This window comes from Streptomyces sp. NPDC001070, assembly GCF_053598835.1.
The window spans coordinates 1-48,836 of record NZ_JBSFLB010000046.1 but is presented as its reverse complement, the minus strand read 5'-3'; the positions used below and the strand labels follow the sequence as shown (position 1 = coordinate 48,836).

At 67.2% G+C, this 48,836-nt stretch carries 42 protein-coding genes and 12 pseudogenes; 30 read left to right on the top strand and 24 right to left on the bottom strand.

The features are described from left to right. The 3 genes and pseudogenes from ACWDAS_RS37335 to ACWDAS_RS37325 form a co-directional block, all read right to left on the bottom strand. A pseudogene (locus ACWDAS_RS37335) lies at window positions 1-218 on the bottom strand (sensor histidine kinase KdpD); the annotation flags it as partial. Window positions 219-747: 529 nt separating this feature from the next. Then, window positions 748-1,023, bottom strand: a complete 276-nt coding sequence (locus ACWDAS_RS37330) for a hypothetical protein (RefSeq protein WP_450399843.1) — start codon at window positions 1,021-1,023, stop codon at window positions 748-750. Window positions 1,024-1,159: 136 nt separating this feature from the next. Then, a complete protein-coding gene (locus ACWDAS_RS37325) occupies window positions 1,160-1,363 on the bottom strand; it encodes a hypothetical protein (protein WP_450399841.1) in 204 nt (67 codons plus the stop codon). Between the two features lie 92 nt (window positions 1,364-1,455). Here ACWDAS_RS37325 and ACWDAS_RS37320 point away from each other — a divergent pair. Continuing rightward, a pseudogene (locus tag ACWDAS_RS37320) lies at window positions 1,456-1,886 on the top strand (ISL3 family transposase); the annotation flags it as partial. Here the strand turns inward: ACWDAS_RS37320 and ACWDAS_RS37315 are convergent. From ACWDAS_RS37315 to istA, 3 genes and pseudogenes are all read right to left on the bottom strand, one after another. After that, a complete protein-coding gene (locus ACWDAS_RS37315) occupies window positions 1,852-3,396 on the bottom strand; it encodes a dihydrolipoyl dehydrogenase family protein (RefSeq protein ID WP_450399839.1) in 1,545 nt (514 codons plus the stop codon). The pseudogene ACWDAS_RS37320 and the gene ACWDAS_RS37315 sit on opposite strands and share 35 nt — an antisense overlap. 174 nt (window positions 3,397-3,570) lie before the next feature. After that, window positions 3,571-3,852 carry a hypothetical protein gene (locus tag ACWDAS_RS37310; protein ID WP_450399838.1) on the bottom strand — a complete coding sequence of 94 codons (282 nt, stop codon included), beginning with the start codon at window positions 3,850-3,852 and terminating at the stop codon, window positions 3,571-3,573. 62 nt (window positions 3,853-3,914) lie between these two features. Then, a pseudogene (istA, locus tag ACWDAS_RS37305) lies at window positions 3,915-5,208 on the bottom strand (IS21 family transposase). A 788-nt stretch (window positions 5,209-5,996) separates the two neighbouring features. Between istA and msrB the strand changes: the two are divergent. From msrB to ACWDAS_RS37285, 4 genes and pseudogenes are all read left to right on the top strand, one after another. Further along, on the top strand, window positions 5,997-6,467 hold the full coding sequence (gene msrB / locus ACWDAS_RS37300) for a peptide-methionine (R)-S-oxide reductase MsrB (protein WP_450399837.1): 471 nt from the start codon (window positions 5,997-5,999) through the stop codon (window positions 6,465-6,467). 285 nt (window positions 6,468-6,752) lie between these two features. After that, complete coding sequence (locus ACWDAS_RS37295; RefSeq protein WP_450399835.1) at window positions 6,753-7,082, top strand: hypothetical protein; 330 nt, start codon at window positions 6,753-6,755, stop codon at window positions 7,080-7,082. Between the two features lie 215 nt (window positions 7,083-7,297). Further along, window positions 7,298-7,740 (top strand): annotated as a pseudogene (locus tag ACWDAS_RS37290) (IS630 family transposase); the annotation flags it as partial. A 155-nt stretch (window positions 7,741-7,895) separates the two neighbouring features. After that, complete coding sequence (locus ACWDAS_RS37285; RefSeq protein WP_450399832.1) at window positions 7,896-8,384, top strand: carboxymuconolactone decarboxylase family protein; 489 nt, start codon at window positions 7,896-7,898, stop codon at window positions 8,382-8,384. Between the two features lie 143 nt (window positions 8,385-8,527). On the opposite strand, the gene ACWDAS_RS37280 is transcribed toward ACWDAS_RS37285, so the two are convergent. Further along, window positions 8,528-8,878, bottom strand: coding sequence for a GNAT family N-acetyltransferase (locus ACWDAS_RS37280; RefSeq protein ID WP_450399831.1), 351 nt, complete (start codon window positions 8,876-8,878; stop codon window positions 8,528-8,530). Between the two features lie 158 nt (window positions 8,879-9,036). On the opposite strand from ACWDAS_RS37280, the gene ACWDAS_RS37275 reads away from it, so the two are divergent. After that, window positions 9,037-9,432, top strand: coding sequence for a GNAT family N-acetyltransferase (locus ACWDAS_RS37275; RefSeq protein ID WP_450399828.1), 396 nt, complete (start codon window positions 9,037-9,039; stop codon window positions 9,430-9,432). A gap of 641 nt (window positions 9,433-10,073) precedes the next feature. Here ACWDAS_RS37275 and ACWDAS_RS37270 read toward each other — a convergent pair. The 6 genes and pseudogenes from ACWDAS_RS37270 to ACWDAS_RS37245 form a co-directional block, all read right to left on the bottom strand. Beyond that, a complete protein-coding gene (locus ACWDAS_RS37270) occupies window positions 10,074-10,646 on the bottom strand; it encodes a suppressor of fused domain protein (protein WP_450399825.1) in 573 nt (190 codons plus the stop codon). A gap of 264 nt (window positions 10,647-10,910) precedes the next feature. Beyond that, window positions 10,911-11,207 (bottom strand): hypothetical protein, encoded by a 297-nt coding sequence (locus tag ACWDAS_RS37265; protein ID WP_450399822.1) that lies wholly within the window; start codon window positions 11,205-11,207, stop codon window positions 10,911-10,913. Between the two features lie 143 nt (window positions 11,208-11,350). Beyond that, on the bottom strand, window positions 11,351-11,671 hold the full coding sequence (locus ACWDAS_RS37260) for a helix-turn-helix domain-containing protein (protein ID WP_450399820.1): 321 nt from the start codon (window positions 11,669-11,671) through the stop codon (window positions 11,351-11,353). A gap of 80 nt (window positions 11,672-11,751) precedes the next feature. Next, window positions 11,752-11,955 (bottom strand): annotated as a pseudogene (locus ACWDAS_RS37255) (IS5/IS1182 family transposase); the annotation flags it as partial. 25 nt (window positions 11,956-11,980) lie between these two features. After that, window positions 11,981-12,655 carry a hypothetical protein gene (locus tag ACWDAS_RS37250; RefSeq protein WP_450399818.1) on the bottom strand — a complete coding sequence of 225 codons (675 nt, stop codon included), beginning with the start codon at window positions 12,653-12,655 and terminating at the stop codon, window positions 11,981-11,983. A gap of 405 nt (window positions 12,656-13,060) precedes the next feature. Continuing rightward, window positions 13,061-13,288, bottom strand: a complete 228-nt coding sequence (locus tag ACWDAS_RS37245) for a zinc-binding dehydrogenase (protein ID WP_450399815.1) — start codon at window positions 13,286-13,288, stop codon at window positions 13,061-13,063. A gap of 698 nt (window positions 13,289-13,986) precedes the next feature. Here ACWDAS_RS37245 and ACWDAS_RS37240 point away from each other — a divergent pair. The 5 genes and pseudogenes from ACWDAS_RS37240 to ACWDAS_RS37220 form a co-directional block, all read left to right on the top strand. Then, entirely contained in the window at window positions 13,987-14,265 is a 279-nt protein-coding gene (locus ACWDAS_RS37240) for a hypothetical protein (RefSeq protein WP_450399813.1), read from the top strand. A 505-nt stretch (window positions 14,266-14,770) separates the two neighbouring features. Further along, window positions 14,771-15,688 (top strand): NADP-dependent oxidoreductase, encoded by a 918-nt coding sequence (locus tag ACWDAS_RS37235; protein WP_450399810.1) that lies wholly within the window; start codon window positions 14,771-14,773, stop codon window positions 15,686-15,688. Between the two features lie 130 nt (window positions 15,689-15,818). Further along, window positions 15,819-16,202: an MmcQ/YjbR family DNA-binding protein gene (locus ACWDAS_RS37230; protein ID WP_450399808.1), complete on the top strand. Its 384-nt coding sequence runs from the start codon at window positions 15,819-15,821 to the stop codon at window positions 16,200-16,202. Between the two features lie 53 nt (window positions 16,203-16,255). Continuing rightward, window positions 16,256-17,143: an SDR family oxidoreductase gene (locus tag ACWDAS_RS37225; protein WP_450399805.1), complete on the top strand. Its 888-nt coding sequence runs from the start codon at window positions 16,256-16,258 to the stop codon at window positions 17,141-17,143. 568 nt (window positions 17,144-17,711) lie between these two features. Further along, a pseudogene (locus ACWDAS_RS37220) lies at window positions 17,712-17,954 on the top strand (IS110 family transposase); the annotation flags it as partial. A gap of 508 nt (window positions 17,955-18,462) precedes the next feature. On the opposite strand, the gene ACWDAS_RS37215 reads toward ACWDAS_RS37220, so the two are convergent. Together ACWDAS_RS37215 and ACWDAS_RS37210 are read right to left on the bottom strand one after the other, a co-directional pair. After that, entirely contained in the window at window positions 18,463-18,804 is a 342-nt protein-coding gene (locus ACWDAS_RS37215) for a GNAT family N-acetyltransferase (protein WP_450399803.1), read from the bottom strand. A 568-nt stretch (window positions 18,805-19,372) separates the two neighbouring features. Beyond that, entirely contained in the window at window positions 19,373-19,555 is a 183-nt protein-coding gene (locus ACWDAS_RS37210; RefSeq protein WP_450399800.1) for a hypothetical protein, read from the bottom strand. Window positions 19,556-19,624: 69 nt separating this feature from the next. On the opposite strand from ACWDAS_RS37210, the pseudogene ACWDAS_RS37205 reads away from it, so the two are divergent. Together ACWDAS_RS37205 and ACWDAS_RS37200 are read left to right on the top strand one after the other, a co-directional pair. Then, window positions 19,625-19,966 (top strand): annotated as a pseudogene (locus ACWDAS_RS37205) (MmcQ/YjbR family DNA-binding protein); the annotation flags it as partial. 170 nt (window positions 19,967-20,136) lie between these two features. Next, window positions 20,137-20,262, top strand: a pseudogene (locus ACWDAS_RS37200) (IS701 family transposase); the annotation flags it as partial. A gap of 531 nt (window positions 20,263-20,793) precedes the next feature. Here ACWDAS_RS37200 and ACWDAS_RS37195 read toward each other — a convergent pair. After that, entirely contained in the window at window positions 20,794-21,447 is a 654-nt protein-coding gene (locus ACWDAS_RS37195) for a TetR/AcrR family transcriptional regulator (RefSeq protein WP_450399798.1), read from the bottom strand. A gap of 142 nt (window positions 21,448-21,589) precedes the next feature. On the opposite strand from ACWDAS_RS37195, the gene ACWDAS_RS37190 reads away from it, so the two are divergent. The 3 genes from ACWDAS_RS37190 (at window position 21,590) to ACWDAS_RS37180 (ending at window position 24,107) form a co-directional block, all read left to right on the top strand. Continuing rightward, window positions 21,590-22,138, top strand: coding sequence for a carboxymuconolactone decarboxylase family protein (locus ACWDAS_RS37190; RefSeq protein ID WP_450399796.1), 549 nt, complete (start codon window positions 21,590-21,592; stop codon window positions 22,136-22,138). Between the two features lie 192 nt (window positions 22,139-22,330). Further along, a complete protein-coding gene (locus ACWDAS_RS37185; protein ID WP_450399793.1) occupies window positions 22,331-23,272 on the top strand; it encodes an NADP-dependent oxidoreductase in 942 nt (313 codons plus the stop codon). A gap of 370 nt (window positions 23,273-23,642) precedes the next feature. After that, window positions 23,643-24,107 carry a pyridoxamine 5'-phosphate oxidase family protein gene (locus ACWDAS_RS37180; protein ID WP_450399790.1) on the top strand — a complete coding sequence of 155 codons (465 nt, stop codon included), beginning with the start codon at window positions 23,643-23,645 and terminating at the stop codon, window positions 24,105-24,107. A gap of 377 nt (window positions 24,108-24,484) precedes the next feature. Here the strand turns inward: ACWDAS_RS37180 and ACWDAS_RS37175 are convergent, their stop codons facing one another. Next, a complete protein-coding gene (locus ACWDAS_RS37175; RefSeq protein WP_450399787.1) occupies window positions 24,485-26,452 on the bottom strand; it encodes a SpoIIE family protein phosphatase in 1,968 nt (655 codons plus the stop codon). Window positions 26,453-26,898: 446 nt separating this feature from the next. Between ACWDAS_RS37175 and ACWDAS_RS37170 the strand changes: the two genes are divergently transcribed. Then, window positions 26,899-27,843, top strand: coding sequence for an NADP-dependent oxidoreductase (locus ACWDAS_RS37170; protein WP_450399785.1), 945 nt, complete (start codon window positions 26,899-26,901; stop codon window positions 27,841-27,843). A gap of 774 nt (window positions 27,844-28,617) precedes the next feature. On the opposite strand, the pseudogene ACWDAS_RS37165 reads toward ACWDAS_RS37170, so the two are convergent. After that, a pseudogene (locus tag ACWDAS_RS37165) lies at window positions 28,618-28,965 on the bottom strand (NAD(P)/FAD-dependent oxidoreductase); the annotation flags it as partial. A 739-nt stretch (window positions 28,966-29,704) separates the two neighbouring features. On the opposite strand from ACWDAS_RS37165, the gene ACWDAS_RS37160 reads away from it, so the two are divergent. The 11 genes from ACWDAS_RS37160 to ACWDAS_RS37110 all read left to right on the top strand — a co-directional run bounded on the left by ACWDAS_RS37160 (window position 29,705) and on the right by ACWDAS_RS37110 (window position 41,031). Further along, entirely contained in the window at window positions 29,705-31,555 is a 1,851-nt protein-coding gene (locus ACWDAS_RS37160) for a BTAD domain-containing putative transcriptional regulator (protein WP_450399783.1), read from the top strand. A gap of 418 nt (window positions 31,556-31,973) precedes the next feature. Continuing rightward, the gene (locus ACWDAS_RS37155; protein WP_450399780.1) at window positions 31,974-32,747 is read left to right on the top strand and encodes an SDR family NAD(P)-dependent oxidoreductase; all 774 of its coding nucleotides are present in this window, start codon (window positions 31,974-31,976) and stop codon (window positions 32,745-32,747) included. A gap of 123 nt (window positions 32,748-32,870) precedes the next feature. Next, on the top strand, window positions 32,871-33,179 hold the full coding sequence (gene trxA, locus ACWDAS_RS37150) for a thioredoxin (protein ID WP_450399777.1): 309 nt from the start codon (window positions 32,871-32,873) through the stop codon (window positions 33,177-33,179). A gap of 145 nt (window positions 33,180-33,324) precedes the next feature. After that, complete coding sequence (locus ACWDAS_RS37145; RefSeq protein WP_450399775.1) at window positions 33,325-33,789, top strand: DUF5709 domain-containing protein; 465 nt, start codon at window positions 33,325-33,327, stop codon at window positions 33,787-33,789. 420 nt (window positions 33,790-34,209) lie between these two features. Beyond that, window positions 34,210-34,791: a sigma-70 family RNA polymerase sigma factor gene (locus ACWDAS_RS37140; RefSeq protein WP_450399772.1), complete on the top strand. Its 582-nt coding sequence runs from the start codon at window positions 34,210-34,212 to the stop codon at window positions 34,789-34,791. A 235-nt stretch (window positions 34,792-35,026) separates the two neighbouring features. Continuing rightward, window positions 35,027-35,740, top strand: a complete 714-nt coding sequence (locus ACWDAS_RS37135) for a sigma-70 family RNA polymerase sigma factor (protein WP_450399769.1) — start codon at window positions 35,027-35,029, stop codon at window positions 35,738-35,740. 224 nt (window positions 35,741-35,964) lie between these two features. After that, window positions 35,965-36,564 carry a molybdopterin-dependent oxidoreductase gene (locus ACWDAS_RS37130; protein WP_450399768.1) on the top strand — a complete coding sequence of 200 codons (600 nt, stop codon included), beginning with the start codon at window positions 35,965-35,967 and terminating at the stop codon, window positions 36,562-36,564. 287 nt (window positions 36,565-36,851) lie between these two features. Beyond that, window positions 36,852-38,177, top strand: a complete 1,326-nt coding sequence (gene pdxR / locus ACWDAS_RS37125) for a MocR-like pyridoxine biosynthesis transcription factor PdxR (protein ID WP_450399765.1) — start codon at window positions 36,852-36,854, stop codon at window positions 38,175-38,177. Window positions 38,178-38,727: 550 nt separating this feature from the next. Continuing rightward, entirely contained in the window at window positions 38,728-38,856 is a 129-nt protein-coding gene (locus ACWDAS_RS37120) for a hypothetical protein (protein WP_450399763.1), read from the top strand. 35 nt (window positions 38,857-38,891) lie between these two features. Further along, window positions 38,892-39,365: a GNAT family N-acetyltransferase gene (locus tag ACWDAS_RS37115; RefSeq protein ID WP_450399760.1), complete on the top strand. Its 474-nt coding sequence runs from the start codon at window positions 38,892-38,894 to the stop codon at window positions 39,363-39,365. 499 nt (window positions 39,366-39,864) lie between these two features. Beyond that, window positions 39,865-41,031 (top strand): MFS transporter, encoded by a 1,167-nt coding sequence (locus ACWDAS_RS37110; protein WP_450399759.1) that lies wholly within the window; start codon window positions 39,865-39,867, stop codon window positions 41,029-41,031. Between the two features lie 122 nt (window positions 41,032-41,153). Here the strand turns inward: ACWDAS_RS37110 and ACWDAS_RS37105 are convergent. Beyond that, window positions 41,154-42,190 (bottom strand): annotated as a pseudogene (locus tag ACWDAS_RS37105) (IS701 family transposase); the annotation flags it as partial. Window positions 42,191-42,316: 126 nt separating this feature from the next. Here ACWDAS_RS37105 and ACWDAS_RS37100 point away from each other — a divergent pair. Further along, the gene (locus ACWDAS_RS37100) at window positions 42,317-43,066 is read left to right on the top strand and encodes a transposase family protein (RefSeq protein WP_450399757.1); all 750 of its coding nucleotides are present in this window, start codon (window positions 42,317-42,319) and stop codon (window positions 43,064-43,066) included. A 9-nt stretch (window positions 43,067-43,075) separates the two neighbouring features. On the opposite strand, the pseudogene ACWDAS_RS37095 reads toward ACWDAS_RS37100, so the two are convergent. The 5 genes and pseudogenes from ACWDAS_RS37095 to ACWDAS_RS37075 form a co-directional block, all read right to left on the bottom strand. After that, window positions 43,076-43,456 (bottom strand): annotated as a pseudogene (locus tag ACWDAS_RS37095) (transposase); the annotation flags it as partial. Window positions 43,457-43,612: 156 nt separating this feature from the next. Then, a complete protein-coding gene (locus ACWDAS_RS37090) occupies window positions 43,613-44,008 on the bottom strand; it encodes an MmcQ/YjbR family DNA-binding protein (protein WP_450399755.1) in 396 nt (131 codons plus the stop codon). Window positions 44,009-44,131: 123 nt separating this feature from the next. Next, window positions 44,132-44,782, bottom strand: a complete 651-nt coding sequence (locus ACWDAS_RS37085) for a nitroreductase family protein (protein WP_450399753.1) — start codon at window positions 44,780-44,782, stop codon at window positions 44,132-44,134. A 137-nt stretch (window positions 44,783-44,919) separates the two neighbouring features. Further along, on the bottom strand, window positions 44,920-45,453 hold the full coding sequence (locus ACWDAS_RS37080) for a carboxymuconolactone decarboxylase family protein (RefSeq protein WP_450399751.1): 534 nt from the start codon (window positions 45,451-45,453) through the stop codon (window positions 44,920-44,922). Between the two features lie 538 nt (window positions 45,454-45,991). After that, window positions 45,992-46,909, bottom strand: coding sequence for an NADP-dependent oxidoreductase (locus ACWDAS_RS37075; protein ID WP_450399748.1), 918 nt, complete (start codon window positions 46,907-46,909; stop codon window positions 45,992-45,994). 788 nt (window positions 46,910-47,697) lie between these two features. Here ACWDAS_RS37075 and egtD point away from each other — a divergent pair. Next, a pseudogene (egtD, locus tag ACWDAS_RS37070) lies at window positions 47,698-48,659 on the top strand (L-histidine N(alpha)-methyltransferase). The last annotated feature ends 177 nt before the right edge of the window (window positions 48,660-48,836 follow it).

The window sequence follows — 48,836 nt, the reverse complement described above, 5'->3', positions numbered from 1 at the left end:
TCGGTGAAAACGGCGTCCCGGTACTCGATCTCCTTGCGCCGTACGACCTCCAGGCCGTGCAGCATGACCTCGGTCCGGGCCCGGCCGTGGTGCTCCACGAAGCCGACGGCAAGGTCCGCACCACGCTCCATGCGCCGGTGGGCCTCGGAGAGCATGGCGTAGGTCTTGCCCACTCCGGGGGCCGCCCCCAGGTAGATGCGCAGCTTGCCACGAGCTATTGATCCCACGGAACACACTGTAGGACTAGCGAAGCGGACAAACTGGCTGATCAGGGACACCCCTGGCCTGTCTTGACGCCGCCTTAACGCTCGGCGGTTGCCTCTGCGCGTGAATGAGTCGTGCCCCGCGACCAACACTCGTCAACGTCCGAAAAGCCCCGTGGCCCTGAAGTACCGCAAGGTCCGACAAGCGGCGCCCGTTGGCGCCCCGACACATAAGGTGGCCTCGGCCCCGACACTCCGACGACGAGACGCATGAGAACAAACGCCAGGCAGCACGGTCAGGCCAACAGGTAGCGCCAGAGACGTGTCGGGCCGCGGCGGTCAGGGGGATCCGCGATGACAAGCGCTGCGGGAATGTTGGCCGGTGCCGGCCTCCCGTTGGCCGCGTCGACCGTTTGGCTGCCACCGGCAGCCGATGGCGTTCCCGGACAGCGGGACACGGGCTGATGATCGGGCCAGTGCCCCTCCTCGAAGTGGCCCTTACCGACTCCGAACGAACCGCTCAAGGGCATACCAGGGCACTCAGTCACATGAGGGGCGTCGCTTGACGCCGGTTTCGCTGGGCCCGGATCTCCACAAGCGAGATGACGATGACCGCCAGCGTCAGAGGAAAGGCGATCGTGTTGGCCACTTCGGGCCGGTCGACGGCCCGCAGCAGGCTCGCCGCGTTGGAGATCAGGAAAACGGACAGCGGCAGGTACCTCCGCCATGCCGGGATGCCGGACATGCGGGCGACGACCACGGAGCACCACAGGGTGAAGCAGAAGACGGCTATGCCGACGGCGGCGACCACGAACAACATTCCGAATTTCTCCCATCAACCGCCGAAACCAGATACAGGGGCGGTCTTGTTTTCTTGAAGGCTTGATGCGGAGGTGGTGCCCCGCGGCCGTGGACCGCGGGGCACCACCTTATTCATCGCCTGTCAGTGCGGGCTGTCAGCCCTTTGTGTAGACGATGTGGTAACTGGACACGTAATTCCATGAGGTCCTCGCCCAGCTCCAGCCGCCGGTGCGGGTCCACTTGATCCCGGTGAACGCGATCCGGTAGGTGGTGCGGTCGCGGTAGGAGTACTGGTAGCGGGTCTCGAAGGTGGCCAGGATCTTCTGCCGGCCCAGCCGTACCAGGCCACGACCTTGCACTTGAAGACGTACTGCTTGCGGTAGCGGTACTGGCGCTTCCAGGCGGTGATGGGCAGGGGGCCCTTGTCACCGCTGACCACGTCCCAGCTCCAATCAACCAAGGTCGCGCGGACGCCGACCGCAGCCACATTCCCCACGCCGACTCGCCCGGATGCTCCTCACCAGGCCCGACAACCTCAAGACCGAACATCACGACCTCCTGGCACGGCTCACCGCCGCCTACCCCGAGATGACCCAACTGGTCGCCCACACGGCGGACTTCACGCAGCTCCTGACGCCTCGCGAAGTAAACGCCGACGGGCTCTCGCGCTGGATCGTCCAGGTCCGCACAACCGATCTGCCCCATCTGCACTCCTTCGCCCGGCGCCTGGACCGAGACCGGGACGCAGTGATCGCCGCGCTCACGCTTCCCTACGGCAACGGCCCCACCGAGGGCGTCGACACCAAAACCAAGCGGATCGCGCGCCAGATGCACGGACGAGCAGGCTTCACCCTACTTCGCCGCCGCATCCTCCTCGGATAGCACCACCCTCCGTCACCACCGAATGCGAGACAGGGCCGTTAAGTTGACGCACCCTCTCCTGATCGTGCTGGTAGGCGGCGAGGAGAAAGAGCCAGATCTCGCTGACGGTGGGGAAGGGGGCGATCGCGTGCCTGAGTCGTTTGAGCGGGATCTCGCCGGCGACCGCGATGGTTGCCGAGTGCAGGAGCTCGCTGACGCCGGGGCCGACGAAGGTCGCTCCGAGGAGGACTTCCCGGTCGAGGTCGACGACCAGCCTGGCGTGGCCCTGGTAGCCGTCGGCGTAGAGTTTGGCGCCCTGGGCGGCGTTGAAATCGAGGTCGACGGTCTTGATGCGGTACCCGGAGCGCTCCGCCTGCTCGGCGCTCAGGCCCACCGCGGCCGCCTCGGGGTCGCTGAAGAAGACCTGGGGTACGGCGTGCTGGTCGGCGGTGGTGGCGTGGTCGCCCCAGGGCGTGTCGTCCAGCGGGCGACCGGCGGCGCGGGCACCGATGGCGTCGCCGGCGGTCCGGGCTTGGTACTTGCCCTGATGGGTGAGCAGGGCACGATGGTTGACGTCACCAAGGGCGTACAGCCAATCGCCGTCGACCCCCTGCACCAGACAGGTGGTGTCCACATCGAGCCAGGAGCCGGGGGTGAGGCCGACCGTTTCCAGGCCGATATCGTCGGTGGCGGGCGTGCGGCCGGTGGCGCACAAGACCTCGTCGACCTCCAGCTCGCCGCCGTCGTCGAGGGTGAGGGTGACCGGCCCCTCCGGGTCCGGGCGGCGCAGGGCGGTCACCTGGACGCCGATCCGCACATCCGCGCCCGCCTCTCTCAATCCCTGAGCGACCAGTTCGCCGGCGAAGGGTTCCATGCGGGGGATCAGGCGGCGCCGGACGAGCAGCGTGACCTGGGAGCCGAGGCCCTGCCAGAGAGTGGCCATCTCGATGCCGACTCCGCCGCCGCCGATGATGGCGAGGCGAGTGGGCACGCTGCTGGATTCGGTGCCCTGCCGGTTCGTCCAGGGACGGGCCTCGGCGATGCCCAGGATGTCGGGCAACGCCGGCCGGCTGCCGGTGGCGATGGCCACCGCGTGCCGGGCCGTGAGGGTCTGCCGGGCGCCGTCGTCACGGGTGACGCTGACTCGTCGGGGCCCGTCGAGCCGGCCGTGGCCACGGAAGAGGTCGGCTCCGATGGACTTGAGGAACAGAGCCTGTCTGGTGTCGTCCCAGTCGGAGACGGAGCGGTTGCGACGGGCGAAGACGCCATCGGCGTCGACCCGACCGGTGACGGCCTGCCGGGCACCGTCCACGCGCCGGGCGTCGGCCACCGCGATGACCGGCCGCAGCAGCGCCTTACTGGGCACGCACGCCCAGTACGCGCAGTCACCGCCGACCAGTTCCCGTTCCACGACCGCTACCGAGAGACCGGCGGCACGGGCGCGGTCGGCGACGTTCGCACCGGCCGGGCCTGCGCCCAGCACGACCACGTCGTAACGCGCGCCTGCCTGCGTTTCGCGCGATTCGCTCATGTTCTTCCTCGCATTCCTGGGAGTGTCTGACAACGGTCGAGGCTGTGGTGATACTGCCCGTCGGGCCCGGTCGGTCGGGCCCGGTCGGGCCGTCGGTCAGGCGTGGGTGCGGGGTGACGACCGGCCGTTCGGTGCCGGTGTTGGCGAGGACATTGCGGTAGTTCGTGAGGATGTTCAACGCCAGATTGCCCACGAGCTCGGCAATCTCGGCGTCGGTGACGCCCAGGGCCCGGCAGCCTTGAGCTGCGTCTCGCCGATGTGGCCGCGGGCAATGGCGTGGGCCAGGGCCAGCAGTGCGGCGGTGCGGGTCGGCGGACCCCGCGTGGCGGGCAGTTCCCCTGCGCCGACCTTGGCGACGCCCGCCCCTGTGTAGGTATGGGCGGACAGGCAGTAGGTGCAATTGTTGTACTCTGCGGTGGTGATCGCCAGCCGTTCCCGGACCGGGGCCGGGATCATGGTCCTCGGTCCGCCGCGTGGGCAGCACCCTCGTGACGATCAGCACGAGTAGCCGGAAACCATCACCAAGACCGGCGGCCGGCCCGTCCGTAGTCGAGCGGGATGCCCGCCTCGGGGAACCACAGCTCGATGATGTTGAGACCGCCTTTGGCGCGGTCCTTCTCGTCGACGCCTAGCCTCAGCGGCTCCACGCCGAGCTGCTCGACGACCTTGCTCAGCAGGCACCTCGCTGGCGGCCGGGCTTGGTCGCGCAGGTGTCGTGCCGCGACGGCGTGCTCGGGGTCGGTGATGATCTGGTGTCGGGCCCAGAAGCGGCCGTGGTGAGCGACCACGTCATTGCCGCAGGTCACGACGATGCTTTCGGTGTCCGTCCGGACGGTGATCCGGTGCCCGATCGCGCGGGGGTGGACGGAGTAGCCGCAGGTGTCGACGCGGATGTAGTGGTCGCGGCCGAGCCGGATGGTGCGCGGCCACCAGTTCGGCGGGGCGACCGGCGGCAGGGGGAGCATCGCCGACCGGTCCGCCTCTCAGCGGTCGACGGGGTGGGCGTCGATGCCGCGGTGTCGGCGCCGGTTGGCGACCTGCAGCCAGGCGATCAGCTGACCGTTGAAGTCCTCCGGGCCCGTGAAGAAGCGGCCGGGCAGGAAGCTGGTCTCCAGTAGCCGTTCGCCCGCTCGACCAGGCCTTTCGCCTCCGGGTCACGCGGCCGGCAGAAATGGATCCGGATCGCGAGCAGGCCGGCGGGAACCGCGAACTCGGTCGTCGGCCTGCCCCTGCCGACAGCGGGCTCGTTGTCCCAGACCAGCATCCTGGGAACCGCCTGCAAGCCGGACAGCAGCTGCCTGTGTCCGTCGGTCAAATCGGCGATGGTCGGGACGGCAGCATTCTCGCGGTAATCACCCGCGAGTAACCCGACACCATCACCAGCACCGGCGGTCGCCCCGTCTGCCCATAGCCGAGGGGATGTCCACCGCCGGGAACCACAGATCACACTACTGAGTAAGTTCGCCCGGCTGATAGACCGTCCGCGAGACCGGGTCGACCGGCATATAGACCGGCCGCAATTGCCTCACCCGTTCACGCAGGATCGCCAGCCCACGGCCCCAACCGATCCGCTCCGCGATCACCGTGACCGGCATCGTCGGGGTCTGTCTTCGACAACTCCCGGATCGCCGGCTCGACCGCGTCCACCGCCGAGCCCTTGATCGCCCGCCGGTACTGCGGTGGGCGATCCGAAGCCAACGCCCGCAGCACGGTTCCCCGGGAAATCCCCAGCTCACGGGCCACCGCCCGGGCGGACAACCCCTCGCTGCGATGCAACCGACGGATCTCGGCCCAGTCCTCCACGCGGATCACCCTCGCTTCCTCCTGACTCCAGCACCGCTGAAGCCAGAATGATCACGAGACCGCAGACTGGCCCGATTTTGATCGCTACCCGTGGCCCTCATTTCAACCGTCGCCGACACGCACATCCGGCCGCTCTCGTCGCCGGGAAGCGCACAGTGCAGGTGGGGAGACACCCTGCTCCCGTCCGGCACCTCACAGACCAGCGTCTCCTGCCGTATGAGCCTCAGTGTGACGGGCGTCGAGGCGTGGCGGACAGCGTTGGTGACCATCTCCCTGGCGATCAGCACTGTCCCCAGCTGGACGCCCTCTCCTGGACCCACGCGTCCCGTTGGCGCTGCACTAGGTCCCACGCGGTGCCGACGACGGCGATGCCTCGCGAAAGCCCAGACCGCCAGGTAGTCGAGACCCAGCGTCACGGTGCACGCCACGACCAGCCAGGCCGTCGCCGGACGCGACGGCGCCAGGACGACCCCTGCCGCCTGGAAGCATGCGTCCACATCCGTGCCCGGCCTGTCGAGGGCGACTGGCAACGCAGCGTCGCCGCTGCGGCCGGGCACGGGCGATGGGGGCAGTTCGGGCAACCCTTCCTCGTCCTCCCGTCCCCGCTGTGAGGGGAGGCAGCCGGGCTCGCGACCGTCGGCCGATTCTGACCACCACGTCAACGGTCCGCCCGTGCACCGCACCCTGGGCTGGCCCTCACCCGCGGTCCCTGCACCGCTGCGACACGGTAAGAGACCGGGCGATGCATGACGCAAATAGGGCATAAGAGACACTCCAGCACCATCTGGGAGGTAGGCATGCCGGAGTACAGCAAGAGCCCACAGCGCATCTCACAGCTCACCGACCTGCAGTACCGTGTGACCCAGCGAGACGAGACGGAGCCCTCGTTCTCCAACGCCTACTGGGACAACAGGGCACCCGGTATCTATGTGGACATCGTGTCCGGGGAGCCCCTCTTCGCCTCGGTCGACAAGTACGACAGCAGGACCGGCTGGCCCAGCTTCACGAGGCCTCTGGGGTCAGGCCACGTCGTCGAGAGGCTCGACACCAGCCACGGCATGGTCCGTGTCGAAGTACGGTCGGCTCAAGGGGACAGCCACCTCGGGCACCTGTTCCCGGACGGGCCCGGCGACCGCGGAGGACTGCGGTACTGCATCAACTCCGCCTCGCTGCGCTTCATCCCCCTGGAGGATCTGGAGCAGGAGGGCTACGGCCAGTACCTGAGCGTCTTCGAGACGACGGAAGAGGACGCCGCCGAGAGCCGATGACCGGCAACCAGGGCGGGGCCCCGGAGCCCGAACGGCACGGCGGCTCGGCGCCCCGTCTTGCGGCTCGGGGCTCAGTAAGGCCCCACCGATACCGTGTACAGCAGTACGGAAAGCGCTCATGTGCTGCGGCGCCCAAGGGTTCGAGTCACCTCCACGGAGCGGAGCCGGCCCAGACAATAGAGCCGATCCCCTCCAATGGGGTCACCTTCCGCCGCGCTGAGCCAGAAGACGCCCGCCGGACCGCACGAGCAACGGCACCGTCGGGCCCGGGAGAAGGACCGCACAGTGACCAGGAACATCGACAGCCTGCACCCGGAAGACGGCGCGATCGTGCCGCCTGACCAGATCCCCACCGCTGTCACCGCAGGCCGCCTGGCCTACGGCGATGGCACGACCCAGACCTTCCGACCCGACGGAAGCACCTCCTACTTCGAGGCAGGACGCCAGACGGAGGGCACCTGGTCCGTCGACGACAATGGCCGCTTCTGCTCCTTCTGGCCGCCCTCCTACCAAGCGTCCTACGATCTGCGATGGGTGGTGGAAGGGGGAGCAGTCGTCGGCCTTCGGTTCTCCGACCTGAGGAGCGGTACCAGCTTCGACGGCCGTTTCCAGTAGCCCTAGGTTCCGCCTGAGCCGGCAAGCCCGAGAGGTGGCCGACCAGCTTTTAGCGGCCATCCCTTCCGCTCGGTGGTGGGCACCACCGAGCGGAAGGACGGCCGTTCTTGCCGCCCCGACGGCGACGGCGCGCCATCCGCAGGGCCGGCCATGGGCGGCTCAGTCGGCGCCCATGGGGATCGACAGCACTGTGATGCCGCTAAACACGTTTCAACATCGCCGACGGCACCGTCATCGGTGAACTCCACCGCCGGCACCAGGCGGTGGAGTCCAAGAGGTTCCTGGTCACGATAGACAAGGCGGTCCCCGACGGGCTCGACGTGCACCTGGTCTGCGACAACTACGCCACCCACAACACCCCCGAGATCAAGGCGTGGCTGAGCAGACACCCCCGGTTCCACGTCCACTTCACACTTATTGGCTCGTCCTGGATCAACCAGGTGCGGTGGTTCGGCCTGCCGACCGACAAGCTCATCCGCCGCGGTGTCCACACCTCGGTAAAGGCCCTGGAAGACGACATCAGAGCCTGGATCGACGGCTGGAACAACAACCCCAGACCCTTCGTCTTGACCAAGGCCGCCGACGAAATCCCAAGTCCCTCGCCGAATACCTCGGCAAAATCGCGTCTCCGCCTGCCAAACCAGGCGGAGAGAGTTAGCCTCGCCATTTTTGGCCCACGACATTAGAGTGGAACGAGTCGACAAGAAGCCCAGAAACGGTTTGAAGCCACCAGTCGGACCCGATGGGCGACCAGTATCGAGTATTCATGCTGGTCGCCGATGACTTTTCATGCCAACCAGAATCGGACACACGATGAGCGATGTAACATACACCAATCTGCGATTCGACCCCGACCTGACGTCGTTTCACTCCCTCGCCGGGCAGATGGCAAAAGTCTTCGGATACAAGGCCGAGCTCACCATCGACGGTCAACTCGCCCAACTGATCCGGTTGCGTGTCGCACAGCTTACGCCCTGTTCCTACTGCCTGATCCTGCATACGAGAACGGCACTCGAAAAGGGAATCAACCCGGACAAGGTCGCGCACCTCGCGAGCTGGCGTCAGAGCGAGATGTTCCACGCATCCGAACGGGCCGCTCTGGCGTATTGCGAAGGGCTGACGGATTATGACCTGAACGCGTTTCCGGCCCTGCACGAAGAGCTGATCAACCACTTCAACGAGACCGAGGTCGCGGAGCTCGCCGCCGTCATCATCAACATGAATGTCTGGACGCGACTGAAGCTCGCCCAAGGCGCCATACCTCACACCGCAGATGACGACGTGGATCCGATATCCAGCTGAGCGAGAGTGTCAATTCTAGCCTCGATCTCTCGTGACGGTCCGTCGGTTGTTCTGGCGGGCCGTTTCGGCTTCGTGCGCGGTGGTGGGCATACCCGCGGTCCGACTGTCGCGTCGGGTGGGCACCGGGTTGATCGCCCACAGTGTCAGCGCCCGCTGGTGGTGTCGCGCGCGGTGCGAGTGGCGATGAAGGCCGAGCGGTTGATGTCGACGGCGTCGTTCCACTTGGGGTGGTCATGGACGTAGTCGGCGACAAAACCACAGTAGATGCCCACCTTGGACGGACTTTCCGACAGGTCTTCCAGGGCGTAGCGCGCCAGGGCCGACGCGATGCCCCGATGCCGTTGGTCTGGGTCCACGTAAGAGTGGGTGAGCGTGACACGTCCGCCGGCAGTCTCGTAGGCCAGGCTGCCGACGACCTGGCCATCGAGCAGTGCCTCGAAGAGGCGGGTGGTCTCGTCCTTGCGTACCTCGACGGCAGCCGGTGATGGCTCCATGTTCTCTTTCCGCCGTTCGTCTTCGGCCGATGGGTCCCGAGTGGTCCTCACCACGCACGAAGGGACTATATAGTCCAAGTTCTTCAAGATTACCGCAGGATCTACAGACGGCAAAACGTCGACTGGACTATAGGGTCCGAAGGCTGTCGAAGGGCGGCGTGACGAGACGGCAGAGGGGTAAGGCGACGAGCAGCGAAGAGCGGGTGCCGGCAACCGGGCAGCTGATCGACAACGTCGATGAAGGCCGCTTTGAGCTCCGCCGTGACGACGACCTGGACGGCCGGCTCTATTGCACCCACCTGAAGCCCAACCGATACGCCCTTCGGCACACTGAGGTCGAGTCGGGTCATCAGCATCAGGGTGTGGGGGGCGCGCTGGTGCGGCGGGTGTTCGACGAGATGCGCACCCGTGGGGGCACGATCACCGCGCTCTGCTCCTTTGTGGTCGACTACCTCTCGCGCACGGCTGCTTATGCCGATCTGGTCGACGCCCGCCACCCGGGCTACGCCGATCGTGCTGCTGCCGAGTCAGCGCGGGCGGCGGCCGGTGGCTGAGACTACCGGGCCACAGTCAGGAGATCCCTCCGAGGAGTCCCGCAGCGGCCTCACGACGTGCTGCCTCGCGCTCCTGGTGGCGGAATACAACGACCTGGCCGCTGACCAGGGTGATTCGGCACGGCCGGCCAACGCCGATGAGCTCACGTCCTCGATCGCCCGTAGTGTCAAGACACGGGTAAGAAGCCGAGTCCACCCGACGCCAACCTCCGGCCGAATCCGCGAGCCGGCTGTGAGCGCACCAGTTGGACGCCCGACTGAAGCCGGCCGTCCCAACCGGTGATCGCGACGTGGAGAGCCGTCGCGCAAGGGACGGGTTCCTCGGGGGCTCACGCGGGCGGGCACCGGGACGGATGTGGCCTCGGCAAAGGGATCGATGAAGGGAAAGACCGATGAAGGCAGTGGTTGGGGAGACCGTCGTAGCCCAGGCCGCGAGCGATGCGGTAGTAGGCACCGGTCCGGGACCCGCTGGAGCCGACCGCGACACGGAACTGCCCGCACTGCCAGCAGCCGATCACGATCGTCGCGCTGCTGGCCACCCCGGAGGCCGCGAGGCCGCGAGGCCGACCATGCCCCACCACCGCACCGACGTCGTCCCACTGAGGCGGACGCCCTGAGCAGGCCCTCCATCCGTCCCCGGCTCACAGATCGAGTTGGGGACGGTCGGGGTCGAGGAGATCGGGGTCCTGGCGAACCAGTGCGTCCTCGAATGCCTCCCAGCCCTTCTCGCGAATGAAGGCGGTCTCCTCAGCCGTGATGGGGATCAGCCAGACGATGGCGACATCACTGCCGTTCTCGACGGTGACCGAGAAGAAGTCGTCGTCGAAGTAGACAGGCAGCCCTGCATAGAGGCACGTCATGACTCCACCGGGCAGCGGAGCGGGAAGCGGAAGCACGTCGCCGCGCAGGATCGCCCGGCCGCTCGCCACCAGCTGCCCGGCGACGTATTCCAGAACCTCGGGAAAGTGCCCATAGCCCGTAGTGCGGCTGGCGTTCTCGCAGGCCAGCAGCTCCAAGTGGAAGTGACGGTCCGAAGTCGGGTCCCACAACGGAGTACGAGACAGGCCGATCGTCGCGAACGCCTGGGCGCCCGAGAGCTGACCCTCCCGGAAACACGCCACCGGAGGAGTGCCCTCCGGGGCGCCTGCGGGCGGGGACCAGGCACCGAGCATGCGCCCGAGTCTGCTCTCAAGATGGTCTATGAGCTCCGGCATCAGGTCTCCAGTCTGGCTTCCGAGCACGTCAGGGCCCGGCGATGACCAATGATCCCCTGGACAGTAACGATCACGCAGAGACGGGGGCCAGTCAGGTCGAACCACGCGCACCATCCCGACTGCCCCTCACCGACCATGAGGGCCCGGCGACCTTCGGTCGCCGGGCCCCAACATCTCGCCGAGGCTCCACGATCGCTGATCTGGGCCATCCCCAGTCGCATGAAAGCCGGACCATCCGAGGAAGAAGATCCAGGCTGGCCGATTTCAAGAATCGCCATCAGCGCCGAGGGCTTGGTGAGCCTGGTCGAGCAAGGGGATCCGATCGCGGTCGCGGTACCGGCCGGTGCGGATCCGATAGATCAGTCGTGGTGCCCGTCCGGGGCTGTAGCAGGCCAGGGCGGCCATGGACAGTTTCGGCTGGCGGCCCTTGACCACGGTGAGCACCGGAGTCTGCCCGGCCGGCGACCAGGTTCGGACAACGGCGCCGGTCGGCGACGTTCCGGCCTCGTCCTGGAAGCAGAACCAGGCGCCGCGGACCCCCCTTTTCCGATCTTCGGCCACTGGGTCTCCACTCGTTCCCGGATCGCGTCCGCGTCGCGTTCGGCGGCTTGGCGGGCGGGCACTTGCGGGGGTGAAGCCCATCCGGTGCAGCAGCCGGCTCACCCCCGACAATGATCCGTAGACCACCGAGAACCGTTCGATGATCACGCGGCCAGCCGCGTCAGGGTCCAGCCATCGGTGGCGAATCCGTAGTTTTTGGCCCCGGCCCGCAACGGTTCCCGCAGGTCCTGACGCTGGGCCTCGTCCAGAGCACACTGCGCGCCGGCGATCCCGCGTCCAAGGAGAGCGTCCGAGCCGCCCTCGCTCCAGGCGTAATGCCAGTTGTGCACCGCCTGCGCACTCACCCCCGGCAGGCGTGCGATCTCCGCATCCGACCGCCCACCTTGTTCGAATAACTGGCCCGCCGCCAGACGCCTTTGCTCCCGCACCCGGTGAAAGGCACCGGCCCCTCGCCCAGTGCCCATGAATACGGCATAGCACCAGCCACATGATCAGCCAAGGTCAGTGAGCCGGGGATACAAACAGAGCGCCTCGTGGCGCACAAGGTTCGTTCGACGACCCAGCGGGTCTTGCCCAGGCCGGAGCCGTGCGCGACGCCGCGCCGCGCGATGAGGGGTTTGATGCCGCGCTGCCGCAGCAGTCGGTGGTACTTGTCGTGGTCGTAGCCCCGGTCGGCGTGGAGCCGTCGGGCCGTCTGGCCGGCCCGCCGACCAGGCCGGCCATCGCGGGGCCCCTCCAGCAGGGGAATCAGCATCGACCATACGGCCGACGCCTCAACCCGCCGACCGACGAGATTCGGCACTGGGGAAGTGCGGTCGATAGCTGCGGGAGACCTCGTGCACCTTACGGAGGCCCAGGAACCCGAGGACGACCGCGGTCACGATGGCCGTGGCGCAGGCGACCAGGGTCGGCAAGGTGTCCCCGGCGCCGGCGGCCTCGCAGACCACCGCGGCGAGCACGCCGGAGACCACGGAGTCGATGGCGCCGACGACAACAGGTGAGCCGGACAGCCAGTGCGTCACCCCGATATGGCGACGGAAGCTGTAGGTCGTCCAGATCCCTGGCGGGTCGTCGTGGTGGCTCGCGATGAAGTACGGCTCAAGCTCCGGTGCCAGCTCGACGTACGCGTGCCGCAGCCGGTTCATGCCGATGATCAGCCAGGTGTCCTCGATGTCCGCCTCGATCAGCCGGAAGTACGTCCCGAACCCGACGAGCAGGACGACCGGCAGCACCAGCAACGCGAACGTCGTGAACCCGGACCCGAACCCGGTCGCGTTGGCCACCAGCGAGAGTGCCACCACCGCGGCCGACAGCACCGTCAGATACGTCCCGGTCCGGCTGAAGATCTCCTGCCACGTGGCGCTGCGCGTCGCCAGCAAACTCCAGTGCTCGGTCGCCAGAAACTGCGCATGCGGCGTCCCGACATCAACATCCTTGAGTTCTCTCATCCCCCAAGTGTGACCTCGGTCGTCGACGACTGTGAAAGGGCCCGCCAGTGATGTCAGCGATGAGTTCGACGAAGAACTTCCCGTGGGGGAGGTCATCGATCGAGATACGTCCCACATCCAGGGCACCGCGGACCCCGCCACCTATCTGAGCCTGGATCGCAGGCTCTGCGCCTTGTCGGCGAGTGCGCCGGAACAGGATAGCGGCAGCATGCCTCGCGGCGGTCTCGCGTGACGGCGGCCGTGGAAGGCGCCCCCGAACCCGGACGCCCCAACCGGAGCCCGAGACACGCGCCCGGCCGGTCCCCCACCGGGTGCAACCAGCCTGCTCGTGCAACCTTTAGGGGGCAGAGGCGAGTCCGCACTGCCTGGACCGGCGGGCCGGTGCAGAGCCGGGCGACACCGCGCTCAAGTGAGCACGGTCTTCTTGCCGCCGGCCTGCCCGCTGGACACTCGGGCGAAGGCGTCCGGCCCCTCGCTCAGTGGGAGCACTTCCACGTTCTGCTTTAGCTTGCCCTCCGCGACCGCCTCCGCGAGTTGGGCAAGCTGAGCGGCGTCAGGCCAGACGTCGAGGGCCTTCCTACCGCGAGATCGCGGAAACGATAGGGACAACGTGGGCGCCGTGATGTCACGCATCCCCAGGGAGCGCCGGCAGCCCGGCTGGCTGCTGCCGCCGCACACGCCCCAGCTACACACAACGTGACCGCCCGCCACCGGCCTGGAGGGTCGAAGGCCTCCGCGGCAGGCCTGCTCACCAGCCAGCTGCGACAGTGCGGGTACGGGAAAGCGCGCCGCACGCTGCGCGCGAGTCGCTCGTCGAAATAGGCCGGAACCCGTCCCTGAAATCCCGGGGATACGGGCACGGCGAAAGAGGAAACAGCGACTTCGAGTAGACGGCCGGTAGATGGTCACGTGATTCGCTTGTCCGCACAAGAGCCCTGAGGACAGAACCATGCACTGTGCAGACATTGAAAAATCGTGCCGCCCTGCTCCGGACGCACAGGCCGGAGCCGGCGGCAGCGCACCGGCAGCAGGACTCGCCACGAGCCGAGGGCAACTCGACCCCGAGTCCGCCGCCTGGGTGGACGCGCTGGAGGGCGGCCGTGGGCCGCGGTACGAACAGGCCTGCACGCGGCTTCACGAACTGCTGGTGCGGAGCGCCATGGACGAGGTGTTCCGCCCGGGGGCCCCGTTACCGAATTGTCGGGCCCGAGCTGAACGATCTCGCCCACCAGGCTGCAGCCGACGCACTGATGAGAATTACGAACAAAATTCAGCAATTTCGGGGCGATGCCAGGTTCACCACATGGGCATTCCGATTTGTCGTACCTGAAGTGTCCGACGTGCTGGGCCGCCACTTCTGGCATGTTTCAAACACCCGGTTCGACTTTGACGAATGGGCGCAAGTGCCCGACCGCTCCGGTATCGACCCGGTCAGCCACTGGCAGGCGCGAGAGCTGGTCGAAGCCGCGCGGGACGCGGTCGAGACGGCACTGACCGCCCGCCAGCGGCAGGTCTTCACCGCCGTCGTCAACGGGGTCCCCCTGAACGCTCGCCAGCGAGCTGGCGACGAACCGGAACGCGCTCTACAAGACGATGTTCGACGCCCGTAGGAAACTGCGGGCTCGGCTGATGGCCGGCGGACATCTCAGCGCTGCGGGCTGATACGGCGGCGGCGACGTCGGCCCGGCAGCGCTGGCCAGGGAGCTCGGACGGGCGTCGCACACATCCCGGGGACCTGGCAGTCGTCCACCCGGGGCGGAAGAGAAAGACTGCGCCGCCGAACTCACCTTCCCGAAGGCCGCCGCGGTCATCTTACCCAGCCCCGAGAAGAAGGCAGAGCGACATGAATCTCGATAGGCTCATGAACAAGCAGCACCAGGTATTTCGACCCCAGCAAGACCATTCCGGAGGAAACCCTTCAGCAGCTGCTGCGGTTCCTGCGCTCCACGCCCGTCATCGGTGAAACGGTGCTGCCGGCCCTCGGCCACCCCGGCCCGGAGCGGGTGTACACCACCTCGGTCTCGCGCTTCGACGCGGACCAGCTGCTCACCTTTCATTTAAGAACCCACCCGGTAACCAAAACCCACCACACGTATACGAGGAAGAGCCATGTCAATGAAAGCCATTGTGGTCACCGACCAGGCTGCGGGAACGGCAGGAATGACGCTGACGGAGCGGCCTGAGCCGCTCGCGGCGATCAACGACGTCATCGTTCAGATCCATGCATCGGGCTTCGTCCCCACAGAGATGGAGTGGCCGTCCACCTGGGCCGATCGCGCCGGCCGTGACAAGACACCGTCGATCCCCGGCCACGAGTTGGCCGGAGTGGTCACCGCTCTCGGCTACGGCACGACGGGGCTCTCGGTCGGGCAGCGGGTGTTCGGCCTCGCCGACTGGCACCGCGACGGCACCCTCGCGGAGTACGTGGCGATCGAAGCACGCAACCTCGCACCGCTGCCAGGCGACGTCGACTTCACGGTAGCCGCGTCCCTGCCAATCTCAGGTCTGACCGCGTGGCAGGGCCTGTTCCAGCACGGCCGCCTCCAGGCCGGCCAGACCGTCCTCGCCCATGGCGCAGCCGGGGCAGTCGGGACGATGGTGACCCAGCTTGCACGTGAAGCCGGCGCTTACGTCATCGGCACCGGACGCGCCGCCGACCGCGAGAAGGCGCTCGACTTCGGCGCGCACGAGTTCGTCGACCTCGAGAACGACACGCTGAAAGACGTCGGTGGCGTCGACCTGGTCTTCGATGTCATCGGTGGCGACGTTCAAAAGCAGTCCGCCGCCCTGATCAAGGCCGGAGGAACACTGGTGTCCATCGTCGGTCCGGTCGAAGCACGGCCCACTGACGGCCTGGCTATGGACTTCGTCGTCGAAGCCGATCGCGCCGAACTCGGTGAGATCGTGCAGCGGGTGCGGGACGGACGGCTGCGGACCAACATCGGTGACGTCGCGAGCCTCGACGATGCCATCGGTGCCCTCAACTCGACCACGCGGCGCCTCGGGAAGACAGTCATCCGCGTCCGCCCATAGGCGGTGGACGGCCACCGTCCGACCGGCAGGTCATGGTCCTGATCTACGCCACGGTCATCGGCCACCGACGGGCGCAAGGACCCGAACCGACACACGCCAGGCACTCGAACCGACAGAGGAGTTGATCACCTTGGACGGACAGGAACTGCAGAACATCGCGCGCGACCACACCGCGGAACTGCCCGGCACCGACCAGGAGCATCGTTCCGGGGCCAACTGGGAGCTCCACAAGGTGGGCGGCAGGGTTTCCATGCTCATGACCGACATGCCTGGACGCCCTGTCGTGATCCTGAAAGCCGATCCGGACGACGCCACAGCCCTGCGTGAGCAGTACGCAGACGTCACCCGCGGCTACCACATGAACAAGACACACTGGATCACAGTGGAAGGCGGAGACACCATCGACGAAAAGCTGGTGAAGGAACTCGTGACCGACTCCTACCGTCTCGTGGTCGGCGGGCTTCCCCAGTCCACGCAACCCGAGGATCCACACACCCACAACCGCCACGCCTGACCCTCGGCATGCCATCCGCGACGCAGCGTCGCAGCAGTCATCTGGAGCGTCCCATGCGTGTTTTCGTCACCGGCGCCAGCGGCAGCATCGGCTCGGTTGTCGTTCCCGAACTCATCGCTGCTGGTCACGAGGTCCTCGGCCTCGTTCGCTCCGATGTCGCGGCTACGGCCGTCGCCGGCGCCGGCGGGACGCCGCTCCGCGGCGACCTCACCAACCTTGACAGCCTCGGCGCCGGCGCCGCCCAGGCCGATGGTGTCATCAACCTGGCCTTCAGCAACGACTGGAGCAACTTGGAGCACGGCATCGACGAGGAAGCACGCGCCGTGCAGACCCTCGCGGCCGCACTCGCAGGCAGTGGCAAGCCGTTCGTGCATGCCGGCCTCACGCCGATGATGCCAGGCCACGCCTCCACCGAGGAGGACCGCGACACCACCAACGGTCCGGTCGGTGCCCGCGGCCGCACTTCCGACGTGGTGCTGACACTGGCCGCCCAGGGCGTCCGGTCCTCTGTCGTGCGGCTGCCGCGCTCCGTGCACCAACGCGGGGCGGCATACGGTTTCTGTTCGGTGCTCATCGCCGCCGCGCAGAAAACGGGCGTGTCAGCGTACGTCGGCGACGGCACACAGCGATGGCCAGCCGTCAACCGGCTTGACGCCGCCCCGCTGTTCCGCATCGCACTCGAGGACGCTGCGCCGGGCACGGTCCTGCACGCGGTAGCCGACGAGGGCGACACCATGAGATCGCTGGCCGAGGCGATCGGCGGAGTTCTCGCGATGCCGGTCGAGTCGGCGCCGCCTGAGCGCTTCGGCCTCATCGGCCGACTGTTCGCCCTTGACATGCCATCGTCGAGTGCACTGACCCGGGAACGGTTCGGCTGGGAGCCCGCCCACCCGAGCCTGATCGACGACCTCGCTGCTGGCGACTACCCCTCCCTGGGCTGAAATCCTCGGGATGCCGCCGGGACCGGACAGGGTGAGTGACTACTGGGCCTTCCGCGTACGCGCGTGGGCGATTGGCGTGACGCGGTGGAGGTGCCGCCTCGGAAGCAAGGGGAGCCGCCCGCGTACGTCGAGGCCCACCGCCAGCGCCTTGCGTTGCAGTTCGACGGGCGCCTGTACCGGGCCGGAGGTATGAAATCGCCTCGTCTGGGCGCTCACCTCCGAAGGGGCCCACAGGGGCCGCCCTGGACCAACAAGGACGGCGACGAGCATGGCGTTCATCTCGCGCGGCTTCCACGGCCGAAGGCCGTCAGCCGGCACGAAGCCTCCACCCGTTACCTTTTTCGTGGCCCCGCAATGAGGCCTCCCGGCCTTCGGGTCCGGCATGAATTCCCCCCATGTTGTTCATGATCCGGGGGGTGGTGTCACCGGGCCCGGCGACATCGACGGACCGCTGATGAGGGGCTTGAGCACCGGCTTCACCCGAGCCGGAGGAGCTCTCCGTAACGTGGATGTGGCAGCCCGGTGCCGTGCCAAGGTCGGACGAAAGCGTGAGTGGAGGGGCCTGCACGTGATCGACACCGGCGACATCGAGGTCTTTCTCGGCCTGGACGTCGGCAAGGGCGAACACCACGCCACCGCCGTCACCTCGGCCGGGAAGAAGGCATTCGACAAGCGCCTACCCAACACCGAGCCCAAGCTCCGCGAACTGTTCGCGAAACTCCAGGCCAAGCACGGGACGGTGCTGGTGGTGGTGGACCAGCCTGCCTCGATCGGAGCTCTGCCGCTGGCGGTCGCCCGGGACATGCGTTGCCCCACCGGTGGTGCCAGCCGTCGAAGCCGTCCGCCCCGGGCCCCATCTCCCGCTGACCATGGTTGACTTCCCCACCGACACCGGCCCGCCGGCGGCCGTTCTCAGCCTGCCGCTCACCACCGCCACCACCTGCTCGCTCCCGCTGTCGTTGCACGTCGGGCGGATCGTCGACCGCGTCGGCCCGCGGCCGACGGTGATCGCGAGGCAGTTGGTGCAGGCCGCCGGATTCTGCCTGCACCGGGGGCCAATTGGTCCGATGTCGCAGCTTGTCGCGAGCTGCTCGAGGCGGTGGGGCCGCGGGTGCACTGGTCGTCGGTCTTCACGCTGATCGCCGAGCAGACGGACGCAGTCGAGCCGCTCACGGCCAGTACGTGCGCGGCATTCGGGGGGAGAAGACTGCTTCTGCCGTGTCGACGAAGCCTTCGGCAGTCGCTCTTGCGGACAACGCTGCGCCGCCGTGAGAGAGCCCTGGCCGCGCCGACGTTCCGCCGTAGGCGCGGCGGGCGCCTCAGTTGTGGTCGTCGTCCAGGGCTCGCGACCCGAGATCGACCATCTCGCGGAACTGGGAGTGCCTCTCGATGAAGCGATCCACGACGGGGCACCGATTGATGACTGTCGCATGTTCCTTCATCAGGTCGGACAGCGCCTCGCGGATCAACACGGTCCCCAGGCCGCGGCCGCGGTAACTCTCCTGGACGTAGGTGTGCGTCAGGCTGTAGCGATTGCCCTTGCGCTCGTAGGCGAGCAACCCTGCGTACTCGCCGTCCACTCGAAGCTCGTAGAACCTGTTGTCGTCGTCCTTGAAGACTGAGATCGAGCCGCTCGTGTCGGTCCACAGGTTCTTGGTCATCGCTGTTCCTGTATCTGTACTGGCTCCGTCAGGATGACGGGCGACCCCATCGACATTATGTGGACTATAACGTCCACATGAGGGGTCAACGCAATCTCTGGGTGACCCATTCCCACGCAGCACCGCAGGCGGGTATGCCAGGCGTCAGTACCCGATGCGCACGGCGCACAACCGTGCATCCTGCGATGAGGCGGGAGCGGATGAACCTAAGCCCCCTCGCAACACTTGTGCATCACAGATCACATCCAGCCCCATCCGTTCTACTTCGAGCCGATATCACCGCGAAACCCACAAACTACAACTAAACACCTTCCCAGAGTAGAAGAGTCCTCGAGTGGTGGCCGAGTGCATTGAACTGATGCAGCCACGCGGTTGGGTCGGCCGCTCGGCGAGGTGTCTGCCGTGGCAGACAACGCTTGGGATGTGATGACCCCGATCATGGACCCCACGGGCGAGTACGCGGACGACCCCTTGTTCTGGCCGTTGAAGGCGGCCAGGGAAGACGTCACCGGGCTGCCCCCGCGTCACCTCGGTCAACGAAGGACCTTCTCCACGATGAAGGAATCGCCTACCACCGCAAGCTCATCGAGGCCAGCGTCGACAGCACGCTGCGGTTCATGCCCGGGCTGTGCCACGGCACGGACCTGATGTCACCGGTACGGATGCCGTACGAGTACGCCGCCGCCGTGTCGGTGCATACGGATTTGGCCGCCTGCGTCGCGCCGCCCGTAACCGTCTCTGTACCCCCCATCGGCTTCCGTCACCCTTGGGCCTTGGCCGGACGGTCAGGGCACTCGGGTCGATAGAAGAGTTGATCACCTTGGACGGACAGGAGCTGCAGAAGATCGCAGGCGACTGCACTGCGGAACTGCCCGGCGCCGCCCCGGAGCATCGTTTCGACCCCGACTGGTACCTCTACAAGGTGCGCGGCAAGGTCTTCATGCTCATGACCGACATGCCGGGGCGCCCCGTCATGATCCTGAAAGCTGATCCGGACGACGCCGCAGCCCTGCGTGAGCAGCACGCAGACATCACCCCCGGCTATCACATGAACAAGAGTCACTGGATCACGGTGGAAGGCGGGGGCACCATCGACGAGAAGCTGGTGAAGGAACTCGTGACCGACTCCTACCGTCTCGTGATCGGCGGGCTTCCCAAGAGCAGCCCGTGGATCCGCGCACTACGGCCGCCGTGCCTGACCTTCGTCATGTCCATCAGCGGCGATAGGCTCCAGGACAGAGTGCGCGACACGGCGCTGGCGCTGCCCGGGGTCAGCCACGGGAGCCCGTTCACCGAGCAGCTGGACGTCTACAAGGTGGCGGCCAAGGTCTTGGTGTCCGGTCGGCGGGCGTGGCCCGGCAGTGTTCAGGAACGGCCGGACGGATCGAGAATTCCCAGGCGGGTGCCTCCCTAGCGTATGGATCAGGGAAGGGTCGAGCGCTGATCGACCGTGAACTGTCAGGGAGAAGTGATCGGACAGATTCCGGTTAGTTCGATCATGGTCGGCGTTCAGAAAGACCACTTGAACTTCGACAGAGTGCAGCCATCTGCGCAGCCGTGACATGCATGTTCATCGACATCGAACCGCACCAAAAGCCCGGGACGCGCCCCGTACCCGCTTCCCGGGGACCGAGGTCGGCGGTATCGCGACCGCTGTCATGCGTACTTCCTCGGTGATGCGATCCCGGGCCGGTGGGCGCACGACCGTCACACCCATCACCGCGTGTGGACACTGGTGGGAGATTGGTGTGACGCAGCCTCAGAAGCCGTGCGAACGCTGGGCGTCTGCCACCGAGCACGCTGCCGCAGATGGGGCCGCGACCTTGCTGAACGAGCCCGGCAACCCGCACAACCGCGGAAAGCTGCACGCGCCACGACGGCCCCGCGCGCCACCTCATGAGTCGGATGCTCGACTGCCGCCTGGGCCCGCCGTCGAGGATACGACCCTTCCCTTCTCACGTTCGATGGGCAGTCTCAGACCGTCGGCGGCTAGCGAACCTGCGGTACGTCGACTTCGGGAGCCCTCACGAAGGTCTGCACGTAATCGATGGCTGCCTGCAACGCGTCCTTTAGCGGGGTGATGTCCCGAGCGACCTGAGAGAGGAGCATGCCGCCCTGGAATGCTGAGAGAAGCAGATTGGCCAGCTGCGTCGGATCCGCGTCGCTGCTGATGCGGCCGAGTCCCTGCATGTGCTGGAGCCCGTCGCGGAAGATGTCCCGCCACCGATCGAACGCGCTCGCGAGCTCATCGTGAACGTCAAGGTCGGTCTTGATGATCTCGCTCGCGAGGGAGCCGAGGCTGCAGCCTTCCTGGAAGGCGCGCTCGTAGCCGACGTAAGAATCCGCCCACTGCCGAAACGCGTCGAGATCGCCGAAGGAGGCGAATCGCTCACCGCGATGGAATGCGAGGACGCGATCGGCCTGCCATGCGATGACCGCCAGGACGAGACTCTCCTTGGTCGGGAAGTAGTGGTTGAGCTGCGACCCGCTGACGCCGGCTGCGCGACGGAGCTGCTCGTTGTTCGTCGCGTGGACACCCTTCGTGTAGATGAGTTCCGCGGCGTGCTCCAGGATCCGGGCACGCGTCGCCTGACCCTTGTCCGTGAGCCTGCGAGGCACCCGAGCTCGCGTCGTGGCTTCCATACGTCACACGATACCGCAGAGTGGGCTTGACAGCCCAGCCGTGGGCAGTGTTGACTCCAAAAGTGGGCTGCCGAGCCCAAAAAATGCTCGGCCTGACCCGGGCTCGGCGACTACTCGCACACCTACCGGAGGTTGATTCGCCATGTCACGACTGAACGTTCCCTCTCTCGAAGATGTCCCCACGGGCGCACGCGGCATCCTCGACAACTTCAGCGCACAGTTCGGCTTCGTCCCGAACATGTTCAAGACCATCGCGTCGAACCCGACCGTTCTTGACGCCGTCGTGACGCTGCAGAGCACCATGAGTCGCGTTCTGGACGCGAAGACGCGGCACACCATCGCGCTCGCGGTCTCGCAGGCCAACGGTTGCGGTTACTGCCTGGCGATTCACACATACGTATCGTCCGAACTCGGCGGGATGTCGAGCGACGACATCGACCTGGCTCGCGCCGGGAGCTCGGTCGACCCCAAGCGCGCCGCAGTCGCTCGCTTCGCTCAGCAGGTGGTCGAGAGCCGCGGGCAAGTCAGCGACGCAGACCTCGCGGCTGTGCGAGGCGCCGGCTACACCGACCCGCAGATCCTGGCGATCGTCACGGTCGCAGTGCAGGCCCTGCTGACCAACTTCCTCAACAACGTCAACCAGACCGACATCGACATCCCCTCCGCCAGCTCGGTCGACACGCCCAGTTGAGCGCCGAAACCCCGTCGAGGGCGCGGACCTAGCCTCGTACTTCACAGGTCACCCGATCGTGAAGATCAACTGTTCGCGATCGGTCGTCATCTGGCAGTTGGTGCCGCGCGATCCGTCAGGGCCGAGCCCACGGAGCCGAGATCGGCCAACGATCTTGAGTCGAGGCGTTCCTCACCGAATGAAGGGATAACCATGAAGGCAAGCGGAGTGTCCGGACCCGATACGGACGTCGTCCTCCTGGAGGTGCCTGAGCCCCCGGCTCCGGGTACCGGTCAGCTTCTGCTGGAGGTGGAGACCGCCGGTGTCGGTCCGTGGGATCAGTTGCTGAACGGTGCGGGCTGGGATGTGGGGCTGCGTCCCCCGGCAGCGCTGGGTGTGGAGGGCGTGGGCCGGGTGGTGGCCGTGGGTCCTGATGTCAAGGGTTTCGCTGTCGGTGACCGGGTGCTTGCGCATGAGGCCCCGTTGCCCGGTGGCAGTGGCTTCTGGGCTGAGCGGGTGCTGATCACTGCGGCCAGTGCTGCGATCTGCCCGGCAGGGCTGAATCCGGTGCAAGCGGGGGCGCTGCCGGTTGCCGGGCTCACGGCGTACCAGTCGCTGGAGGCGCTGGGGCTCAGCCGGGGACAGCGGCTTCTGATCACCAATGGTGGTGGGGCGACCGGGGTGCTGGCGTTGCAGATTGCTGCTGCTCGGGGGATCGAGGTGACGGTGACGGCGTCCGCTTCGGCTGCTGAGCGGCTGCGTGGTCTGGGTGCGTTGGAGGTTGTCGACTACCACGACTCGGATTGGGCGGCTCGGGTTCGCGGCAGGTTCGATGGTGCGCTGATCGCTGCTGGTGGTACGGCGCAGGTCGCGCTGTCGCTGGTTCGGGACGGTGGGCGTCTGGTGTCGCTGACCTCGGACGCGCCGGCGAGGGAGCGTGGTATCACCAGTACGGACCTCTATGTCCGGCCTGATGCCGCTCAGCTCGCCCATCTGGCGGAGGCGGTTGCGGAGGGGAAGCTGAAGCAGAACGTGGAAGCGCTCCCGTTGAGTGAGGGGTCGGCCGCTTTCGACCGGGTGTCCACCGGGCAGGCAGGCGGCAAGAAGTTCGTGCTCACCTGGGCACATCCACGACGGGGTGTCGCCCGGCCCTGACACCGACTCACGGCACCCGCCGGACACGGTACGGCCGCGTGAGCGGCCGTACCCACCGGACGGGGCGCACATCAGTCGGTCGGATCGGTTCACAGTGGCACCGTAGGGGCCGACCGCCGGCCGGGTTCCGCGTTGCGGGACACGTCCCCAGGAACGGCCGTCTGGCGGATGCGATCACAGACCCGGGGGGGGGGCGGCGGACAAGAGGCCTCCACGCGATCGGGAAGCCCGCGCAACAGCGCAGAGCGAGCAGTCGGGCCTTCGGCCGACCGGATCCATCGCCCCGCTGTACCGCGCACTCGAAAACGGCTGCGTCGTGACGGCCCGGCAGGGCGGGGCCCGCAGACGTGGCAAGAAAGGTTGAGGAGCGATGGGAATCATCACTGAGGACATGCGCCAGATCGTCACCAGCGCCAAGCTGGCGTTCGTAGCGACGGTCTGCGAGGACGGCTCTCCGAACCTCTCCCCGAAGGGGTCCTTGCGCGTCTACGACGACGATCACCTGGTATTCATGAACATGGCCTCCCCCAATACGGTGGAGAACCTGCGGCACAATCCGCGGGTTGAGGTCAACGTGATCGACTTCCTGCTCCGGCGGGGGTACCGCTTCAAGGGAACAGCCGAAATCCGCGCCGAAGGCGACCCAGTGTACGACTGGTCCCGCCAGTGGGTGCTGAACACCCACGGCGATCCCATCTACCCGTGCCTCGAGGCCGTACTGATCCGGGTGGACCGGGCGCTGCGGGTGGACTCCCCCGCGTACACGTTCGGGCATGCGAACGAGGACGACCTGAAGCATGAGTGGGCCGCCAACTACGGTGTGGCATACGTTTGATGCAACATCGGGCCGTCTGTCACGCGGGGGCAGGGTCGGGGACTGGTGCGGCGGCGCATAGTGCGCTCCGTTTCCAGCCCCGCCGCCTCAATCCCTGCATGCGCTGGGTAGGCCACCAGCGAGGCGCCTGCCGAGCAAGGTAGTCGAGCAGCTCGGCGTGGACCTGCTGAGGGTAGGCGTCGACGAGATCCAGGACCGCGCCGAGGCGGGTTTCGATCTCATCGACGCCGATCGGGTCGGACAGCACCTCCCGGCGCCCCGACATTCACGGCGTACCGCTCGTCCGGTACTGCAACGTCACGGAGTGTCGTTGCAGTACCAAGAGGGCCTGGGCCCCTCCCCCGGCCTGGATGAGGCCGGTAGACCTGTACCGGACGTCATCCTGTACGTCGGATGACCAGTACGGCCATATCGTCGATATGGCCCACGGCGACGGCGTCAAGGATTCGGTCAGCGGTCGCCTCGGCGTCCAGTCCGTCGTGGAGGGCTTCGCCGGCCAGTGTTCCGATCAGCTCCAGTCCGGCATCCAACGTCAAGCTTGGCGATTCCACTACGCCGTCGGTGACCATGACCAGCGCGCTGTCCTCGTGAAGGGTGAAGGTCTCCTCGCGGTATTCGGTGTCGGGCACGACGCCCAGGACCGGGCCGCCCGGCAGCTCGCAGACGTTGTGGCTGCCGTCTTTGTGCACGTACAGCAGCGGCACGTGGCCGGCACTGGTGCCGGTGACCTGGCCGTCGTGCGGACCGATGTGCAGCAAGGTGCAGCTGGCGAATCGTGCGCTGTCCTTCGTGATGAGCAAGTCGTTGGTGCGTGTGAGCACGATTCCCGGATCTGGTTCTTGGGCGGCGATCGCGCGCATGGACGAGCTCACCTGTCCCATGAAGGCGGCGGCGTCCACGTCGTGCCCTTGGGCGTCGCCGATCTCCAGGGCGATCGCGCCGTCAGGCATGGCGAAAGCGTCGTACCAGTCTCCGCCGATGTCGAGCCCGTCCTGACTCGGTCGGTAGCGGGCGGCGACCTCCAGGCCCGGGAGGTGCTCGGGCAGCGTGGGGAGCATGGTCTGCTGGAGCGCCGCGGCCAGCTCGATTCGTGCCTTCTGCAATCTGATGCGCTTCAGTGCCTGGCCTGCCAGGTCGGTCAGAGTACTGATAAGGGCACGCTCGTGCGGGGACCAGTGGTGCTCACTGTCGTAGGTGACCGACCAGGCTCCGACCGGTTGTTCGCCCTGCGGGCTGAGGGGACTGACCACGGCAGCGAATTCGGGCCCGAGCTGGTCGATCCACGGCAGAAGGACTCCTTGTGGCCAGTGGCGGATGTACTGCCTCTCGTTGGAAATGAACTGCGACTTGCCGGTTCGGATGGCATGGGACAGTGGGCTCGGATCATCCAGCGACAGATCCTGCAGGGCCTTAACCAGCGGCAGCGGGTACCCGACATCGGACAGAACGCGTAGCCGGCCGTCGTCGACGAACGCCAGCACCGCGCCGGTACCACCGAAAGTCGCGGCGAGCCGTGTCAGGACGACCTGCTGCAGTGCTTGCTCCGTGGCTGCAGCGATCAGGGCGGAGGAGAATTCGGCGACCTCGTCGGCGCGCTGCCGCTCAGCAGTCAGCGCGACCAACGCTCTCCGTCGGCGCGCTCCCTGCTGGGTGTCGTCCCGGATCACTGCGAATGTCTGTACAGGGCCGCGGAACCCCAGTTGGATCCGACGGGTCTGGCAGGCCAGATGGCGCCAGTCATCCTGCTCAGCGAGGTACCGCAACCTGATCCAGGGTGACTGAGGGCTGGTCGTACGCATGAGCCGGCGCAGCGCCCGCCGGTCGTCAGGGTGGGCTCGCCGCACCACGTCGGACCAGGGCACGGAAGCCTCCGGGAACAGCATCGCCAGGGCGGGTGCGCCGCCCATCCACTCCACCCGGCAGCCATCAGGGGAGCACTTGCACAGACCGAGATTGGCGGCTTTGGCTGCCAATCGGAACGGAATCAGGAGACTGCTCAGGTCGTTCCCGGCGTACAGCGAGTGCACCCACACGAGCTGTTCGCCTCTGGCGGGATCCTTCACTTCCCGCGCCTCGGTCAAGCAGACAACGGATGCATGGCCCGGCCCGGGATACTCCAAAACCCACATGGCGACCGTTCCCGTGGTAGCGGCGTGGGCCACGAGACTCTTGACCGACATCCGCTGACTTGCGGGCAACAGATCAGCGATGTCACGACCCACGCACTGGTCCGCCGGCCTGCCCAGGGAACTGGCCATCGCAGCATTGAGGCTGCGGATGACACCGTCCAGGGTGAGAAGAGCCGACGGGGTGGCGCTTCGAATTAGCTCGTCCGAGGCGTCCATGTACCGCTCCCTGACGATCAGCGAACGACGCTATGCGGCATTGTTTATCCTATTTCGACTCCCTGGATGTCGACAACGGGTGAAATGAGGGTCACGGACGGCGGATCAAAAGCGGGTCACCCTGCGATCGCCTGATCATTCCGACTTCACTGGTCTGGAGTCAGGAGGAAGCGAGGTGACCGGGGCGGAGGCCTGTGCGGAGATCCGTCGGCTGCACCGGGCCGAGGGCCTGTGGTGTGCAGGGCGGCATCTATCGGCGGATGGGGAGGAACGGTCAGGACCCGTCATTACGGGGACTCCCGCATGCGTCGATTGCACCGTCAGCGGTGTACGGCCGCGCCTCGACGCCGGCTCATCTGCCGTCGTAAGGCGCTGAGCTCTTGCGACGCCAACAGATTGCGGCGCGACGTGCCGTGGTGGATAAGACGGGCACAGGGAGGCAGACGATGAAGGCGATTGTGGTGACGGATCGGGCCGCGGGAACGGCCGGGATGACGCTTATGGAGCGGCCCGAGCCGCAGGCGGCGAGGCTCGCCAGCCTCGAGGGCGCGAACTATGGCGATGTGGTCGTTCAGGTTCATGCGTCGGGATTCACCGGGGATGAGCTGTCGTGGCCCTCGACCTGGGTCGATCGCCTCGGCCGCGACCGGACGCCTTCGATTCCCGGACACGAGCTGGCCGGAGTGGTCACTGCGCTCAGCTATGGCACGACGGGGCTGTCGGTGGGACAGCGGGTATTCGGCCTCACGGACTGGACTCGCGACGGCACGCTGGCGGAATACGTGGTCGTCGAGGCACGCAACCTCGCTCCGCTGCCGGGCGACGTTGACTTCGCAACGGGCGCGGCTCTCGTGATGCCGGGCCTGACCGCGTGGCAGGGACTGTTCGAGCACGGCCGCCTCCAAACGGGGCAGAGCGTCCTGGTGCACGGTGCGGCCGGAGTAGTCGGATCGATGGCAACCCAGCTCGCACGAGAGGCAGGGGCCTACGTCATCGGCACCGGGCGCGCTGCCAGCCGTCAGACGGCGCTCGACTTCGGCGCGAAGGAGTTCGTCGACCTCGACAACGACGCCTTGGAAGACGTCGGCGGTGTCGATCTGGTGTTCGACGTCATTGGCGGAGACATCGGGAATCGGTCCGCGGGCCTGATCCGCGCCGGAGGAACGCTGGTGACCGTCGTCGGCCCGCCGGAGGCGCGCCCCGCCGACGGCCTGGCGGTCGACTTCGTTGTCGTGTCCGATCGCGCTCAACTGGGTGAGGTCGTGCAGCGGGTCCGGGATGGTCGGCTGCGGACAAACATCGGCAACGTGGCTGCCCTCGACGATGCCGTCGCCGCCTTCAACCCGACCGAGCGAATCAAGGGCAAGACGATCATCCGCGTTCGTCCGTAACGGCTCAGGGACAGCGACCGGGCCTCGTGGATCAGAGTCAGCCGCGTGACCCGGTCGCTCACGCCGTCACGGCCTGGTGGGAGCTGTCTTCTCGTCGCACTTTGCAGCGGCGCGGGAGACGGTGTAAGCACCGACCTCGAACGTGAGCGCGATCTGCGCGATGCGGAGCCGACGCCGCGGGTCCGGGCGAGCTCCCCGATATGTTCTTCGCGGTCCCGCAAGAGGGCCTCGGGCCTCCGGGCCCGGCATGGCTGTTCCTCGCTGCCGAAGGCATGACCCCCGGGGGGCCCACGTCGCGGATGGGTCGGATGGACTGTCGTATGGTCCAGGATCCCGCGGCCCCGGGTTCGGCTTGGGGGTGGTCGCCTTCGACGGTTCCTGTGACACCTGGCCGTCCGGGGGCCCCACGGCGACTCGGCCACTGACGCGGAGCTGCGAGACCATGGGTATCGCCGAGCAGGACCAGGCAGGTGGGGTCGTCCTGACGCACGGAGCATGTCGAACTACCGGAGGTGGGGCAGGGCGTTTCTGCTCTCTGCGAGGCTCGATCTCTCACCGAGAGGCCCCGAATCCGCTGCGAACGACGCGCCGATCGCAACGCGATCGCACCTCCCCGTTTGTGACTTCTCCTGTCTGCCGGCTCGCCCAGGTGGCGGCCGACACGCGGAAACCGGAGCGTTTTGTTCAGGCGAGCTTGTCGATTGCCCGGCTCGCCTCGGAGCGCTCCGGCTCACCGCTCGTGACGAACGCGTCCCGGGGGTGCTGCACGGAGGGCAGCTTGCACCGCTCGGGGCCCGGAGGCAGCGACGCCGCCTGATCGAACGCGGTCATCAGCCGGTCGCGAATGGCGACCGCCTCCTCCACGTGCTTCAGGCCGATCGCCTGCTCCGCAAGCCGCGGCATGGGGAACGTGCGGGTCACGGCGCCGGGCGTGATCACGAGGATGTCGTACTGCAGGGGGGCGTCGCCGTGCGCCGGCCGGACGGTGACCGTGCGGTCGGCGTTGCTGATCTCGGTCACGGCCCCCGCGATCAGCCGGGTGCGGTGTAGATGCGGCCGCAACGACACGGCGGCGTGACGCGCCCCGACCGATCCGGCTGTCACCTCGGGCCGGAAGGGCTGGCGCCCCCGCGCAGCAACTTCTCCAGGCGCAGCATTTCGACGAGCCGGTCACCATATCCACCGATGCGCCGCGGAACCTCCGCCTCGAACACCAGCCGCACCATCCTCCGCCCGGGCAGCCGCCTGCGCGGAACCCCCGCAACCATGGCATGAGCGCCGGCGCTCATGCCGACGAAGGTCCGGCTGCCTGAAGACCGCCATCGGCCGGGCGCCGCGGGAGCGCTACCGGCTGGGCTTCGCCGTCCCACCCGGCAGGCGGCCAAGGATGCAGGGGGGCAGGCCAAAAAGGGACCTTTAGGTCCACCCATGCAATGCCCACCGAGCGTGGCAATCCACCTCGAGAAGGCGCGAGAGGGCTCTCCGGCGGAACGGAACGCGGACAGGGCTCCCGCTCGCCACTGCACGCCTCCTCCGCATCGGAGGCCACCGAGTGGTTCGCCAATCGCCACCAGTTTGCGACTGTGCGAGCACACACCGCCACCCGCAGGGATTGACGGTGCGCGAGCCCGCCCAATACGCCATGAAAGGCTGCTCGGCCGCGGCGAGAACGCCGCCACCCCGACACACCAGCACAGCACCATGGCAGCCACGTAACGCAAGGTGCCAGTGGGCCTGAGCATAAGGAGGGGACTAATTAGTCCAGAAAAGTGGGCCGATCTGCGGTACGTTTGGGACAAGCGGTCCCTTGCGGACAGCCAAGCAACCAAGCATCACAAGGATCCCCAAGGCGGTAGGCACCATGTATGCGGGCGTCCAGTTCTCAGTGCTCGGCCCAGTCCGGCTACACAGACAGGGGGTCGAGGCCGGAGCCGGCCAGCCGAGGCAGTGCGCCGTGCTTGCTTCGCTGTTGCTCAGGGCGGGCAGGCCCGTAAGCCTCTCGAAACTGGTGGAGGACGTGTGGGGCGACGAGGCCCCACCGTCGGCCATAGGCTCCGTGCGCACCTACGTCTACAGGCTCAGGCAGGCACTCGGGGAGCAGAGTGACAGCTCCGTACGCCGGGTCGACGGGGGCTATCTGCTGCACATCCAACCGGACGCTCTGGACCTGAACAGGTTCAAGGAGACTGCGGCAAGGGCGCGGGAGGCGCGCAGCACCGGCGACCTGGCGTCCGCGGCGAGCCTGCTGACCGAGGGCCTCGAGATGTGGAAAGGAGTGGCCCTCGCCGGGGTCCCCGGGCCCTTCGCGGACCAGCAGCGCAGCGTCCTCGGCGAGCTGCGCCTCGCGTGTGCGGAGGAGCAGCTCGCCTGCGAAGTGGAGAGAGGGCGCTACGCCGAGGCCGCCGCAGAACTGTCCGCCCTGCTTGTCGAGCACCCGCTTCGCGAGCGCGTATGCGGCCTCCTCATGACCGCGCTCTACGGTGCTGGGCGGCAGTCCGAGGCCCTGACGATCTACCACACGACCAGTCACCTGCTGCGTGAACGCCTCGGCGTCACCCCGTCGCCGGAACTGCAGCAAGTCCACGAGCGCATCCTCTCCGGGCAATTCCAGCTCCCACGAAACGCCGACCGCCAAAAGGGCGCGCCGCACACACCCCCACCTCACGCCCCGGCCCAGCTCCCAGCCGCCCTGCCGAGCCTCGTCGGCCGCGAGAAAGAGCAAGAGCAGGTCGAGCGCCTGGTCGCCGATGCAGAAGCGTCGTCCTCTGTGGCCATCTGCACGGTCGGCGGACTGGCCGGCGTCGGCAAGACAGCTTTCGCCACCACCGTCGCCCACCGTCTGGCAGACCGCTTCCCGGACGGCCAGCTCTTTGCAGACCTGCAGGGAGCCGGACCAGAGGCCGAGCCACGGGATCCCGCGCAGGTGCTCGAGGACTTCCTGCAGTCCTTGGGGGTCCGCCCCGATGACATACCCGAGACCGCGCAGGCACGAGGGCTCATGTTCCGCGGCTTGCTGGCAAACCGCCGAGTGCTCGTCGTGCTCGACAACGCATGGAACACGGACCAGGTGAAGCACCTTCTTCCCGGAGGACCCGGCTCCATGGCCCTTGTCACCAGCCGCATGCAACTGCACGCGCTCGTCGCCGCCTACCAGGCGCTCCCCCTGACACTCATGCCCCTGAGTCAGACGGACGCTCGCAGCCTTCTCGCCCGCCGGCTCGGCGCAGCAAGGACAGCGGCTGAACCAGAGGCCGTCGACCGCATCATCCGGCTGGCCGGGCAGCTCCCCTTGGCCCTGGCCAACATCGCCGCCCGCGCGGCCTATCGACCGCAGCTGCGCCTGGCGAGCCTGGCCGACGAGTACGAGGCGCCGGAGCACAGCACCCTGGACGCCTTCGCGAGCGACGAGGATCAGGCGCTCGACGTCCGCGCGTCCATCACCCGCTCGTACCGCCTGCTCGACACGGAGACGGCCGCACTCTTCCGCGACCTGAGCGCCTGCCCAGACCCCATGTTCGCGGTATCGCAGGTCGCGAACCTGGCCGGACGGCCCGAGTGTCGGGTCCGCCAGGTCATGTCGCGTCTCATTCGAGCGCATCTCGTCTCGGAGATCGGCCCGGGCCGGTACAGCTGGAACCGGCTCGTGGCCGCATACGCTGCGGAGGAGGCAGAGCAAGGGCTCCTCGACCGGCGCAAACCGGCCCGTCGGTAGGACGAGCAGGGGTCAGCGTCCATGTCGTTGTCACAGGCACCCTGCGGAGACGATGCTACGGCCGGTAGCCGAGACCGAGCAGTTCCCGAAGAGGGGGCAATCCCTACCCGGCGGCGCCGACATACGCCGCCCGGCGGGCGGCGTGCGTGCGGGGCTCAGTGCGAGCGCTGCCTTGATCGCAGCAGACCGTACAGCGGTTTCCTGCGGCTCCTCTGCGCGGACCGTTTCCGCGCAGTAGTGCGCAGAGGACCAGAGGCGCGGCGGGCAGGACGGATCCACGCAGCTCCCGCTTGCCGGACCGCGGAGCCGCCACGATTGGCGGCGTAGAGGACTAGTAGAGCTGCTGTAGACCCTGCCGTGGCAGGGTCGAATGCATAACCGGCAGAAAGTGTTCGCTGCTCAGTGGAGAGTGATTCTCATGGCCACAAACTTCGAAGGCAAGAAACTCGTCGTGATCGGCGGCGCCAGCGGCATGGGCCTCAAGGCCGCCGAGGACGTGATCGCGGAGGGCGGAAGCGCGGTGATCGTCGGCCGCCCAGGTCGGAAACTCGACGACGCCGTGGCAAGCCTGTCGCGCTCCGGCAGCGCATGGTCGATCGAGGCCGACCTGGCAGACCGGGACCAGGTCGTCGAGGCGCAGAAGCAGCTGGCAGAGGACCACCCCGACGCCACCCTCCTCGTCAACTCGGCAGGGTTCTTCCTGCCCAAGCTCTTCCTCGACTACGAGGTCGCGGACTACGACGCCTATCACGACCTCAACAGGGCGACCTTCTTCCTGACTCAGACCGTCGTCCGGGGCATGGTCGCCGGCGGTCAGGGCGGCGCCATCGTGAACGTGGGCAGCATGTGGGCGCACCACGCCCTCGCCGTGACACCGTCGTCGGCCTATTCGATGGCCAAGGCCGGCCTGCACGCCCTCACGCACAACCTGGCCATCGAGCTCGCCAGCGAGGGCATCCGTGTGAACGCCGTGGCTCCCGCCGTCACCAGGACACCCCTGTTCGACAAGGTCTTTCCCGCAGACCAGTTGGACGAGGCGATGGAGCAGCTGAGCGGCCTGCACCCGCTCGGCCGGGTCGGCACCCCGCAGGACGTGGCCTCCGCGATCGTCTTCCTCCTCTCGTCAGCCTCGAGCTGGACCACGGGCGCCATCCTCAACGTCGACGGCGGAGTCATGGCAGGCCGCAACTAGACGTACCTCTCACGCCCCGCCCGGGGTCGGCCACCTGACACCCACCCCGGGCGGGGCAGCCAAAAGGCGTCGATCAAACTGCCCGCGCACGAAGGAGCCCTTAGGGCAGGCCATCTGAGAAGCGTGACCGACGAGACCTTTGCGGACGAGGTGCTCAAGAGCGGCAAGCCTGTGCTCGTGGATTTCTGGGCCGAGTGGTGCGGGCCCTGCCGCCTTGTAGCACCGGTCCTTGAGGCACTCGCCGCCGAGCACAGTGACAAGATCACGATCGTCCAGCTGAACGTCGACGAGAGCCCCCGCACCGCCGAAGAGTACGACGTGAGGTCCATCCCAACGCTCAACGTCTACCGGGACGGCAAGATCGTCAAGACGGTCATGGGCGCCAAGCCCAAGCCGGCCTTGGAACAGGAACTGCTGGAGTTCCTGTGGTGACCGGGCCTTGAAGGATGCGCCACCCCGGTGACTATGCCGGATAGACGCCTCGTCTACACCAGGCCGCTTGAATGGCCTTCTTCCGCCGCGCGGTCTCCGAGGCGCCAGCACCGAGATGCCGCGGGGTTCCGACGGCATGGAGACCATGATGACTTCACCAGACGACTTCTCCCCCTACGAGGACCTGGCCTCCTCCAACCCACTGCGCTCACAGGAGGAGTACGACGAGGACGAGCTGGGCGAGGACGTCCTGGACCAGGGCTACTCACCCGCCGACAGGCCCCTCGCCGTCAACGACTGGGGCGTCACTGCGAGGGAGGGCGCCTCCCACGAGGACCTCACCCATCGACTCAGGCGCGAGGTACCGGAAGCCGGTGCACCGGACGAGGGAGACGGGCTGGGCGACACGATCGGCACGGACGGAGAGCTCATCGACGACCAGGTCGGCGACGAGCGCGCGGGACGCCTCCTCGGCTGGGACACGGACGTTCTCGCCGCAGGATACGACGGCGACGACTACTGGGCGCGGGACGTGGGCATCGACAACGGTGCCGCCTCCGCCGAGGAGGCGGCCGTCCACGTGGTGCCCGACACCCGTGAGGACTCCTGAGCGACGCCGGGCCCCGTCCGGGCTGGGGGCAGGGGCGAGTCCGAACTGCTCGGACCGGACGGGACGCTGAGCCAGGGAGGACTCCCTGTCGCTCCGCAGCCGGTCCGGCAGGCTGTATGTCGGCCCGCTCTGGACAGGCGCATCCACGGAAGACCCACCGTCGCCGGGCCGGTCTACACCGTTCCCCGCGCTTTCGGCGCGGCTGCCAGGCCAGACACGTCAAGCAACCTCTGCAGACATTGGGGCCGGTCGGACCCGTCGCTGCACCCAGACCAGTCGCCAGGCCCGGTGCGGAGGAGCCGGGCTGGGCGCCACCCCTGGACTGGATGAAGCGGGCTGACACCGCACGCCGGCTGCAGCCGGCGTGTCTGGGCCCTGAGAGAGGCAGCAACTGTGAAATCGATACATCTCCCACCTGAAATGGGCACCAGCGGCCAGCAGGAGAGTCCCGCTCAGCGCCGTGCGAGATTCGAGGAGGAAGCCCTCCCCCATCGCCGCACCCTCTACGCCGCCGCCTGGCGCATGACCGGCCACACAGCAGACGCCGAAGACCTGGTCCAGGAAGCGTACGCGCGCGCGTACGCAGCGTTCGACCAGTTTCGACCAGGCACGAACTTCGCGGCCTGGATGAAGAAGATCATGGTCAATCAGTACATAACTGCCCGTCGCAAACAGCAGAGCAGACCGCACCTGTGCTTTTCCTCCGAGGTCGGAGACCAGCAGCTGGCACGTCTTGGCGCCTACGCCTCCGGAGCGCTCAAGTCGGCCGAGGCAGACGCGCTGGAACACATCGTGAATCCCGACCTCAAAGCAGCCTTCCGTCAGATCTCCCCTCCGCGCCGCCTCGCCGTGTACCTCGCAGACGTCGAGGGCCTCTCCTACCGCGAGATCGCGGAAACGATGGGGACCCCCCTGGGCACCGTGATGTCACGCATCCACAGGGGGCGCCGGCAGCTCCGTTGGCTGCTGCCGAAGTACACGCCCGGGGGCCGCACAGCGTGACCGCCCGCCACCGGCGTGCGGGGTCGAAGGCCTCCGCGGCAGGCCTGCTCACCAGCCAGTTGCGACAGCACGGGAAAGCCCCACAGCGCGAGTCGCAGGTCGAAATACGCCGGAACCCCGTCCGTGAAATCCCGAGATCCACGCACGGCGAAAGAACCAGCGACTTCACATAGACGGCCTGTAGATGGTCTCGTGCTTGGCTGGTCCGCACAAGATGACCTGGGGATTGAGAACCATGCACCACGCGGATGTTGGAAAAACGTGCCACTCGGCTCCGGATGGCCATGCCGGAACCAGCTGCAGCGCCCCGGCAGCAGAGCCCGCCAAGGATCGGGGACAACTCGACCCGGAGTCCGCCGCCTGGGTGGATGCGCTCGAAGACGGCCGCGGGCCGCAGTACGAGCAGGCCTGCACGCGGCTGCATGAACTGCTGGTACGGATCGCCATGGACGAGGTATTCCGCCGGGGTCCTCGTTACCGGATTGCCGGGCCCGAGCTGAACGACCTCGCCCACCAGGCGGCCGCCGACGCACTGATGAGGATCACGCACAAAATCAAGGAATTTCGAGGCGCCGCCAGGTTCACCACATGGGCATTCCGATTTGTCGTACTTGAAGTGTCCAGCACGCTGAGCCGCCATTTCTGGCGTGTTTCAAACGCCCGATTCGACTTGGACGAATGGGCGCAGGTTCCCGACCACTCCGGCACCGACCCCGTCAGTCACTGGCAGGCGCGAGAGCTGGTCGAGGCCGTACGCGACGCAATCGAGACGGCACTGAGCGCCCACCAGCGGGAGGTCTTCACCGCCGTCGTCAACGGGGTCCCCCTGGAAACGCTCGCCAGCGAGCTGGCGACGAACCGGAACGCGCTCTACAAGACGATGTTTGATGCCCGCAAGAAACTGCGAGCCCAGCTGATAGCCGGCGGACACCTCAGCGGCTCAGGCTGATGCGGCGGCGACCGAGTCGGCCCGGGCAACACCGGCCGGGGTGCCCGCATCGCGGCCACACACGTCCTGGGCCCCCGCCTGAGCCGCCCCCAGGACGGACAAGAGAGGCTGCGCGCCCAGGAGTTCACCTTCCCGGGGCATCCCAGGTAAGAAGTCGCCTCCCCCGGGCGCTCACCCCCGAAGGGGCCCGCAGGGGCCACACTGGACGAACAAGGACGGCGAGCATGGCATTCATCTCGCGCGGGTTCCACGGCCGCAGGCCGTCGGCGGGCACAAAGCTGCCGCCCGGGCAGTACGAGACGACCGGCTTCCCGGTGCTGTCCGCCGGGGCCACTCCCCGCATCCGGCAAGACGACTGGAAGCTGTCCGTGACCACGGAAGCCGGGAATCAGCACGTGTGGGACTGGGCAGGCCTGATGGCACTCCCCGCGGAATCCCCGACCGTCGACCTGCACTGTGTGACGAAGTGGTCGAAGTTCGGCACCGAGTGGCAAGGCGTGTCCCTGGACGTTCTGCTCGCGGACGTGGAGACGGCCGCAGAGCACGTCCTCGTCACCTCCTACGGCGGCTACACCACCAACATCCCCCTCGCCGACCTGGTCGACGGCAAAGCATGGATTGCCTACGGCTACGGAGGCAGCGACCTGGCGCCCGAACACGGCGGCCCCGCCCGGCTGCTGGTCCCGCACCTGTACCTGTGGAAGTCCGCGAAGTGGGTCCGCGAAATCGAGTTGCGCCAGAGCGACGCGCCCGGCTTCTGGGAGAGCGCCGGCTACCACAACTACGGAGACCCATGGCGAGAGCAGCGGTACCAGGGAGACTAGGCGACCGCCTCCGGTGGCGGACCGCTCAGGTAACGAGTCTGCCGCGTGGAGTCGGCGACGACCGTCACCCTGACCGGGCCGGCGCGGGCACTTGGCCGGCCAGTATGTGGACGTGAGACTGACCGCGGAAGCCGGCTACAGCACCGGCGCAGCTACTCGATCGCCTCGGCCCCCAAGGGCCGGCGCCTCGACCTGACAGTCCAGCGCACGCCCGGCGGAGAAGTGTCGCCCTACCTCGTGGGCGAGCTCGAGTTGCTGTGACCGCCGCGACGAGCGGTGGCCGAGGTATGCGCCGTGCGCTGGCCGATGCCGTGCGCGAAGCTGTCCGCACCGGCCACCTGGCCCCGGGGACACGGCTGCCCTCCTCCCGCCGGCTCGCCACCGACCTCGGCCTTGCCCGCAACACCGTGGCCGACGCCTATTCCGCCCTCGTCGCCGAGGGATGGCTTAGCGCCCGCAGAGGCTCGGGCACACTCGTGGCAGACAGGATGATCAATCAGCCGATCTTGGCGCGCTCGGCCGCTGATCGATCCGGCAACCCTTGCCACGACCTGATCCCAAGTAGCCCCGACCTCGCCGCCTTTCCTCGTGCAGCCTGGCTCAAGGCCACACGCCGCGCCCTGGCCGCAGCCCCCGACGACGCGCTCGGGTACGGCGACCCCCGCGGTCGGCCGGAACTACGGGCGGCGCTCGCAGACCATCTCGCTCAAGCCCGGGGCGTGTACGTGAGTCCGGAGCACATACTGATCTCCGCCGGCGTCTCCCACGGCCTACAGATCCTGAGCGCACTCCTGGCCGGGCGGGGGGCGAGGAACGTCGCCGTCGAGTCCTACGGCCTGGACAGGTACTGGGGCCTGCTGGCGGCTGCTGGGCTGAAGACCCTGCCGCTTCCCTTGGACACCCATGGGACCGACCCGGTGCCGCCCGTCGGCACCGATGCGGTCCTACTCACACCGGCTCACCAGTTCCCTTTGGGCACGGCGCTGCGGGGCGATCGCCGGACGGCCGTCGTGGACTGGGCCAGACGGACCAGCGGGCTGGTCCTGGAGAATGACTACGACGGTGAGTTCCGGTTCGACCGCCAGCCTGTCGGGGCGCTCCAAGGACTCGCCCCCGACTGCGTGGTCTACCTGGGTACCGCCGGCCAGACCCTCGCTCCTGGCCTGCGGCTGGGCTGGATGGCGCTGCCTGCCGGGCTCGCTGAGGAAGCCGTGGCGGCCAAGGGGCAGATCGACTCGTGCGAGGTATTCAGCCGGCTGACGATGGCGGAGTTCATCACCTCCGGCGCCTATGACCATCACGTGCGTGCTGCCCGTCGGCGCTACCGCGATCGACGAGACGCTCTCGTCACAGCCCTGGCCCGGCACGCCCCAAAGGCCCGCGTCATCGGCGCAGCGGCCGGCCTTCACACCGTGATCGGTTTGCCGCCAGGGACCGAGCAGCGAGTCCTTCAATCGGCGGCCCGGCAGGGCCTCAAAGTGGCCGGCCTGTCCCGATACCGCCATGAACGGTCCCTGAGCGCCATGGCCGATGCCGTCGTCGTTGGATACGGGGTGCCTGCCGACGCTGCGTGGCCTCAGGAACTCTCCGCTCTCGTGCGGCTCCTTTCCTGACCCGCCCCTGAGTGGACGGGCACCCGGACTGATCTCTTCGCGGGTACGGCGTCACCTCACGCCTGCCCGCGCTGCACCGTCAAGAAGGCAGGTGCGGCCTCACGACGTGCCGCCTCCATCCAACGGTGGCGAAGTACAGCGACGCGGCCGCAGGCCAGGGTGATCCGCCCACGGCTGGCCAGCACCAATGACCTCACGTCCAGCATGGCGTCAAGACACGGGTAAGAAGCGGAATCCACCCGACGCTAACCTCTGGCCCAACGTGCTGGCCGGCTCTCACCACACCAACGGGACGCCCGGCTGAAGCCCGGCGTCTCAACCGGGATCGCGACTTGGAGAGCCGTCGCGCAAGGGATCGGTGCGTCTGAGCCAACACGGCCGGCCACGAGGGCGGATATGCCCCAAACAAAGGGATCGATAAGGGGAAAGACTGATGAAGGCAGTGGTTGGGCCGCCGCCTCAAGCAACGTTCCCATCGCCGAGGGCGACCCCGTCATCGCCAAGACCACCTATCGGGACAGGCTCGCGCGGTGACTGAGGCGGGGCCCGCATGACCTCCATGGTGCGGGCCACCGGCCGTACGGTGTCGATCCCCGCCGTGGAGAACAACCCGGAGTACGCCGACCTCATCGACCCCAAGCGCCCTGGGGTAACCAAAGGCTACCCCTGTTTGCCCTAAATCCACCTATTAGCCCCCGACGGAAAAACGTGAAAATGACGATCAATCTCGAGGCCGAAGCGTCCGCCCGTGAAGAAAACAACGCCGCGCTCATTGCTGCTTTGGACGAAGCAGGTCTTGGCGAGGTGGAGGCCAGCTGGGAGATCGACGTGCTCAACGACGCGGAGCACGGTCGCTGGATCGCCGCCCTGGGTGATGAAGCGATCGCTGAGCTCACGTACCGGTTCGTCGGCGGCCGCGTTGTGCTGCTGACGACCTGGGTCGACCCCGTCTACCGCAAGAATCGGGTGGCCACGGAGCTCGTCTCTCACGTGCTGGACGAGATCCGCGAGAGCCGGAAGAAAATCACCGTCATCTGCCCGGTCGTGGGCGAGTTCATCGCCCGCAACCCCGAGTACGCCGACCTGATCGACAAGGTCCATCCCGGCGCCGGCGCCTACCCCAAGCACGAACCCGCTGAAGGCGGCCATGGCGAGGAGCTCACCGCGATCGAGCACGACCTGGCGTAACCGTCCTGCGTTCAGACGCGGTTGCCCGTCACGGCATCCGAAGCGCGCGAGATTTTTCCACAGCACGGCCAGAAAGGTGGTGCTGACGGGCCGTTCGCCCTAGACCTACTCCGCGCCTCGTCGGTTCACCGTCCTTGGCTGCACCGCCCCTCAGTGTCGTAACACGCTCACCGGCGCGGGCTGCGGCGGGAGGGCGATGGGGAACGGGCGAGATCGCGACGTTGTCGGTAAGAGGGCGCCGTGGATCGACGCTAATCAGACGGAGACGCCATTTGTTGTGTCTTGTCGCTTACCGGTGTCGCGTGGTCCGCCAGTTGGCCCGGGAGCGCCGGCCTGGCTCTGCCCGGTGTCGGACCCTTAGGCAGTAACACAGCCCGGGCCTCCAAAAAATCCAAAGTAGTTCAGAACAATGGAAAGGCACGGCTCGATGCAAGACGTGGTACCAGTGATCAACCGGACTCGCCGGGGCGGAACGCTCCGGCTGGCATTCTCATCTGCGGTGGTCTCCCTGGTGGCCTCATTTGCCGCGTCGGCCGCGCCGATCCCCCTGTTCAACACCTATCGGGCTGAGGACGGGTTCACCAACGCCGGTATCTCGCTGGCCGTCGTCGCCAACTCCGTCGGCACTATCGCCGCGCTGTTGGTGCTGGGACGACTGTCCAATCATCTGGGCCGACGGCTCACCGCGATCGCCAGCCTCGGCCTGCTCCTGCTCGGCTGTCTGCTGCTGCTGAACGTGCACGACATAGGCACTCTGCTGGCCGGTCGGCTCCTGATGGGCGTCGGTACGGGGTTGGCCAGCAGCAGCCTCACCTCCTACCTCGTCGACGCCGCGCCCGCCAGGCCGGCCTGGCTGGCCTCCGTCGCCTCCAGCCAGGGACCCATGCTCGGCCTCACCGTCGGCGCCATCGTCTCCGGCTCCCTGGTCCAGTTCGGTCCCTGGCCACGCGACCTCATCTACCTGGTTACCGTCGGCCTTCTCCTCCTGTCTGCCGCACTCATCGTCATCAGCCCGGAAACCGCGAAGCCGGCGCCGGGGGCTTGGCGATCACTGCTACCCCGGGTCGGTGTACCGGCCCGGGTCAGACATCTGCTCCCTGTCGCAGCAGCGGTGTTCCTGGCCTCCTACGCGACCGGGGCTTTCTACCAGGCCTTCATGCCCGCGCTGGTCGAAGACCAACTCCACACTCGCAGCCCGCTCTTCCTCGGACTGGTGTTCGCCGCCTACATGGCCCCCAGCGTTCTCGGCGCTCCCCTCGGCGGCCGGTTCACATCCGCCGCGGCCCAACGCATCGGCATGATCACCTTCCTGGCCGGATGGATCGGCATCATTACAGCGATCGCCATCGGCACACTGGCGTTGTTCATCGCCGCAACCATCGTCGCCGGCGCCGGTCAAGGCATCGCCATCAGTGCCGCCACCCGCGGCCTGCTGAACGGCAGCACCCTGGCCGACCGGGCACCGATCTTCAGCGCCATCTACCTCCTCTGCTACAGCGGCGCTGCCTTCCCCAGCCTCATCTCCGGGCAACTCTCGAACGCCTTCTCGCTGCCGCAGATCGCCCTCGGGTACGGCGGACTTGCCATCGTCGCCACCGTGTGCACTGTCCTCGCTGCACGCAACCCGCATACCGACACGACCGGGAACAGCCGGCATGATGGGTAATCATGACGAACCTCAGCGTCATCCAGTCCTCACCCGCTCCTGAGCAGGTCGCCGCCCGCGCTCGTCGACGCACGTCGACCGCCGCGCGGATCGACGCAATGAGCTGGACCGGGCAGTAGAGGTCAAGAGGTCTGCCCCTGCCGACGGTGTTGATCAGTTCCTGGAGTGCTGCGGGCGGGGGCTTCGTCGACCATGCCCGCCAGTGGCGTTGCAGCGTGGCCCAAGGCGTCAGCCAGCCACGGATGGCCCAGAGTGCCTGGGGCCAGCAGGCCGGCTGGGGCTGCTGGGATCCCGGTTCTCCCGCTCTCTAACGGGCCTGGCAGTGCATCAGGCCCGGGTGGGTGATCGGCTGCAGAGGGCGGGGTGGGGTGAACCAGGTGTTCCAGCAGAAGCTGAACGCGCATTTCACGAGGGTCTGGTGGCGGTGGATGACGGCATCGGAGCGGATCTGGAAGTCGGCCCAGCCGAGTTCGTCTGCGACCTGTTTTTAGCTCTGCTCGACCAACTGCCGGAGCCCGTAGATCCGCACGATTTCGGCAAGGTCAGCAGGCGGGTAGGGGGACTCGACGGCGCGCGGGCTGCCGGGACGGGGCAGGTCGGTGGCCAGGTACCAGGTCGCCTTGGCCGGTAGGGTGGCCGGGTCGGCGGTGGCCACCACCAGGCGGACATGCCCGTCCGGGCCCCACCAGCCCAAGGAGGCCTCGGCGGCCCATCAGGTGGCAGTGTGCCCATCGCGGAAGGTGCGCTCGATGCGTAACCAGTCCCCGGGATGTTGGGCATCCTGCCAGGCCAGGAGGCGGGCAGCGTCGAGGGGAGTGTGGGCGTCAGGGCCGTAGGCCCAGGTGCCGTGCCGGGGCTTGAGGGCCATTACGAAGGGTAGGCCGGCGGCCTGCAAGTCTGAGCGGAAGCTGTCCTGGTCGCCATAGGCGCAGTCGGCAGCCACCGCGCGGAAGGCCAGCCCGGCCGCCTTGGCCCGGGCGGCCAGGTCGGCCGCGATCCCCAGCTTGGTGCGGAAGCCCTGGTCGCTCTTGCCGCGGGGGAAGTGATGGGCCGGGGTATAGGGACACGCGTGCACCGGGCAGTAGACGCGCTCGTCCGCCCAGCAAGTGGTCACAGTGACCACACCACGATCGATCTTCCCGACCGAGCCGAGATACTGAGCCTTTTCAGCGGGGCCACCGATCGGGTGACGGCCGGCTGGTCGGCGACCTGTGCAGAACGGACGAGGCTCCTCAGCGGTTGAGCGAGATGTCTGACGTCTCAACTCTTTTGCCGGGGAGCCCCGTTGGTTACGCATCCTGCCGTACTGGACCTGCCTCATGCGCTGGTTGAGTGGGTGACGATGCTGATCGTCACCCGGGAGGGTGACCGCCGCTGCAAGCTCCGGCCCTCCCAGCGAGCCCTGGTCGCGCTGGTGTACCTGCGCAAACACGACACCCTCGCGCAGATCGCGGCCGGATTCCGGATCAGCGTCGGCACCGCCCACGCCTACGTACACGCGGTCATCGATCTCCTCGCCCGCCGTGCTCCCGGCCTGACCCGCGCCCTGCGCGAGGCGGACGCGGAGTATGTGCTGGTGGACGGCACGCTCGCCGAGTGCGACCGGGTTGGCGACGGACGCGCCGACTACTCCGGCAAGCACCGCCGCCACGGTGTGAACCTGCAGGTCATCACCGACCCGCAGGGCGAGATCGTGTGGATCTCCCGCGCTCTTCCGGGCCGCACCCACGACCTGACCGCGGCCCGCACCCATCGCATCGTTGCCACCTGCGTCCGCCTCGGCATTCCCGCCCTGGCAGACCTGGCCCACCTCGGCGCCGGCGGCACCTTGGCCAAGCCGACCCGACGCGCTCCTCGCAAAGAACTCAGCGCCCGGCAAAGATCCCTGAACCGGGCGCACGCCCGGCTTCGGTATCCCGTCGAACGCGGCATGGCCACCCTCAAGCGCTGGCGCATCTTCCGTCACGCCCACTGCAGCCCCAACCGCCTGTCGTCAGCAGCCAAAGCCATCCTCACCCCGGAGAAGCAGCGCTGAAAAAGCTCGCTGCTCGCCCACGTGCGCGGTCGCCGTCCCGTCCTTGCGGTCCCCGGAGTCATCGACCACCAACACCCCGCCCGGATTCGGTGCGGTGACCGGGTCAGCCAGCAACAACTCCAGGCGGCGGGCGTTGACCGCCTCCTGGCTCCAGGTCGACTCCGATAGGAAGAACTGCAGCCGCTGCACCGCCGCATGCTGGGCGCCGGTCACCGGTTCGGCGCCGGCCAGACAGGTCAGCGTCTTGTTGCGCTCCCGGGGCCGCAACAGCCCGGCCAGGTACTCACGAAACCCACGCCGCTGGGCCAGCGTCCCGAAGAGATCACCGAACCGGGCGGCGTATGCCTCCAGCGGGCCGGGTGCGGGCGGACACGGCAGCCGTTTCGTCATCTCAAGTTCCCCTGACCGTAGTTGACGCCTTCACCTCACGGCCTGCTCCCGCACGACCCGCCGTCAACAAACCACCGCTAGCCGCCAGCGGACTCACGCCACGATCCCCACTGGATCGGCGAAGAGCCGGTTTTGTTTTGTCTGGCGCCGCGTCGGTCAGTCGGCGGACGACAGAAAGCTGAAAGTGTCGGGGTCGACCGGGCGGCTCTGTCTGGGAAGGCCCGCGACGACGAGCAGGTACGACTCGGTTACGAGGTTGTCCACCAACGCCGGCTCGATATCCGCGCCAGGTCTGATGGTGATCCAGTGCTTCTTGTTCATGTGGTAGCCGCGAGAGATGCTCGTGTGCGACGCGCGGAGCGTCTCCGCATCCGAGGGATCGGCTTTGAGGATCACGACCGGCTCCCCAGGCATCGATGTCTGCAGCATGAACACCTTGCCACCGACTTTCCACACCTCCCAGTCGCCGGTGAACTGGTGCGTGTGCTCTGAACCCGGGAGCTCTGCGGCGCACGCGGCCGCGCGGTTCTGGACTGTCCTGTCTGCGTGCATCTTGGCCTCCTCGAGGTCGGTGGAGGTCGACTGCCCGGCGTCCGTCGAGAAGACGTGCGGGCGCCGGACAGTCGAGTGGCGCAGAACCGAGCGGGCGCGCCGATCGCGCGCCCGCTCAGTTCGTCACATGTGGGTGAAGATCTTCTCGGCGTCGAAGCGCGAGACCGGCTGGCGAGAGACGCGCGTCTCGTCCGGGTACCCGAGCGCCATGATCAGCGTCGTGGTGAAGTCGGTGTCGGTGAGGCCGAACGCTTCGTCGATGGCCGCGCGGTCGAACCCTTCCATCGGGGTGGCGTCGACTCCGAGAGAAGCGGCGGCCATCATGGTCGCGCCGACCACGAGATACGTGTTCTTCTCCAGCCAGTGGAGCACGTCGCCGCCGTAGTTCTCCGACTGGATCTTCACGAAGCCGGACGCTCCAGCCTCCCATCCCTTCTGGATCTCCGGGTCCGCGAAGCGACCGTCCGCGCGCTCCTTCGCGAAGACCTCCTGCAAGTGCTCGTCGGGAATCGTCTTGCGGGTCGTGAACACGATCGCGTGCGACGCGTTCCGCACCTTCTCCTGGTTGTCCTCGAAACGGCCGACGAGAGCGTCCGCAAGCTTGTCCTTGCCGGCCTGCGACTCCAGCACATGGAAGTGGTTCGGCTGGATGTTGATCGTCGTCGGCGAGGTGCGCAGGTAACGCAGCAGGAGCTGGAAGGTCTCCTCCGGGATCTTCTTGTTCGGGTCGAAGTAACGGGTGAGGTGCTTGGTGATCAGCTTCTCGAGATCCATGATTGGCTTTCGTTTCGTTGTCGGGGAGATCGGGTCAGGAGGCGGTTTCCGGGCGTTGGAGTCACGTCAGCACGTGGTGAACATCGCTTTCACTGGGGCGGCCTCCGTGCCTGTCGACACGTTCGTGACGTCGCTGGTTACGCGCCCGCACCGGGGATGTCGACGACGGTGTCGTTGACGTTGTTGAGGTAGTTCGTGAGCAGCGTGACGACCACGACGGTGACGATCGCCTGGATCTCGGCGTCGGTGTACCCGGCCTCGCGGACCGCGGCGATGTCCTCGTCGCCCACCTGACCGCGGGTCTCGATCACCTGCTGGGAGAAGCGAGCGGCGGCGGCACGCTTGGGATCGGTGGAGCCGCCGGTGCGGGCCAGCTCGATCTCCTCGGTGGACATGCCTCCGAGGTTCGCGGAGATGTATCCGTGCAGCGCCGAGCAGTAGTCGCAGTCGTTGGAGTGGGACGTGGCCAGCGCGATCGTGTGGCGGGTCTTCGCGTCGAGGAGCTTCGCGATGCCGCCCTGCAGGCCCATCACGATCTCGAGGACGGTCGGGTTGCCGGCGAGCGTGGTGAACATGCCCGGAGCGAAGCCGAACTGCTTGGCGATGGCGTCGAGCGTGCCCTGCGTCTTGGCGTCGATGTCGGTGAGCTCGGGCGTGGTGAGACGAGACATGGTGGTGGTCCTCCGGGCGGAATCAGTATGGGCTGTTTGGCCCACTCACAGTGAACGCGCCGCGGAATGGGCTGTTAGGCCCAATCCGTGCGTGTTGGGCCGCTGAGCCCAATCTGCGGGACAGGGTGGTGGCATGCAGATGAACGATGGATCGCGTGATCGTCGCGGGCGCACGGGCAAGGGGCTGGCGACGCCAGGCCGCATCCTCGAGCACGCCGCGGGAAGCCGACCCAGCCCCGACAGACGGAGATGACGCGCGATGAGTCCGTCGACGATGTCCATGGACTCGACGAGGTAGGTCTGTTCGCCCGTCGGCGTCTGGCGCGGAACTCCCCGATCAACTGATGCCGGTCGGTGAGGTAGGTCCCGGTACGCCACCCAGCGCGCTCTCGCGGGCCGCGTCAGGCGCCGTCGGCTCCGGGTGCGGGATCACTGGGCCGCGGCCGTATCGACCGGGCCGACGGCGGGGATGTCGAGGTCGGTCCGGTTGGCGTTGTTGATGGAGGCCTACGTCCACACAGTCGCCGATCCAGAACCTTCATGGGCGAACGCGGATGATCGTCTTTCCCTTGACCCGCTCGGTGGGATTGAAAGCGGCGACAGCATCATCGAGGGTCGCGACGTTGCCGATGACCGTCCGCAGCCGTCCATCCCGCACCCGCTGGACAACCTCACTCAGCTGGGCGCGATCAGACACGACAACGAAATCGACCGCCAGACCGTCCGCAGGCCGCGCCTCCGGCGGGCCTGCAATAGTCACCAGCGTTCCTCCGGCTCGAATCAGGCCCGCGGACCGCTTCCCGATGTCGCCACCGATGACGTCGAACACCAGATCAACTACGCCGACGTCTTCCAGCGTGTCGTTATCGAGGTCGACGAACTCCTTCGCGCCGAAGTCGAGCACCGTCTGACGATCGGCAGCACGTCCGGTGCCGATGACGTGAGCGCCCGCCTCGCGCGCGAGCTGCGTCACCATCGATCCGACTCCGCCGGCCGCACCGTGCACCAGGACGCTCTGCCCTGCCTGAAGACGACCATGCTCGAACAGCCCCTGCCACGCAGTCAGACCCGAGATCGGCAGACTTGCGCCCACCGTGAAGTCAACGTCGCCGGGCAACGGCGCGAGGTTACGTGCTTCGACGGCCGCATACTCCGCCAGTGTGCCGTCGCGGCTCCAGTCCGTGAGGCCGAAGACCCGCTGTCCCACAGTCAGCCCCGTCGTGCCATAGCCGAGGGCGCGGACCACTCCGGCGAGCTCATGACCAGGGATCGACGGTGTTCGGTCGCGGCCGAGGCGATCGGTCCAGTTCGAGGGCCACGTCAGCTCTCCTGGGGTGAATCCTGACGCATGAACCTCAACAAGCACATCGTTCCCCGCCGCCTCAGGCTCGGGTCGCTCCGCCAGCCTCATTCCGGCCGTCCCTGCGGCCTGATCCGTCACCACAATCGCCCTCACCCGGCACCTCCCTGTATCCAGTCCTCATCCGTGCGCCATGCACGGCCATCCCCTCGTAGTGGACTCATAAGTCCACCATACCACTCAGATAGCGGTCCCAGCAGCCCACTCAACGACAGGACTGGTCGAATTAGTCCAGAATTCAGGGACCCGCACCAGATCTTGGGAGCGCGCCAGCCCGGCTGACACACTTCTCGACGACGCCGAGCGGGTTGCCGACCAGAACGGGGTCGGGCACTGTCCGTCAGCCCACCACGGAAAGTGACCCAAAGCCTCATTTCACCGCTTCCGACAACGACGAGGGTCCCGCTGCGGCAATTGGAGGCAAACTCCTGACGGGCCACTTCGTACGGGCACAGAACATCAGGTGGACGCATTGAATGCGCACCCGCGCCCTCCCCCTCCATTGCGGACAAAATGGTCCACCTTCGACGAGAGTAAACTATTGCGCGGCGCACCCAGTCGAAGCCTCCAGGCGACCTGCACACCTAGATCAGGCGCGCAGGTTGAAGTGCCCATCGCCACCATGAGCCGGATCTCCACCCTTGCTTCAATCGCGCCCTGCCGGTACAGTCTGGACTATAGAGTCCCTTTATCGGAGTCAGTGAACTATCGCCCAGACGCCGACACGCACATGGCGCACAGCTCCCTGAATGTCGGGTCCAACCGGGCGATGGTTCCTTCTTGCGGACGCACGCACGGGACGGGGAGTCGGCTACGCCCTCGAAGCAGGCTCGCCCGGCGGCAATGCCCTTGTCTTTGCCCTCTTTCTTGACCCCGGAGTCCTGATGAGTCAGTTGATTCTCACCCGCACGCTTCCCGAGGCAGCCACGGACGCCGCCTGCGCATCGACGTCCTGCACGGCCTCACCAGCATCCCCAAGACGCTGCCGCCGAAGTGTTTCCACGACGCGCACGGCAGTGACCTGTTCGAGCAGACCACCGAGTTGCCTGAGTCCTGTCCGGCGCGCGCGGAGCGGGAGATTCTGATCGCCCGCTCCGGCGAGATCGCGGAGGCGCTTCGCGCCCGTACCCTGGTCGAGCTGGGTTCTGGCTCCTCCGAGAAGACGCGCTACCTGATCGACGCGCTGACCGGCCTGCACACCTACATTCCGGTCGACGTCAGCCAGAGAGCGCTCATCCAGGCCGGGCACGCGCTCCTCGCCGAGCGGCCCGGCCTCCAAGTCGATTCCCTGATCGCCGACTTCACTGCCGCGCTGACTCTTCCGGATACACCGCGCCCTCGGCTGATCGTCCTCCTCGGCGGCACGATCGGCAATCTGCTGCCCGCTGAGCGGGCCGCTTTCCTGGCCTCGGTCCGTTCCCTGCTCTCACCCGGTGACGCGCTGCTGGTCGGCACGGATCTGGTCAAGGATGAACAGGTCCTGGTCCGGGCGTACGACGACGCGGCCGGCGTGACGGCTGCGTTCAACAAACATGTCCTGACTGTCGTCAATCGCGAGCTGGGCGCCGACTTCGACCCCACCGCCTTCGATCACGTCGCGATCCGGGACACCGACGATGAGTGGATCGAGATGCGACTGCGCTCCCGTGTCGCACAGGCCGTGAAGATCCCTGCGCTCGACCTCGCTGTCGACTTCGCCGAGGATGAGGACCTGCGCACTGAGGTCTCAGCGAAGTTCCGGAGGGATGGCGTGCGCGCTGAACTGTCGGCAGCCGGGCTGGAGCTGGTTCGGTGGTGGACAGACGGCGAGGACCGTTTCGCACTGTCGCTGAGCGTCTGCCGTTGAGGGAGCCACACGCCAGGGGCGCAGCCGCTCGCAGGTGATTGCTGCCCGCGGGCACCGTGAGCGGCTATCTCACGCCCTGCCACACGCGGGTGATCTCCCGGGGCATGCTCGCAGAGAGTGTGGAGAGGTCGCCCGCACAGAGGTCCCGAACTTCGCCGAGTTCGATGCGTACGGCGG

Coding starts and splice junctions, on each gene's coding strand:
- ACWDAS_RS37195 (WP_450399798.1), bottom strand. CDS start 21,447: ATGGAAGCCACGACGCGAGCTCGGGTGCCTCGCAGGCTCACGGACAAG.
- ACWDAS_RS37280 (WP_450399831.1), bottom strand. CDS start 8,878: ATGGAGCCATCACCGGCTGCCGTCGAGGTACGCAAGGACGAGACCACC.
- ACWDAS_RS37160 (WP_450399783.1), top strand. CDS start 29,705: ATGTATGCGGGCGTCCAGTTCTCAGTGCTCGGCCCAGTCCGGCTACAC.
- ACWDAS_RS37175 (WP_450399787.1), bottom strand. CDS start 26,452: ATGGACGCCTCGGACGAGCTAATTCGAAGCGCCACCCCGTCGGCTCTT.
- ACWDAS_RS37270 (WP_450399825.1), bottom strand. CDS start 10,646: ATGCCGGAGCTCATAGACCATCTTGAGAGCAGACTCGGGCGCATGCTC.
- ACWDAS_RS37315 (WP_450399839.1), bottom strand. CDS start 3,396: ATGAGCGAATCGCGCGAAACGCAGGCAGGCGCGCGTTACGACGTGGTC.
- ACWDAS_RS37080 (WP_450399751.1), bottom strand. CDS start 45,453: ATGTCTCGTCTCACCACGCCCGAGCTCACCGACATCGACGCCAAGACG.
- ACWDAS_RS37235 (WP_450399810.1), top strand. CDS start 14,771: ATGAAAGCCATTGTGGTCACCGACCAGGCTGCGGGAACGGCAGGAATG.
- ACWDAS_RS37225 (WP_450399805.1), top strand. CDS start 16,256: ATGCGTGTTTTCGTCACCGGCGCCAGCGGCAGCATCGGCTCGGTTGTC.
- ACWDAS_RS37115 (WP_450399760.1), top strand. CDS start 38,892: ATGACGATCAATCTCGAGGCCGAAGCGTCCGCCCGTGAAGAAAACAAC.
- ACWDAS_RS37245 (WP_450399815.1), bottom strand. CDS start 13,288: ATGCGTGACATCACGGCGCCCACGTTGTCCCTATCGTTTCCGCGATCT.
- ACWDAS_RS37135 (WP_450399769.1), top strand. CDS start 35,027: ATGCACCACGCGGATGTTGGAAAAACGTGCCACTCGGCTCCGGATGGC.
- msrB (WP_450399837.1), top strand. CDS start 5,997: ATGCCGGAGTACAGCAAGAGCCCACAGCGCATCTCACAGCTCACCGAC.
- ACWDAS_RS37155 (WP_450399780.1), top strand. CDS start 31,974: ATGGCCACAAACTTCGAAGGCAAGAAACTCGTCGTGATCGGCGGCGCC.
- ACWDAS_RS37180 (WP_450399790.1), top strand. CDS start 23,643: ATGGGAATCATCACTGAGGACATGCGCCAGATCGTCACCAGCGCCAAG.
- ACWDAS_RS37140 (WP_450399772.1), top strand. CDS start 34,210: ATGGGCACCAGCGGCCAGCAGGAGAGTCCCGCTCAGCGCCGTGCGAGA.
- ACWDAS_RS37330 (WP_450399843.1), bottom strand. CDS start 1,023: ATGTTGTTCGTGGTCGCCGCCGTCGGCATAGCCGTCTTCTGCTTCACC.
- ACWDAS_RS37210 (WP_450399800.1), bottom strand. CDS start 19,555: ATGGGGGGTACAGAGACGGTTACGGGCGGCGCGACGCAGGCGGCCAAA.
- ACWDAS_RS37145 (WP_450399775.1), top strand. CDS start 33,325: ATGATGACTTCACCAGACGACTTCTCCCCCTACGAGGACCTGGCCTCC.
- ACWDAS_RS37090 (WP_450399755.1), bottom strand. CDS start 44,008: ATGCACGCAGACAGGACAGTCCAGAACCGCGCGGCCGCGTGCGCCGCA.
- ACWDAS_RS37170 (WP_450399785.1), top strand. CDS start 26,899: ATGAAGGCGATTGTGGTGACGGATCGGGCCGCGGGAACGGCCGGGATG.
- pdxR (WP_450399765.1), top strand. CDS start 36,852: ATGCGCCGTGCGCTGGCCGATGCCGTGCGCGAAGCTGTCCGCACCGGC.
- ACWDAS_RS37260 (WP_450399820.1), bottom strand. CDS start 11,671: ATGGGCACTGGGCGAGGGGCCGGTGCCTTTCACCGGGTGCGGGAGCAA.
- ACWDAS_RS37285 (WP_450399832.1), top strand. CDS start 7,896: ATGAGCGATGTAACATACACCAATCTGCGATTCGACCCCGACCTGACG.
- ACWDAS_RS37120 (WP_450399763.1), top strand. CDS start 38,728: ATGACCTCCATGGTGCGGGCCACCGGCCGTACGGTGTCGATCCCCGCC.
- ACWDAS_RS37085 (WP_450399753.1), bottom strand. CDS start 44,782: ATGGATCTCGAGAAGCTGATCACCAAGCACCTCACCCGTTACTTCGAC.
- ACWDAS_RS37130 (WP_450399768.1), top strand. CDS start 35,965: ATGGCATTCATCTCGCGCGGGTTCCACGGCCGCAGGCCGTCGGCGGGC.
- ACWDAS_RS37190 (WP_450399796.1), top strand. CDS start 21,590: ATGTCACGACTGAACGTTCCCTCTCTCGAAGATGTCCCCACGGGCGCA.
- ACWDAS_RS37215 (WP_450399803.1), bottom strand. CDS start 18,804: ATGACCAAGAACCTGTGGACCGACACGAGCGGCTCGATCTCAGTCTTC.
- ACWDAS_RS37310 (WP_450399838.1), bottom strand. CDS start 3,852: ATGATCCCGGCCCCGGTCCGGGAACGGCTGGCGATCACCACCGCAGAG.
- ACWDAS_RS37185 (WP_450399793.1), top strand. CDS start 22,331: ATGAAGGCAAGCGGAGTGTCCGGACCCGATACGGACGTCGTCCTCCTG.
- ACWDAS_RS37250 (WP_450399818.1), bottom strand. CDS start 12,655: ATGAGAGAACTCAAGGATGTTGATGTCGGGACGCCGCATGCGCAGTTT.